Origin of the sequence: Shewanella fodinae, from assembly GCF_014651955.1 — a bacterium.
In the GTDB taxonomy this organism is placed as follows: Bacteria; Pseudomonadota; Gammaproteobacteria; order Enterobacterales; family Shewanellaceae; genus Shewanella; species Shewanella fodinae.
Window position 1 is genome coordinate 1 of sequence record NZ_BMXW01000022.1, and the last position, 57,671, is coordinate 57,671.

The 57,671-nt window shown below is 48.9% G+C and carries 55 protein-coding genes, 1 tRNA gene and 1 pseudogene (1 of these 57 running past the window's edge); 28 read left to right on the plus strand and 29 right to left on the minus strand.

Features of this window, described 5'->3' with window-relative positions:
* Together IE064_RS15595 and IE064_RS15600 are read right to left on the minus strand one after the other, a co-directional pair.
* Nucleotides 1–455: pseudogene (locus IE064_RS15595) on the minus strand (IS110 family transposase); the annotation flags it as partial.
* A gap of 38 nt (nt 456–493) precedes the next feature.
* Nucleotides 494–2,632: a M3 family metallopeptidase gene (locus tag IE064_RS15600; protein ID WP_189618671.1), complete on the minus strand. Its 2,139-nt coding sequence runs from the start codon at nt 2,630–2,632 to the stop codon at nt 494–496.
* A gap of 226 nt (nt 2,633–2,858) precedes the next feature.
* On the opposite strand from IE064_RS15600, the gene IE064_RS15605 reads away from it, so the two are divergent.
* Entirely contained in the window at nt 2,859–3,437 is a 579-nt protein-coding gene (locus tag IE064_RS15605; protein ID WP_189618672.1) for a thymidine kinase, read from the plus strand.
* Between the two features lie 46 nt (nt 3,438–3,483).
* On the opposite strand, the gene IE064_RS15610 is transcribed toward IE064_RS15605, so the two are convergent.
* Both IE064_RS15610 and IE064_RS15615 read right to left on the minus strand, forming a co-directional pair.
* Nucleotides 3,484–4,596 carry an FUSC family protein gene (locus IE064_RS15610; RefSeq protein ID WP_373295282.1) on the minus strand — a complete coding sequence of 371 codons (1,113 nt, stop codon included), beginning with the start codon at nt 4,594–4,596 and terminating at the stop codon, nt 3,484–3,486.
* A 257-nt stretch (nt 4,597–4,853) separates the two neighbouring features.
* Nucleotides 4,854–6,257 (minus strand): M20/M25/M40 family metallo-hydrolase, encoded by a 1,404-nt coding sequence (locus tag IE064_RS15615; RefSeq protein ID WP_189618674.1) that lies wholly within the window; start codon nt 6,255–6,257, stop codon nt 4,854–4,856.
* Nucleotides 6,258–6,392: 135 nt separating this feature from the next.
* Between IE064_RS15615 and IE064_RS15620 the strand changes: the two genes are divergently transcribed.
* Nucleotides 6,393–6,689, plus strand: a complete 297-nt coding sequence (locus tag IE064_RS15620; RefSeq protein ID WP_133038617.1) for an ArsR/SmtB family transcription factor — start codon at nt 6,393–6,395, stop codon at nt 6,687–6,689.
* 260 nt (nt 6,690–6,949) lie between these two features.
* Here the strand turns inward: IE064_RS15620 and rpsT are convergent, their stop codons facing one another.
* A complete protein-coding gene (gene rpsT / locus IE064_RS15625; RefSeq protein WP_133038616.1) occupies nt 6,950–7,216 on the minus strand; it encodes a 30S ribosomal protein S20 in 267 nt (88 codons plus the stop codon).
* A 255-nt stretch (nt 7,217–7,471) separates the two neighbouring features.
* On the opposite strand from rpsT, the gene murJ reads away from it, so the two are divergent.
* From murJ to ispH, 6 genes are read left to right on the plus strand one after another with little or no spacing between them, the layout of a single operon-like run.
* On the plus strand, nt 7,472–9,034 hold the full coding sequence (gene murJ, locus IE064_RS15630) for a murein biosynthesis integral membrane protein MurJ (protein WP_189618675.1): 1,563 nt from the start codon (nt 7,472–7,474) through the stop codon (nt 9,032–9,034).
* A 58-nt stretch (nt 9,035–9,092) separates the two neighbouring features.
* Nucleotides 9,093–10,028: a bifunctional riboflavin kinase/FAD synthetase gene (gene ribF, locus IE064_RS15635; protein ID WP_189618676.1), complete on the plus strand. Its 936-nt coding sequence runs from the start codon at nt 9,093–9,095 to the stop codon at nt 10,026–10,028.
* A gap of 30 nt (nt 10,029–10,058) precedes the next feature.
* Nucleotides 10,059–12,878: an isoleucine--tRNA ligase gene (gene ileS, locus IE064_RS15640; RefSeq protein ID WP_189618677.1), complete on the plus strand. Its 2,820-nt coding sequence runs from the start codon at nt 10,059–10,061 to the stop codon at nt 12,876–12,878.
* An 8-nt stretch (nt 12,879–12,886) separates the two neighbouring features.
* Nucleotides 12,887–13,399 carry a signal peptidase II gene (lspA, locus tag IE064_RS15645; RefSeq protein ID WP_133038612.1) on the plus strand — a complete coding sequence of 171 codons (513 nt, stop codon included), beginning with the start codon at nt 12,887–12,889 and terminating at the stop codon, nt 13,397–13,399.
* A gap of 2 nt (nt 13,400–13,401) precedes the next feature.
* Nucleotides 13,402–13,833, plus strand: a complete 432-nt coding sequence (gene fkpB, locus IE064_RS15650; protein ID WP_133038628.1) for an FKBP-type peptidyl-prolyl cis-trans isomerase — start codon at nt 13,402–13,404, stop codon at nt 13,831–13,833.
* Complete coding sequence (gene ispH / locus IE064_RS15655) at nt 13,826–14,785, plus strand: 4-hydroxy-3-methylbut-2-enyl diphosphate reductase (RefSeq protein ID WP_268244780.1); 960 nt, start codon at nt 13,826–13,828, stop codon at nt 14,783–14,785. The genes fkpB and ispH overlap by 8 nt, the downstream gene beginning before the upstream one ends.
* A gap of 77 nt (nt 14,786–14,862) precedes the next feature.
* On the opposite strand, the gene IE064_RS15660 is transcribed toward ispH, so the two are convergent.
* The 4 genes from IE064_RS15660 to IE064_RS15675 form a co-directional block, all read right to left on the minus strand.
* A complete protein-coding gene (locus IE064_RS15660) occupies nt 14,863–15,045 on the minus strand; it encodes a DUF3545 family protein (RefSeq protein WP_133038610.1) in 183 nt (60 codons plus the stop codon).
* A 179-nt stretch (nt 15,046–15,224) separates the two neighbouring features.
* Nucleotides 15,225–16,862, minus strand: a complete 1,638-nt coding sequence (gene pgi / locus IE064_RS15665) for a glucose-6-phosphate isomerase (RefSeq protein ID WP_189618678.1) — start codon at nt 16,860–16,862, stop codon at nt 15,225–15,227.
* A gap of 31 nt (nt 16,863–16,893) precedes the next feature.
* Nucleotides 16,894–17,847: a transaldolase gene (gene tal / locus IE064_RS15670; protein ID WP_189618679.1), complete on the minus strand. Its 954-nt coding sequence runs from the start codon at nt 17,845–17,847 to the stop codon at nt 16,894–16,896.
* Between the two features lie 224 nt (nt 17,848–18,071).
* Nucleotides 18,072–19,190, minus strand: coding sequence for an OmpA family protein (locus tag IE064_RS15675; protein ID WP_189618680.1), 1,119 nt, complete (start codon nt 19,188–19,190; stop codon nt 18,072–18,074).
* An 822-nt stretch (nt 19,191–20,012) separates the two neighbouring features.
* Between IE064_RS15675 and IE064_RS15680 the strand changes: the two genes are divergently transcribed.
* Together IE064_RS15680 and yaaA are read left to right on the plus strand one after the other, a co-directional pair.
* Nucleotides 20,013–21,482 carry an alanine/glycine:cation symporter family protein gene (locus IE064_RS15680; protein WP_189618681.1) on the plus strand — a complete coding sequence of 490 codons (1,470 nt, stop codon included), beginning with the start codon at nt 20,013–20,015 and terminating at the stop codon, nt 21,480–21,482.
* 99 nt (nt 21,483–21,581) lie between these two features.
* A complete protein-coding gene (gene yaaA, locus IE064_RS15685) occupies nt 21,582–22,355 on the plus strand; it encodes a peroxide stress protein YaaA (RefSeq protein ID WP_189618682.1) in 774 nt (257 codons plus the stop codon).
* A gap of 55 nt (nt 22,356–22,410) precedes the next feature.
* On the opposite strand, the gene IE064_RS15690 is transcribed toward yaaA, so the two are convergent.
* Together IE064_RS15690 and IE064_RS15695 are read right to left on the minus strand one after the other, a co-directional pair.
* Nucleotides 22,411–22,782, minus strand: a complete 372-nt coding sequence (locus IE064_RS15690; RefSeq protein WP_189618683.1) for a hypothetical protein — start codon at nt 22,780–22,782, stop codon at nt 22,411–22,413.
* Nucleotides 22,783–22,928: 146 nt separating this feature from the next.
* Entirely contained in the window at nt 22,929–23,654 is a 726-nt protein-coding gene (locus IE064_RS15695) for a hypothetical protein (protein WP_189618684.1), read from the minus strand.
* A gap of 427 nt (nt 23,655–24,081) precedes the next feature.
* On the opposite strand from IE064_RS15695, the gene IE064_RS15700 reads away from it, so the two are divergent.
* Nucleotides 24,082–24,801, plus strand: a complete 720-nt coding sequence (locus IE064_RS15700) for a DUF554 domain-containing protein (protein WP_229800102.1) — start codon at nt 24,082–24,084, stop codon at nt 24,799–24,801.
* A gap of 502 nt (nt 24,802–25,303) precedes the next feature.
* On the opposite strand, the gene IE064_RS15705 is transcribed toward IE064_RS15700, so the two are convergent.
* The 9 genes from IE064_RS15705 to IE064_RS15745 all read right to left on the minus strand — a co-directional run bounded on the left by IE064_RS15705 (nt 25,304) and on the right by IE064_RS15745 (nt 34,399).
* A complete protein-coding gene (locus IE064_RS15705; protein WP_189618685.1) occupies nt 25,304–25,849 on the minus strand; it encodes a GNAT family N-acetyltransferase in 546 nt (181 codons plus the stop codon).
* Nucleotides 25,850–25,968: 119 nt separating this feature from the next.
* Nucleotides 25,969–26,625 (minus strand): 3-oxoacid CoA-transferase subunit B, encoded by a 657-nt coding sequence (locus tag IE064_RS15710; RefSeq protein WP_133038601.1) that lies wholly within the window; start codon nt 26,623–26,625, stop codon nt 25,969–25,971.
* Between the two features lie 10 nt (nt 26,626–26,635).
* Nucleotides 26,636–27,343 carry a CoA transferase subunit A gene (locus IE064_RS15715; protein WP_133038600.1) on the minus strand — a complete coding sequence of 236 codons (708 nt, stop codon included), beginning with the start codon at nt 27,341–27,343 and terminating at the stop codon, nt 26,636–26,638.
* Nucleotides 27,343–28,263, minus strand: a complete 921-nt coding sequence (locus IE064_RS15720; RefSeq protein ID WP_189618686.1) for a hydroxymethylglutaryl-CoA lyase — start codon at nt 28,261–28,263, stop codon at nt 27,343–27,345. The genes IE064_RS15715 and IE064_RS15720 overlap by 1 nt, the downstream gene beginning before the upstream one ends.
* Nucleotides 28,263–30,302: an acetyl/propionyl/methylcrotonyl-CoA carboxylase subunit alpha gene (locus IE064_RS15725; protein WP_189618687.1), complete on the minus strand. Its 2,040-nt coding sequence runs from the start codon at nt 30,300–30,302 to the stop codon at nt 28,263–28,265. Before IE064_RS15725 ends, IE064_RS15720 begins: the two co-directional genes overlap by 1 nt.
* On the minus strand, nt 30,295–31,107 hold the full coding sequence (locus IE064_RS15730; protein WP_189618688.1) for an enoyl-CoA hydratase-related protein: 813 nt from the start codon (nt 31,105–31,107) through the stop codon (nt 30,295–30,297). Before IE064_RS15730 ends, IE064_RS15725 begins: the two co-directional genes overlap by 8 nt.
* A 9-nt stretch (nt 31,108–31,116) precedes the next feature.
* The gene (locus tag IE064_RS15735; protein ID WP_133038596.1) at nt 31,117–32,724 is read right to left on the minus strand and encodes a carboxyl transferase domain-containing protein; all 1,608 of its coding nucleotides are present in this window, start codon (nt 32,722–32,724) and stop codon (nt 31,117–31,119) included.
* A gap of 33 nt (nt 32,725–32,757) precedes the next feature.
* Nucleotides 32,758–33,927, minus strand: coding sequence for an isovaleryl-CoA dehydrogenase (locus tag IE064_RS15740; RefSeq protein WP_133038595.1), 1,170 nt, complete (start codon nt 33,925–33,927; stop codon nt 32,758–32,760).
* Nucleotides 33,928–33,988: 61 nt separating this feature from the next.
* Nucleotides 33,989–34,399 (minus strand): MerR family transcriptional regulator, encoded by a 411-nt coding sequence (locus IE064_RS15745; RefSeq protein ID WP_133038594.1) that lies wholly within the window; start codon nt 34,397–34,399, stop codon nt 33,989–33,991.
* Between the two features lie 266 nt (nt 34,400–34,665).
* Between IE064_RS15745 and IE064_RS15750 the strand changes: the two genes are divergently transcribed.
* Complete coding sequence (locus IE064_RS15750; RefSeq protein ID WP_189618689.1) at nt 34,666–36,582, plus strand: propionyl-CoA synthetase; 1,917 nt, start codon at nt 34,666–34,668, stop codon at nt 36,580–36,582.
* Nucleotides 36,583–36,789: 207 nt separating this feature from the next.
* Nucleotides 36,790–38,310 carry an NADP-dependent phosphogluconate dehydrogenase gene (gnd, locus tag IE064_RS15755; RefSeq protein ID WP_189618690.1) on the plus strand — a complete coding sequence of 507 codons (1,521 nt, stop codon included), beginning with the start codon at nt 36,790–36,792 and terminating at the stop codon, nt 38,308–38,310.
* A gap of 66 nt (nt 38,311–38,376) precedes the next feature.
* On the opposite strand, the gene IE064_RS15760 is transcribed toward gnd, so the two are convergent.
* Nucleotides 38,377–39,246, minus strand: coding sequence for a 1,4-dihydroxy-2-naphthoate polyprenyltransferase (locus IE064_RS15760; protein WP_133038591.1), 870 nt, complete (start codon nt 39,244–39,246; stop codon nt 38,377–38,379).
* Between the two features lie 227 nt (nt 39,247–39,473).
* Here IE064_RS15760 and IE064_RS15765 point away from each other — a divergent pair, with 227 nt between their 5' ends.
* From IE064_RS15765 to IE064_RS15775, 3 genes are all read left to right on the plus strand, one after another.
* Nucleotides 39,474–40,355: an SDR family NAD(P)-dependent oxidoreductase gene (locus IE064_RS15765; protein ID WP_133038590.1), complete on the plus strand. Its 882-nt coding sequence runs from the start codon at nt 39,474–39,476 to the stop codon at nt 40,353–40,355.
* 74 nt (nt 40,356–40,429) lie between these two features.
* Entirely contained in the window at nt 40,430–41,305 is an 876-nt protein-coding gene (tesB, locus tag IE064_RS15770; RefSeq protein ID WP_133038589.1) for an acyl-CoA thioesterase II, read from the plus strand.
* A gap of 2 nt (nt 41,306–41,307) precedes the next feature.
* Entirely contained in the window at nt 41,308–41,709 is a 402-nt protein-coding gene (locus IE064_RS15775; protein ID WP_133038588.1) for a YbaY family lipoprotein, read from the plus strand.
* A gap of 50 nt (nt 41,710–41,759) precedes the next feature.
* Here the strand turns inward: IE064_RS15775 and IE064_RS15780 are convergent, their stop codons facing one another.
* Nucleotides 41,760–43,766, minus strand: coding sequence for a methyl-accepting chemotaxis protein (locus IE064_RS15780; protein WP_133038587.1), 2,007 nt, complete (start codon nt 43,764–43,766; stop codon nt 41,760–41,762).
* A 365-nt stretch (nt 43,767–44,131) separates the two neighbouring features.
* Here IE064_RS15780 and IE064_RS15785 point away from each other — a divergent pair, with 365 nt between their 5' ends.
* Nucleotides 44,132–45,004: a DUF6268 family outer membrane beta-barrel protein gene (locus IE064_RS15785; protein ID WP_189618691.1), complete on the plus strand. Its 873-nt coding sequence runs from the start codon at nt 44,132–44,134 to the stop codon at nt 45,002–45,004.
* A 26-nt stretch (nt 45,005–45,030) separates the two neighbouring features.
* Here the strand turns inward: IE064_RS15785 and IE064_RS15790 are convergent, their stop codons facing one another.
* From IE064_RS15790 to IE064_RS15805, 4 genes are all read right to left on the minus strand, one after another.
* Entirely contained in the window at nt 45,031–45,579 is a 549-nt protein-coding gene (locus IE064_RS15790) for a chalcone isomerase family protein (protein ID WP_189618692.1), read from the minus strand.
* 17 nt (nt 45,580–45,596) lie between these two features.
* A complete protein-coding gene (locus IE064_RS15795; RefSeq protein ID WP_189618693.1) occupies nt 45,597–46,076 on the minus strand; it encodes a DUF2947 domain-containing protein in 480 nt (159 codons plus the stop codon).
* A 316-nt stretch (nt 46,077–46,392) separates the two neighbouring features.
* Nucleotides 46,393–46,468 (minus strand) — tRNA-Arg (locus IE064_RS15800).
* A 55-nt stretch (nt 46,469–46,523) separates the two neighbouring features.
* Entirely contained in the window at nt 46,524–47,672 is a 1,149-nt protein-coding gene (locus IE064_RS15805) for a flagellar assembly protein FlgT (protein WP_189618694.1), read from the minus strand.
* A 192-nt stretch (nt 47,673–47,864) separates the two neighbouring features.
* Between IE064_RS15805 and IE064_RS15810 the strand changes: the two genes are divergently transcribed.
* Nucleotides 47,865–48,473, plus strand: a complete 609-nt coding sequence (locus tag IE064_RS15810) for a FlgO family outer membrane protein (protein WP_133038582.1) — start codon at nt 47,865–47,867, stop codon at nt 48,471–48,473.
* Nucleotides 48,470–48,919 (plus strand): LPP20 family lipoprotein, encoded by a 450-nt coding sequence (locus IE064_RS15815; RefSeq protein ID WP_133038581.1) that lies wholly within the window; start codon nt 48,470–48,472, stop codon nt 48,917–48,919. The genes IE064_RS15810 and IE064_RS15815 overlap by 4 nt, the downstream gene beginning before the upstream one ends.
* A 97-nt stretch (nt 48,920–49,016) precedes the next feature.
* Here IE064_RS15815 and IE064_RS15820 read toward each other — a convergent pair whose 3' ends face one another.
* The 3 genes from IE064_RS15820 to flgA form a co-directional block, all read right to left on the minus strand.
* On the minus strand, nt 49,017–49,448 hold the full coding sequence (locus IE064_RS15820; protein ID WP_133038580.1) for a flagella synthesis protein FlgN: 432 nt from the start codon (nt 49,446–49,448) through the stop codon (nt 49,017–49,019).
* A complete protein-coding gene (gene flgM, locus IE064_RS15825; protein ID WP_133038579.1) occupies nt 49,448–49,762 on the minus strand; it encodes a flagellar biosynthesis anti-sigma factor FlgM in 315 nt (104 codons plus the stop codon). The genes IE064_RS15820 and flgM overlap by 1 nt, the downstream gene beginning before the upstream one ends.
* 77 nt (nt 49,763–49,839) lie before the next feature.
* Entirely contained in the window at nt 49,840–50,547 is a 708-nt protein-coding gene (gene flgA, locus IE064_RS15830; RefSeq protein WP_189618704.1) for a flagellar basal body P-ring formation chaperone FlgA, read from the minus strand.
* A 186-nt stretch (nt 50,548–50,733) separates the two neighbouring features.
* On the opposite strand from flgA, the gene IE064_RS15835 reads away from it, so the two are divergent.
* The 9 genes from IE064_RS15835 to flgH form a co-directional block, all read left to right on the plus strand.
* On the plus strand, nt 50,734–51,657 hold the full coding sequence (locus tag IE064_RS15835) for a chemotaxis protein CheV (RefSeq protein WP_133038578.1): 924 nt from the start codon (nt 50,734–50,736) through the stop codon (nt 51,655–51,657).
* 136 nt (nt 51,658–51,793) lie between these two features.
* Nucleotides 51,794–52,627 carry a CheR family methyltransferase gene (locus IE064_RS15840; protein ID WP_189618695.1) on the plus strand — a complete coding sequence of 278 codons (834 nt, stop codon included), beginning with the start codon at nt 51,794–51,796 and terminating at the stop codon, nt 52,625–52,627.
* Between the two features lie 171 nt (nt 52,628–52,798).
* Complete coding sequence (flgB, locus tag IE064_RS15845; RefSeq protein ID WP_133038576.1) at nt 52,799–53,197, plus strand: flagellar basal body rod protein FlgB; 399 nt, start codon at nt 52,799–52,801, stop codon at nt 53,195–53,197.
* A gap of 2 nt (nt 53,198–53,199) precedes the next feature.
* On the plus strand, nt 53,200–53,625 hold the full coding sequence (gene flgC, locus IE064_RS15850; RefSeq protein WP_133038575.1) for a flagellar basal body rod protein FlgC: 426 nt from the start codon (nt 53,200–53,202) through the stop codon (nt 53,623–53,625).
* Nucleotides 53,626–53,637: 12 nt separating this feature from the next.
* Nucleotides 53,638–54,309 (plus strand): flagellar hook assembly protein FlgD, encoded by a 672-nt coding sequence (gene flgD, locus IE064_RS15855; protein WP_189618696.1) that lies wholly within the window; start codon nt 53,638–53,640, stop codon nt 54,307–54,309.
* Nucleotides 54,310–54,359: 50 nt separating this feature from the next.
* The gene (gene flgE, locus IE064_RS15860) at nt 54,360–55,721 is read left to right on the plus strand and encodes a flagellar hook protein FlgE (protein WP_133038573.1); all 1,362 of its coding nucleotides are present in this window, start codon (nt 54,360–54,362) and stop codon (nt 55,719–55,721) included.
* A 175-nt stretch (nt 55,722–55,896) separates the two neighbouring features.
* A complete protein-coding gene (gene flgF / locus IE064_RS15865; RefSeq protein ID WP_133038572.1) occupies nt 55,897–56,640 on the plus strand; it encodes a flagellar basal-body rod protein FlgF in 744 nt (247 codons plus the stop codon).
* Nucleotides 56,641–56,651: 11 nt separating this feature from the next.
* Nucleotides 56,652–57,440, plus strand: a complete 789-nt coding sequence (gene flgG / locus IE064_RS15870) for a flagellar basal-body rod protein FlgG (RefSeq protein ID WP_133038571.1) — start codon at nt 56,652–56,654, stop codon at nt 57,438–57,440.
* A gap of 12 nt (nt 57,441–57,452) precedes the next feature.
* Nucleotides 57,453–57,671: the beginning of a flagellar basal body L-ring protein FlgH gene (gene flgH / locus IE064_RS15875; protein ID WP_189618697.1), read on the plus strand. 456 nt of this gene lie beyond the right edge of the window; 219 of the gene's 675 nt are visible here — the first part of the coding sequence; the start codon lies at nt 57,453–57,455; the stop codon falls past the right edge of the window.

Sequence of the window (57,671 nt, forward strand, 5' to 3'; positions counted from 1 at the left end):
ATGAGTGGCGCGGGGAGTTTTCCGGCATGTTCGGCCAACCACTGGAATAAGCGCTTCATGACGCTATGGCCCCTTGGTAGACTGACACCAAACTCCAGTAACAGTGCGCCAATGCGTGACATACAGGGAGTGCGCTCTTTGATATAGCCTTGTCGCACGCGATGAACAGCTGACATCATCTGTGCCGCTTCTGTTTTGACCGCGACAAAGCGCATCGATGGCCGCGGTGCTGCTTCAGCAATGGCATCGGCGTCAATAAAGTCGTTCTTGTTGCCTTTGACGTAGGGTTTTACATACTGCGGTGGAATGAGTTTGACTTGATGGCCGAACTGCTGACAAAGCCGTCCAAGCCAATGTGCACCACCACAGGCCTCAAAGGCGATGGTTGTGGGGGGAAGTTGTTGCAGAAAAACAATGAGTTGTTTACGGGAAAACTTCTTACGGACAACCGNGCGGCTGATGCTGCGCTTTTTTTGTGTTGCCGATGGTACAGTTACATCAATCCTCGGCGTTTCAGCAGCCCTTCGGTTGTTGGTTGCTGCCCACGGAAGTTCTCATAGGCTTCCATGGGGGCTACGCTGTTACCTACTTCCCGGATTGCTTTGCGGAATTTCATGCCGATATCACGGCTAAGTCCACCCTGTGTTTGCACGTAGGCAAAAGCATCTGCTGCCAGAATTTCACTCCACATGTAAGCGTAATAACTGGCGCTATAACCGCCTGGAAACGCGTGAGCAAAGTAACTGGAGCGATAACGTGGTGGCACTGCCGCCAGATCCACCCCATGTTTTGCCAACGCTTGAGCTTCAAATTGTGCAACGTTTTGCAGCGGTGCGTCAGCGCTCAGACTGTGCCATTCCAAATCCAATAATGCTGCAGACATGTACTCGAGCGTATCAAAGCCCATATTGAAACTACGGGAGCGCAACAGCTTGTCTAGCATATCCGCAGGCAGCGGTTCGCCCGTCTGATAATGTTTCGCGTAATTGGCGAGTACTTTGGGATGACCCGCCCAGTCTTCTTCAAAGGTTGACGGAAATTCAACAAAGTCTCTTGAAACCGCAGTGCCGGAAAGGCTTGGATAGTTGACCTTGGAAAACATGCCGTGGGTACCATGTCCCAGTTCGTGGAACATGGTGGTCACTTGGTCATAGCTAACAAAAGTGGGCTCGCCATCTGGGGCTTTCTGGATATTCATCACATTGACGACCACAGGTTTTTGTCCCAGCAGGCCGCTTTGGCGTACGAAGGAACTCATCCAGGCCCCGCCTCGTTTACCTTCGCGGGCAAAATAATCACCATAGAATATCGCCAGACTGCTGCCATCGGCATCAAACACTTCCCAGGCTTTAACATCTGGATGGTAGACCGGCAGATCTGGTCGCGGCTTAAAGGTAACGCCGTAGAGTTGATTCAAGGTGTAGAACACCCCATCTTGTAGCACGCGATTGAACTCAAAATAGGGTTTGAGGCTATTTTCATCCAGATCATATTGTTGCTGGCGTACTTTTTCGGCGTAGTAGGCCCAATCCCAAGGTTGCAGCGTGAAGTCACCGCCGGTTTGGGTGATCATCGCCTGAATGGCATCAGCTTCTTTTTGGGTATTGGCTACCACCGCCGGGACCATAGAGCCGAACATGTCAAACACGGCTTGTGGGGTTTTCGCCATCTGTGGTGCTAAACGGTAGCTGGCCCAGTTATCGAAACCGAGCAGTTTTGCCTTTTCTGCTCTCAACTGAGCTAAGCGCGCCACCAGTGATACTGTTTCGTCTTCGCCACTTAAACCACGGTTAGCGGAGGCTTGCCAGATTTTCTGCCGCAATTCGCGATTATGCAGCTGTGCCAGTACCGGCTGACGGGTAGTGTTAGTGATGTTAAGCAGATATTGACCGTCATGCCCGGCGTCTTTAGCCGCTTTGGCGGCATTACGGATGGTTGAATCAGAAAGACCGTCAAGCTGAGCGACGTCGTCCACAATAACGGCGCTGGCTTTGGTGAGTCTTAATAATCGTTGCTGAAACTCGTTAGTCAGCTTTGATTGTTCTTCATTAAGCGCCCGGATTTGTGCTTTCTGGGTTTCATCTAGCTGTGCGCCGGCAAGCACAAAACGTTGGTGGTAGACTTCAATCAGGCGGACTTGTTCGGGCGTCAGCGTTAACTGATGACGCTGCTGATACAAGGTGTTAATGCGCGCGAACAGTTGTGGATTCAGATTGATATTGTCAGTGTGTGCCGCCATTTTTGGGGCCATTTCGCTTTGAATACGGCGGATTTCTGGGTTGCTGTTAGAACTGCTGAGGTTATAAAACACGGCAGATGCGCGGTCCAACAGTGCCCCAGATTTTTCCAGCGCGACAATGGTATTTTCAAAGGTGGGCGGTGCCGATTGCATGGCGATGGCTTGCACTTCTTTATCGTGGGCTAGAATGCCAGCCTCTAATGCCGGTTGGAAATGTTCGGTGCGGATCTGACTGAAATCTGGTGCCTGATATTGCAGTTGGCTGGCGCTGAAGAGGGGGGTTTGCTGTACAGCTTCGGCCGCAACTGTTGCTTGTGGCTGTTTGTCGGTACTGGCACAACCTGCCAGTAACAGCGCTTGCCCTAAGGCGATTGCTAAAAGAGTTTTTCGCATCTTGTCTTTTCCGTTGTCGTTAAGCTGATGAACGCTGCACGCTAACAACGGCGAATTAATCCAAACTGAATCAGGTTCGAACAGTCTGGTAAAAAGGCGGTAAAATTGTAACAAATTGATTGCATTAGAGATGAGCTACCGCTCTGGGGCTGAGTGCAGTCACCACTGATTTTTATCAGCAAACGCGGTAAGATAGCGGGCATTAACAACTGCGGGAGCGCCGGTCTTGGCTCAGCTTTACTTTTATTATTCGGCAATGAACGCCGGAAAATCTACCTCGTTACTACAATCTTCTTATAACTACCGGGAACGGGGCATGAATACGTTGGTGATGACGCCAGCCATCGATGACCGTTTTGGCGTTGGTAAAGTGGCTTCTCGTATCGGGCTGGAAAGCGAAGCACTGATATTTCATGGTGATGATGATCTGGTACAGATCATCAATGATGCCCATCAGCAACAGTTTCTGCACTGTGTGCTGGTGGATGAATCGCAATTTCTCAGTAAAGCGCAGGTCAAGCAGCTCGCCTATGTGGTGGATAAACTGGATATTCCGGTATTGTGTTACGGATTACGTACAGACTTTCAAGGCGAGCTCTTCAGCGGCAGTCAGTATCTGCTGGCGTGGGCGGATAAGTTGGTAGAGCTGAAAACCATCTGTTTCTGCGGACGTAAAGCCAACATGGTGATCCGTCGTGACAGCGAAGGTAAGCCGGTACGCGAAGGCGCCCAGGTAGCAATCGGTGGCAATGAAAACTACGAATCTGTATGCCGTAAGCATTTCCGTGAACTGATCTGGGACTGAATTTGGCGCAAGACAAGTCGCTGTTTAATGCGACTTGTCAGCGGGATTATTCGGCCATCGCTTTATTCATAAATTGTTGTTTATTATAGGCCTGTTCCAATTTGTCCAGTTCCTGATTTATTGCCAACAGCGCTAACGCCAGTTGGTAGAGCAGCCAGCCATAACCGTTTTGGGTAAAGTGCTGGAGGTCAGTTTGTTCGCTATCAGAACTAGGCGCTAATTGTTGCTCAACCAACAACTGTTGTTGCAATCGTTGTTCGAGCTCCAACGGCAATAGCGGGCGGTCGTGACGTTTGCCATTCACGTAATCCGTTAGGGCTGCGAAGTCTTGCTGCAAACGTTGGGCTATCTGCTGCATGCGACCGTAAGCGTTGTTTTCTTCTTCACGCCAGTGGGTCATCAGCAGCAGTTCCAGTAATGTGATAACTCGGACCTGTTCGTTGGCTAATTCCGTCAGCAGTTGCGGATGTTTCTTGAGCGTCTGGCTTTCCCATTCCAGCGAGAAAAAGAGTTTCTTCTGTGCCAGTACCGCCTTCATAGCGTTTTCCAGCTTTAGGCGTTCAACGGGGAGTTCGACATCGTCATGCGTTTGCAGATGATTGGCTAACACCTCAGCCATTAACGAAAAAGATTTGCCTAATTGTGCCCGCCAATCCTGTTTGGCTTTGATTGGTAACACAAAGAGTGATACCAGCATTGCAATAAGACACCCCATCAGAATATTGGCACTGCGCCATAGCGCTTCTGAAGTGTCGTGATTGGCGTCACCAATCACGATGATCATGGTAAATCCGGTCACCAGATAAGCATAGCTGTAGCGGCCAGCGTTAAGCAGTACCACGACACAAACACCGAAAATCAGCAGGCCCATCAGACTCCAGTAGTTATCCATTGCGATTACCAGAAACACACCATAAGCGGAGCCGATGAGCGTACCAATTGCACGTTGCAGTGACTTTTCGATCGCCCCACCTACTTGTGGCAGCCCCATCATAATGATCACAATGGTGACCATCGCCCAGATAAAGTGGGGCACAGGCCATAGCCAGTTAAATAGCGCCACAATGAATAACGCTAAGGCAATTTTCAGGGTGTGGATAATACGGGCGTTTCGGTAAATGAAACTGGCAAAAATACCGGGTTTATCAAATATGGGGATCATCAGTTCTGATTTGAAACTTATGTAACTAAAGTGAATTATCTCAGAGAACGGCTTTTTTCTCGCTTATTGTCAGCTTTAAAAACTGAAAAATGCGACGCTGGTGGTGAGTTTACACGACTAATAGTGATGGTTATCACAAAAGGTGGCGGAGATCGCCAATAAGCGGCGGATTATTCACCAGCCTGGCCTCGCGCAAACATAAAAAGAACGCAGGAGCGGCAGTGATGTTTGCCGCTCCTAATATAGGCTAGGTATTACTGAGCTTGCGGCAGAGGCCGCAATTGCAGTGTAGATTGTGCCATCTGATAGGCAAATGTGGCATAAACCGCTACGTTTTGCGCCAGTGCTGCCGGGTCAATCTTATCTAGTGTGTCATTGGGAGTATGATGGTAATCAAAATAATCACTACCATCCTGGCGTAGCGAAGCAACCGGTACGCCTTCAGTTGGTAACAGTGAGACTTCAGAGCCACCACGTGCACCATTATTGCCCTGTGCCACATTGAGCGCTGCCAGTCCGGACAAATGCTGCCAAACAGCGCTTAGCGCTGTTTCGTTGACGCAGACATCAGCGCGATAAATACGCCCCGCACCAAAGTCTGATTCCGCTGCAATATAGTGTTTGGCCATTTCATTGGCGTGCTGGGCAACATACGCTTTGCCGCCTAACAGACCTATCTCCTCTGCGGCAAACAGCACAACACGAATCGTGCGGGCCGGGCGTTGCGGCAGATCTCCTATCATTTTGGCTGCTGCAGTGACAATGGCAACACCAGCCGCATCGTCTATTGCGCCAGTGCCTTCATCCCAAGAGTCAAGGTGGGCACCAAGCAAGACGATTTCGTCAGGCTTGCTGCTACCGGTAAACTCACCAATCACGTTGTAGGTTGTGGTGTCGCCCAGACTCTTGGGCGACATGTTCAACGACAATGTGACTTCTTGTCCTCTACGTAACATGGCATCCAGTTGGTTGGCATCTGGATTGGTCAGTGCCGCTGCTGGGATGCGGGGTACATCCTCTTGATAATGCATCAGGCCAGTGTGTGCCATGCGGTCATGATCTGTCCCAATCGAACGGATGAGCACAGCCACTGCCCCTTTACGAGCTGCTGCTACTGCCCCATTGACTCTGCCGCCAACACTTTTTCCGTAGCCGCTGCCGTCTTGATGACGTTCAGTTTTTTGGTCAATAAAGACGATTTTGTCTTTTACCTGTGCGGCATCTGCGGCAGTTAGTGCGGCGAGAGTGTCAAAACGTACCACTTTTGCCTGTAATCCTGCTGGCGGCGTGGCCACACTGCCTCCGAGCGCAGAGATCACGAGTTTCTGCGGAAAAGGCGCGACCACATTGGCGCTGGCCTCGCCACGTTGCCACACCGGCACCATAACGGGTTCTCGGTAAACTTTATCAAATCCTAATGATTTCAATTTGGCTTCAGCCCAGTCCACCGCTAGCGCATTTTCGGCGCTGCCAGCAAGTCTAGGACCGACTTCTACTGTTAGTGACTCGGCAATTTTATAAGCCAGATCAGATTTCAGAGCATTGTTCTGTAATTCACTGACAACTGCTTGATTTGTATGCTCTGTTGCCGCAACTAACGGTACTAAAAGATTACTCAGCAGCAGTGTACTGAAGAATAGTAGGGTAGGCTTTTTCATCACTTTCCTTCTTTTTTATAACGTGTGTCCCATTTTTAAAAACAATCTAACAAAAAATGTGCTTTGCGTCCCGACTATGTGCCTTAGCCGCGGCTATATTAGGGTCGGAATTTATTAAAGGAGAGTGGGCTCGTTATGAATATAGAATTAATGCAGCAGCGAGCAGACCAAGCAGTGGTATTGCTGAAGGCACTTGCTAACGAGAGACGATTATTTATTCTGTGCTATCTCTTGAATGAGGGAGAGATGTGCGTTGGTGATATGAATAAAAAACTCGGCTTGAGTCAGTCGGCATTGTCGCAACATCTGGCTTGGCTGCGTAAAGATAATTTGGTGGCTACCCGTAAAGAAGCGCAGACAGTTTATTACTCCCTGAAAAGTGACGAAGTCAAAGAGATGATCCGTTTGATCGATAATATTTATTGTCATTAATGCGGACTGACTTTCAGATGTAATTGACAGATTTTTGGCTGGTAACTGGCAGTTCCCCCGAGGCACTATCTGGGAGAGCGATGTAGCGGCAGAATAGCCAGCCAAACGCTGTGGTTTCGACGTGTTTTTCTTTTGCTCTTTTAACTGACTTCACCCTCTCCCTGCCTGCAAAAACGCGCTTTTTGAGCCCATTAGCTATGTTTAGGTAAATTACGGACAATAAAAAACCGGCTTTCGCCGGTTTTTTTCATAAGAGCCAATTAAGCAGCCAGTGCTTTGATACGGGCGTTCAAACGAGTCTTATGACGAGCAGCCTTGTTCTTGTGGATCAGGCCTTTAGTAGCCATGCGATCAAGGATAGGCTGTGCTGTCGCAAATGCTTCAACAGCGGCTTTATGGTCACCGGCGCGGATAGCGGCGATAACTTTCTTAACATAAGTGCGCATCATAGAGCGACGGCTTGCATTGTGTTGACGACGCTTTTCAGACTGAAGCGCGCGTTTCTTTGCAGTCTTGCTGTTAGCCAAGGTGCAACTCCTAAAAACTGGGAATTATGACTTTTAAAGGCCGAGGAGGATGCCCGTTTTTCACCTTTTTGTCAACGACAATGATGGAATATCCGCCACAAAAGCAAATATTTCCTAGGCGATTTGGCTTTCCTCAACCCAACTCGTGTAAGATGGGGCGCATTCTAACAGCAATTGCCGCTATGTGACAGGGTCCAGATGGAAAATTTGCGTATGGTCCCGTTTGCCTGTCAATGGCTTTCCGGGGAAGTTTGATTGAGCAAAAAACTGGTGCGTTCGGGTCTAATTGTCAGTGTGATGACCTTGATTTCGCGTGTCCTAGGGTTAGTTCGGGACGTTGTCGTGGCCAACCTGATGGGGGCTGGTGTAAGCGCAGATGTTTTCTTCTTTGCCAATAAAATTCCGAACTTCCTGCGGCGTCTTTTTGCCGAAGGGGCTTTTGCTCAAGCATTTGTCCCAGTCTTGACCGAATATCAGGAAACCGAGTCTGATGATGCGGTGCGGCATTTATTGTCCAAGGTAGCGGGTACCCTCGGGATATTGGTCACCATAGTGACGTTTATCGGGATTCTGGCCTCGCCAGTACTGACTGCCTTATTTGGCGCAGGTTGGTTTGTGGCCTGGCTGAATCATGAGCCCGATGGTACTAAGTTTGAACTGGCATCCCTGATGCTGAAAATTACCTTTCCTTACCTGTGGTTTATTACCTTTACCGCACTGTCTGGCTCCATATTGAACACTCGCGGGCGTTTCGCGGTATCTGCGTTTACTCCAGTATTTTTGAATGTCGCTATCATCGCTGCCGCCATATGGCTAAGCCCGCAGTTGCAACGGCCTGAGATTGGGCTGGCTTGGGGCGTGTTTGCTGGTGGGGTGATTCAGTTTCTGTTTCAGATCCCGTTTCTGTGGCGCGAGCGCGCCCTGGTGAAGCCCTCTTGGGGCTGGCATGAACCGGGAGTGGTGAAGATTAGAAAATTGATGCTGCCGGCGTTGTTTGGCGTTTCAGTGTCACAAATTAACTTGCTATTAGATACCTTTATCGCCAGCTTTTTGATGACCGGCTCCATCAGTTGGTTGTATTACTCTGACAGATTGCTGGAGTTTCCGCTGGGGCTGTTTGGAATTGCCATCGCTACTGTTATCTTGCCTACCTTGTCGCGCAAGCATGTGAATGCTGAAAGCTCGGAGTTTGGACAGACAATGGACTGGGGCGTTCGCGCCATCATTTTACTCGGCGCTCCCGCGATGGCTGGGTTGATTGTGTTGGCTAAACCCATGTTAATGGTGCTGTTTATGCGTGGGGCTTTCGATATGGAAGATGTGAATATGGCCTCAGCATCGCTCATTGCCTATGGCACCGGTCTGCTTAGTTTCATGCTGATCAAAGTGTTGGCTCCTGGCTATTATGCGCGTCAGGATACCAAAACACCGGTGAAAATTGGCATTATCGCGATGCTAAGCAACATGGTATTCAACATTATTCTGGCTTTTCCGTTCAGTTATGTCGGGCTGGCCATTGCCACTTCTATGTCGGCATTGTTAAACGCCAGCCTGCTGTATCGTGGATTACATCTGGCTGGTGTTTACCGCGTCAGTCGCAATACGTTGCTATTTATTGCTAAGGTGCTGGTAGCGGTCACGTTGATGGTGCTGTTGCTAGTATGGATGTCTCCCATCATGAACGATTGGTTGCATTGGTCAATTCATCAGCGGATCTGGCATCTGTTGCGCCTGATATTCGCTGGAGCTGGCTTATATCTGCTGGTAATTCTGTTACTTGGCGGACGAGTATGGCGTAAACCGACGCTCAAGGGCTGATTATATACAGCGGCTGGTATATAATCCGCCAATTTCCCTGTGCGCAGTTATTTGATTCATGGAACTGATTCGCGGAATACATAATATTCAAACCCGTCATCGAGGTTGTGTACTGACCATAGGTAATTTTGATGGGGTACATCGTGGGCATGCTGAGGTCATCGCTAATCTGGTTAAGAAAGCCAGACAATTGGAGCTGCCTGCAACATTAATGACTTTTGAGCCGCAGCCACAAGAGCTGTTTGCTGGTCAGAATGCGCCGGCAAGAATTAGTTTGTTACGCGACAAGATAGCCTTGTTAGCTGAGCTTGGCGTTGACCGCTTGTTATGTGTGCGGTTTGACAAAAAGTTTGCTCAGTTACCACCGGAACAGTTTATTGAATCATTGCTAGTGGATAAGCTCGGTGTACGTTATCTGGTGGTGGGCGACGATTTCTGCTTTGGACAACAACGTCGTGGTAATTTCGACATGTTAAAGCAGGCGGGTGAGCAACATGGGTTTGCCGTAGTCAATACTGACAGCTTTCTTGTGGGTGATCAACGCGTTAGCTCTACCATGGTACGTGACGCACTAGCCAAAGGTAACCTGGAATTGACTAGGCGTTTGCTGGGTCATCCATTTACGCTGTCAGGCCGGGTTGTCCATGGTCAACAGCTTGGACGCACACTGGGATTTCCCACCGCCAATATTGCATTGAAACGGCAGGTTGTACCGGTACGCGGCGTGTTTGCCGTTAGATTGTCTTGGCCTGGAAGTACACCGTTTGATGGGGTGGCGAATGTTGGCTTTCGTCCAACAGTGAAAGGCCAGAACTGTTTGCTGGAGGTTAATTTATTTGATTTTTCCGGCGATCTCTATGGGCAACGGGTAGAAGTGGAATTGGTGGCGAAAATTCGTGATGAAAAACCGTTCCACTCACTGGATGCTCTGCAAAAACAGATTATGAATGATGCTGACAAGGTCAAGGCTTTGCTTAGCAATGACGCAGGCTGAGTCATCAGTCAAATATATGGTAAAGGATCAATGAGCGACTATAAATCAACTTTGAATCTGCCGGAAACCGAGTTTCCGATGCGTGGTAACCTGGCAAATCGGGAACCTGAGATGCTGCAGCGCTGGAACGACGACCAGTTGTATCAGCAGATCCGCAACAGCCGTAGTGGCCGTGACATGTTTATTCTGCACGATGGCCCTCCATACGCGAACGGTGAAATTCATATTGGTCACTCACTGAATAAAATTATTAAAGACATCATTGTAAAATCTAAGACCATGTCTGGCTTTGATGCACCCTACGTTCCAGGGTGGGACTGCCATGGTCTGCCGATTGAGCTGAAAGTTGAACAGAAAGTCGGTAAACCTGGACAAAAGATTTCCGCTGCTGAATTTCGTGAGCATTGTCGAAAGTATGCGATGAGCCAAGTCGAGATCCAGCGTGAAGGGTTTATTCGTTTAGGTGTCTTAGGGGATTGGTACAATCCTTACCTCACCATGAACTTTGATACGGAAGCCAACATCGTCCGTTCGCTGGCCAAAGTTATAAGCAATGGTCATCTGCAAAAAGGCGTAAAACCCGTGCACTGGTGTACCGATTGTGGCTCGGCATTGGCTGAAGCGGAAGTGGAATACGAAGACCGTACGTCACCTGCAATTGATGTGGCATTTGTTGCTGCTGAACCGGAAAAAATTGCCGTTGCCTTTGGTGTCGGCGCCGTAACCGCGCCTGCCATGGTGATCTGGACCACGACACCTTGGACCATGCCGGCTAACCGCGCCTTGTGTGTCAGTCCAGAGCTGGATTATGTGCTGGTGGAAGCTGAACTAGAACAAGGCAAGAGAACGCTGGTACTGGCTGAAGCGTTGTATGAAGAGTGTCTACAACGTTATGGTGCCACAGCCACCCAAGTACTGGGACGTTGCAAAGGTGAGGCGCTAGAGCTGATCCGCTTCCAGCATCCGTTTTATGATTTTACCGTGCCAGTGGTACTGGGTGACCACGTTACTACTGATTCGGGTACTGGTATCGTTCACACCGCGCCTGGACACGGTCAAGATGACTTTGTGGTGGGTCAAAAATATGGTTTGGAAGTCGCCAATCCGGTAGGTGATAACGGCGTCTATAAAGATGACACCCCGTTGTTTGCCGGCAAGCATGTGTTCAAAGCCAATGATGACGTGGTTGCTGTATTGAAGGAACGCGGCGCGTTGCTGCATTATCAGGCCTATCGTCACAGCTATCCGCATTGCTGGCGCCACAAGACACCGATTATTTTCCGAGCTACACCGCAATGGTTTATCTCTATGGATAACAAAGGGTTGCGTCGTGATGCGTTGAAGGAAATCGAACAGACGCAATGGATCCCTGACTGGGGTGAAGGGCGTATTGAAAAAATGGTCGCTAACCGCCCTGACTGGTGTATTTCCCGCCAGCGTACTTGGGGCGTGCCGATCACCTTGTTTGTCCATAAAGATACCGATGAATTGCATCCAGACAGTGTTGCTCTGATGGAAAAAGTAGCTGAACGTATTGAACAGCAGGGCATTCAGGCGTGGTGGGATTTAGATATCGAAGAGTTGCTGGGGAGCGATGCTGACAACTATCGCAAAGTCACTGACACGCTGGATGTGTGGTATGACTCAGGCTCAACTTTCGCTACCGTTGTTGCTACTCGTCCAGAGTTTCGTGGTCAGAGCGCTGATCTTTACATGGAAGGCTCCGATCAACACCGTGGCTGGTTTATGTCGTCGCTGATGCTGTCTACTGCCATGAATGGCAAAGCGCCTTACAAGCAGGTGTTGACCCATGGCTTTACCGTGGATGCCAAAGGTCGCAAGATGTCCAAGTCCCTTGGTAACGTGATTCCTCCGCAACAGGTGATCAATAAGCTAGGTGCTGACATTCTGCGTTTGTGGGTGGCGTCGACCGATTACAGCGGTGAAATGACCGTATCCGAGGAAGTGTTTAAACGTAGTTCGGATGCTTACCGCCGTATCCGTAATACTGCCCGTTTCCTGTTGGCGAATTTGAATGGTTTCAACCCAGAAACGGATACCATCGCCATTGAACAGATGGTGGCATTGGATCGCTGGGTGGTGCGCCGTGCCGCCGCATTGCAGCAAGAGTTACTGGAAGCCTACAACAGTTATAGCTTCCATATCGTAGTGCAGAAGCTGATGCAGTTCTGTTCCGTGGAATTGGGTAGTTTCTATCTGGATATCATCAAGGATCGTCAGTACACCGCGAAAAGTGATGGTCATGCCCGCCGTAGCTGCCAGTCAGCACTGTTCCTGATTGCTGAAGCCATGGTGCGCTGGATTGCGCCAATTCTGAGCTTTACTGCTGATGAAATCTGGCAGTTAATGCCGGGCAAACGTGACACTTATGTGTTTACCCAAGAATGGTATGACGGGTTGCAATCAGTCACTGTGGAAAATGATCTCAGCGATGATTATTGGCAACAATTGCTGCAAGTGCGTGATGAAGTGAATAAAGCGCTAGAGCAGGGGCGTCGCGATCAATTGATCGGTGGTGCCTTAGAAGCAGAAGTTACTCTGTACGCTGATGATGCTTTGGCAAATGCCTTGGCAACGATTGGAGATGAACTACGTTTTGTGCTTCTGACCTCTAAAGCCACTGTGCAGCCGTTGGCACAAGCACCTGATAACGCAACCGCTACTGAAATGTCAGCGTTGAAACTGCAGGTTGTTAAAGCCACGGCTGAGAAATGTGAACGTTGTTGGCACCACCGTGAAGATGTTGGCGTTAATCCGGCGCATCCGCATCTGTGTGGTCGTTGTGTCACTAACATTGAGGGAGAAGGCGAACAGCGTTTGTTCGCTTAAGGTGCCGTATGCCTGCTAACTGGAAACAGAGCGGCCTGCGCTGGTATTGGATAGTGGTGTTGGCCTTTGTGGCTGACCAGCTATCCAAACAGTGGATTCTGGCCAATTTTGATTTGTATGAATCGGTAAAACTGTTGCCGATTTTCAATCTGACTTACGTGCGTAACTACGGCGCGGCGTTCAGTTTTTTGCATGATGCTGGTGGCTGGCAACGTTGGATGTTCACGCTTGTAGCGGTTGGCTTCAGCGTGGTGTTGACTATCTGGTTACGGCGTTTGCCTGCAGAAAAGCGGCTGTTGTCGGTTGCCTATACCTTAGTGATTGGTGGCGCGCTGGGTAATCTGGTCGATCGTCTGGTGCATGGCTTTGTGGTGGATTTCCTGGATTTTTACTGGAACACCAGCCACTATCCGGCATTTAATATTGCCGACTCCGCCATATGTGTTGGGGCAGTGTTGATTGTGTGGGAGGCGTTTTTTGGTGATAAAACTGATCAGCAGCCCGCCAGTAGTAAGGAATAATGATGTCTGAGACCCGTTCTCTGTTGTGCCATATGGCGATCTTACTGGACGATGGTTCCACTGCTGAAAATACCCGAGCCAGTAATAAACCGGTGCGGCTGAATATTGGCGATAGCAGCTTGAGTCCGGCATTTGAGGCGGCATTAACTGGGCTCCACAGCGGTGACAAACACAGTTTTACGCTGCCGGCCGCTGATGCATTTGGCGAGGTAAACCCAGATAACATCTATTATCTGGATCGTACCCGTTTCCCGGCTGATATGGTGTTGGAGCCAGGTGTTATTGTCGGGTTTGCTGGTGCCAATGGTGCTGAAATCCCGGGGATAGTCCGTGAGGTAGCCGGTGATTCTGTGACCGTTGATATGAATCATCCGTTGGCGGGACAGACGCTGACATTCCAACTGGAAGTGTTGCAGGAGCTTGATGATGAGTGATAACACACAGGCTCAGCCGCAACTGAGCATTCTACTGGCCAATCCTCGTGGTTTTTGTGCCGGGGTTGACCGAGCCATCAGCATTGTAGAACGGGCGCTGGAACTGTTTTCGCCACCAATCTATGTGCGCCATGAAGTAGTGCATAACCGCTATGTTGTTGAAGACTTAAAACGCCGCGGCGCCGTGTTTGTGGATGAACTCGAACAAGTACCAGATAACAGTATCGTCATCTTTAGTGCTCATGGGGTGTCTCAGGCGGTCCGCGCAGAAGCCAAGCTGCGTGGTTTAAAAGTTTTCGATGCTACCTGCCCGTTAGTGACCAAGGTACATCTGCAGGTGACGCGTGCCAGCCGCAAAGGCGTGGAATGTATTCTGGTGGGCCACGCCGGGCATCCAGAAGTGGAAGGCACCATGGGACAGTACGATAATCCCGACGGTGGCGTATATCTGGTTGAGTCTTTGGAAGATGTAGCGCAGCTACAGGTGAAAAATCCACAGAATCTCTGTTTTGTCACCCAAACCACTTTGTCCGTTGATGACACCATGGATATTATTGCCGCTTTGCAGCAGCGTTTCCCCTGTATTGAAGGGCCCCGTAAGGATGATATCTGTTACGCCACGCAAAATCGTCAGGATGCTGTGCGTAAAATTGCGTCGGATGTGGAGTTGCTGATCGTTGTTGGGTCGCGTAACAGCTCCAACTCCAACCGGTTGCGGGAGTTGGCGGAGAAATCGGGTACTCGGGCTTATTTACTGGACAATGCCGATGATATCGATGCTACTTGGTTTAATGGTGTAGGCAAGGTGGCGGTAACTGCGGGTGCATCGGCTCCAGAAGTGTTGGTGCAACAAGTGGTGGAAGCTATTGCTACCCTCGCACCAAGCGTGGTGACTGAGGTAGAAGGCCGTCAGGAAGATACCGTATTTGCTGTGCCAGCGGAGCTACGTTGACGGATATTGTGCGACGTTGAGGCTTGCAGTAACAACAAGGCCATGGTGTAAACCATGGCCTTACATTTTTCAGCATACTAAATCAGGAGAGTGTCTAAATCTGCATCAAAGCTGCTGTCAATTTCCTTAAGCTCCCGCATCAAACGGTGTTTTTCCTTTAACGCTTCAATTTCCCGCCACTTACGTTTCTTGGAGTTGCGAGAACGGCCGGGTCTTTCTTCCACGTGGTCAAGCGCACTACCATAATCTAACTGATCCATGGCAACCTCCTGTTGTTGTATGTTTTGTCAGCACTTAAATAGCATATTTGCTGAACAGGGTGCAAGTTAAATGTTTCCTCAGTGTTAAAACTGTAAGACATTTGGATGACAGTTAACAGGATGGGCATTGTGCTGAAAAAAGACCGGCACTGTTGGCCGGTCATAATGGATTGAATGAACTAGATTTTTTGCTGTCGGAACAGGTTGATTAAGGCGTTGCTGGAACTGTCTAAAGCTGTACATGCTTCTGTTGCGGCAAGGCGTGACAACACGTCATTACCGAGGGTTTTGCCAAGTTCCACACCCCATTGATCGAAAGAGTTAATATCCCATATAGCGCCCTGCACGAAGGTACGATGCTCATATAGCGCTATTAATGCTCCCAGGGTTTCCGGCGTCAGTTTATTCATTAAAATAGTGTTGCTGGGTTTATTGCCCGCCATTTCCTTATGTCTAGCCAGCAGTTGTTTCTCGGCTTCAGGCAGCGAACTATCTTGTAATTCTGCTAACGCCTCTGCGTAGGTTCTACCACGCATCAATGCTTGAGTCTGACCAAAACAGTTAGACGCCAGTTGTTGATGATGAACCCCTAAAGGATTATGGCTCTGCAGCGGCAATATAAAATCGGCGGGTATCAGCGCAGTTCCCTGATGTAACAACTGATGATACGCATGTTGTCCATTGGTGCCTTCGCCTCCCCAGATCACCGGACCGGTGGTGTAATCGACGGTTTCACCACTAAGAGTTACCGATTTACCGTTGCTTTCCATATCCAGTTGCTGGAAGTACGCGGGTAATCCTCTAAGGTAATGATCATATGTCAGTACCACATGTGACTGAGCCCCTTGGAAGTTGTTATACCAGACAGCTAATAACCCCATGATTACGGGAAGGTTTTGTGACAAAGGTGTCGCTGCGAAGTGTACGTCCATGGTTCTGGCACCTTTAAGCAACGCCAGAAAGTTATCCATACCTATCAGCAATGCAATCGGCAAACCGATAGCGGACCACAAAGAATAGCGGCCTCCAACCCAATCCCACATCGGGAAGATATTGTCGGCATCGATACCAAATTCGGTGGCCTTTGCCACATTAGAGGTGATGGCCGCAAAATGTTTGGCAACATCCGCCTGCGTATGGCCTTGTCCCAAAAACCAAGATTTTGACGACAGCGTGTTGGTGAGCGTTTCCTGCGTCCCAAAAGATTTGGATGACATCAGAAATAAGGTGGTTTCTGGTGCCAGCATTTTGAGCTTATCACTGAGGCAGCTGCCATCCACATTGGCGACAAAATGGCAGTTGAGTTTGCCGTTCCAATAGGGTTTTAGTGCTTCAGAAATGATTTTGGGCCCGAGAAATGAACCGCCAATGCCAATCGCCACCACATCGGTAATCTTTTGTCCGGTACAACCACGCCATTTGCCACTGTATAGTGCTTCAATAAATGCAGCCATTTTGGCTAACGTTGCCTGTACTTCAGGCACCACATTGACGCCATCCACTCGAATGTCTGCATCGGCTGGTGCCCGCAATGCGGTATGCAGTACCGCACGTTTTTCGGTAGTATTTATTGGTTCACCGGCAAACATAGCGGCAATTTTATGTGGTAATCCGCTATTTTCTGCCAGCTGCAACAGTAATTGCATGACTTGAGCATCAATACGGTTTTTTGAATAGTCCAGTAACAAACCGCAATCTCTCGCGGAGAATTTGCTAAAGCGTTGTGGATCTTCAGCAAACAACTGTCGCATATGCGGTAGCTGTTTGCTCAATCCCTGTAGTGTTTGCCAAGTAGATGATTGTGTCAGCTTGCTCATGAGATAACCTTGTCGTCCGTTGATGGGGTTGTCAGACGAGTTTGGCTGTTAGCATCTGTTCCAGCTTGCCCTGATCGATGGCAAAGTTGCGGATGCCTTCAGCGAGTTTTTCAACTGCCATAGCGTCTTCATTCAGCTCCCAACGGAATTCTGCTTCGGTCATTGGCGTTGGTGCCGCTATGGTTTCTGTGGTTGGAGAGAGTTTGCGGGTGATAGTCACATCGCTAGTCGCCAGCTCTTCCAGTAATGAAGGGCCGATAGTTAATCGGTCACATCCTGCTAACTCAATGATTTCTCCAGTATTACGGAAGCTGGCTCCCATCACTACCGTGCGATAACCATGTTGTTTATAGTAGTCATAAATTTTGCTAACAGACAGCACACCCGGATCTTCGCTGGCCCGATAGTCGTGGCCTGTGCTCTGCTTATACCAGTCAAGAATACGGCCAACAAATGGTGAGATTAGAAATACCCCAGCTTCAGCACAGGCGCGAGCCTGCGCAAAACTGAACAGCAGCGTCAGATTACAGTTAATGCCCTGTTGTTCTAACACTTTGGCGGCACATATGCCTTCCCAAGTTGCCGCCAGTTTGATCAGAATGCGCGACTTATCTACCCCTGCCTGCTGATAGAGCTGAATAAGCCGTTGCGCTTTGGCAATCGATGCATCGTTATCGAAGGACAAGCGCGCGTTAACTTCTGTAGAAATGCGACCGGGAACCAGTTTTAGGATCTCGACCCCAATATTGACCGCGAGCTTGTCTGCGGCATCTTCCAGTCGGGTAGCGGGATCTTGGCTCTGTGCTTTAGCCCAAGCAATGGCATTATCAATTAATCCGGCATATTCCGGGATCTGTGCGGCCTTGAGAATTAATGACGGGTTAGTTGTTGCGTCTTCCGGCTGGTAACGTTTGATTGCTTCAATATCGCCGGTATCTGCCACTATAGTGGTCATGGATTTTAGCTGCGTGAGTGTGTTAGCCATAAGGTAATATCCTTTACTCGGTGTGCTCTCAATATCGCTTAGTACCTATTAGAAGTGATTTCGCTCCGTCTTGCCAATTCACAATGAAAAATAATTACAGTAAGCGCAAAAAAACAGCAATTTCTAAAATTACACAAAGATTGTGGTGCTAGCCAGCTAACGGCTGACATTCCTCTTGAAAATAAAAAAGCCGCTGGTAAAGCGGCTTTTGTAGTAACGCAAGCTTATTTCAGCAGTGGCTGTTTATCTTTAAAGCTCATATGGGCTTCTATGCGACGGTTAACTTCATTCGCTTCTGCAGAAGAACCCTGCATCAGTGGCTGAGTTTCACCATAGCCTTTAGCGGTAATACGAGAAGCGGCAATACCATATTTGTCGACCAGAATTTTAGCTACTGCGTCGGCACGTTTCTGAGATAACCACAGGTTATAACTGTCTTTACCCGGCAGTGAGGCGTGACCGGAGATTTCCAGATCAGCTTTCGGGTACTTATTCATAAATTTGGCAACTTTTTCGATGTCTGCCATAGATTCTGGTTTTACCACAGATGAGTTGTTATCAAACTGTGCAGCAATTTTCAGCGTTTCCAGTTTTTCCACGTAGATGGAACAGCCTTTGGCATCGACTTTATGGTCCGTTGGGGTATTTGGACACTGATCGAGATCGTCTGTCACACCATCATGGTCGCTATCGAGAGGGGCAGCGGCAACTACTGGTTCTGGAGCAGGTTGAGTTGCTGGTGCGGGTTTGCTGTAACCAAAACGATAGCTCAGTTCCAACCCCCAATAATTGCTTTCCATGTCGAGGGTGTTCCATTTGTCTTCGTCGAGGTTTTCATAACGACGATATTTGGCCTGCAGTTTGAGGTTTTCGGTCAAGTTGTAACCAACACCAACACCGAAGTAAGGGGCAACACCGCTATCGCTGTAGTAATGCGCACCATCCTGTTGTTTGTTGGAAATCAGATAATTCATGGCGCCAGCTTCGGCAGATAGCGCCCAATCTTTGGCAAATGGCCAGAAACCGACAAGTCCTAAGGTCGCGCCACGGACACCTGCGTCGTTTCTGATATTAGCGTAGTCCGTCCATTCAGCGCGGCCCAGATTCCGGTAACCTAGCTCTACACCAAAATAGTCATTGAACATGTAGCCGCCAAAGATATCCCAAGCATAGGGGTCATCTTCGCCACAGGTTTTCATGGTTTTCTGGTCACAGTTCGGTTCGTAGTTGTTGACACCCACACCCGCACCTACATACCAAGGAGTCAGTTCCTGTTCTGCTGCGGCAGCGGCAAATGGTAATGCCGATACCATTAACAAAGCAGTTAATTTTGTGTTCATCATCTTCTCCATGTCCTTTGAAGTTGTTAGCTGTATATTCAGCCTTGATGGGATAATTCCCGTCGTTAGGAGTTAACTGCCAAAATTATCTAGCTTGGGAAGCAAATTTTCCACCTATGCCACAAAATTCCCCTCAATTATGATTAAATTGATCATAAATTGTAAATAAATAGTTAATTATAAAAATATAGAGGGTTAATTTCAGCTGGTTATCTACACAATAGTTTTTAACGCTGATGTTAATACCAATTATTGAACACTTGTCTGGCATATGGCTTTAAGTGTGAGTAACAGAATTTTCTCATTTATTTGATGGTGATAGGTTGTTCTTGTGGTGAGTCCATATTGATATTTCATGAATTTATAATAATTCGCACTAAATAAAGACTATTTGTAAGTTTTCTATAATGAATTGGCGATCTGCTTAGTGATAATCCTTATCGTCAGTGTTTATCTGATAACTGGCTTTGACAGGTTTGTACTAAGGCTTTTATTTAGGGTAGATTGAATACGCTGCCAAATAGAGCAGTTGCTGATAAATACTGTGTATTGTGTAGTTCATGAACCAGTCAGTTATCGCATTCTTATGCAAATGGGGAATTTGCAGAGATTATAAAAATATAATTAAAACAATATGGTGGTTGCGATTTCGTGATGATCCCTATAATGACAATGTCGTGTCGATGTGGCTATTGCTAGCGGCGACATACAGTGTTGACCATCGTTCGCACCAGTTGTCTATTTTGTTTGCATCGGGAGGATGTCTTTGGTCGCATCGGTGGTGTAGTAGCGAATATATGCCGTTGTTACCATTGAGTTAAGCGCATGGTTGAAACGATTGTTAATTTTCTGAATTCCCTGTTATGGGGAAAACTGTTGGTTTATGCGCTGGTTGGCGCCGGTTTGTATTTCACTATCAGGCTATTGTTTATTCAGATAACTCATCTGGGGCATTCCGCCAAAATTATGATGACTAGCCGCGAAGGATGCAGCAGCGGCCTATCATCTTTTCAAGTGTTTTGTACCAGCATGGCAGCGAGAGTTGGCGCCGGAAATATGGCGGGGGTTGCCGTGGCTATTAGTACCGCGGGGCCCGGCGCTGTGTTCTGGATGTGGATTATTGCGTTGCTTGGCATGGCGACTGCCATGGTGGAGTCTACGTTAGCTCAGGTATATAAAGTCAGAGATAAAGACGGTCAGTTTCGTGGTGGTCCTTCCTATTATATGGAAAGAGGATTGGGACAGCGCTGGATGGGCATACTTTTCGCTGTATTTCTGATCATTTCATTTGGCCTAGTTTTTAACGCTGTGCAAGCCAACACCATTACTGGTGCGTTGACGAAAGTGTTTGGCTGGCAACCCGTGTGGACGGGGGGCTTGCTGGTTGTGGGCAGTGCGCTAGTGATTATGGGTGGGCTACGTAAAGTGGCTCGCGTGTCAGAAGTTATCGTTCCGGTGATGGCCTTGGCGTACATTGCTATCGCGTTGGTCGTGGTCGCCTTGAATATCAGTCAATTGCCTGCAATTTTACTGATGGTGGTCAAAAGTGCGTTCGGCTGGCAGGAAGTGGCTGCTGGTGGTGTCGCTTATACGGCATCTCAGGCATTACAGGCGGGGATTGCACGTGGGCTTTTCTCTAACGAAGCCGGTATGGGCAGCGCTGCCAACGTTGCCGCGAGTGCCTCTCCCACGCCTAACCATCCAGCATCGCAGGGATTTGTGCAGATGGTTGGTGTGTTTGTGGATACTATTGTTATCTGTAGTGCTACCGCCGCCATTATTTTGCTTTCTGGAGAATGGGGCAATGGTACCTCTGAAGATGGGATTCAAATGACCATCAACGCCCTGACTCATCATGTTGGTGCTTGGGGAGGCTTTTTTGTTGCAGGTTCGATTCTGCTGTTCTGCTTTACTTCAATTATTGCCAACTACTCTTATGCCGAGACCAATGTGTTGTTTCTTACCGGTAACAGCAGAAAGGCGGTGCTGTTGTTCAAACTAGTGGTATTGGCGATGGTGATGTTTGGTTCCGTGGCGAAAATTTCGCTGGTGTGGAACATGGCGGATCTCTCCATGGGCTTGATGGCACTGGTGAATATCCTAGCGTTGGTGCTGCTGTCTGGCGTTGCCATGCGGGTGATAAATGATTACCGCGACCAGTTGAGTGCCGGAGTCAGTCCGGTGTTTGATAAACGTAACTTTCCAGATCTACAGGCTCAAATTGATAGTGATATCTGGACTGGAGAGCCTGCAGAAGCGGTTGATAATGTTAAGGTTGCCCAGGTTAATACCTGAAATCGGTTGCCATTATCGAAAAAACCACGTGATTGCTGCGTGGTTTTTTTATTGTAGATCAGTATCATATTTACGTTAACCGCCAACACGGAGTACCTGATGCTTATTCTGATTTCCCCTGCGAAGACTCTGGACTTCGAGAACCCCGCCATTGTCACTGATTACTCCCAACCGGAGTATTTGGCATACAGCGAACAATTGATGTCGGTGTGCCGTCAGTTATCGCCGGCACAGATAGCATCGCTCATGAAGGTCAGCGATAAAATTGCTGGACTGAATGCGGCCCGCTTTGCTCAATGGCGGCCACCTTTTACTACCGCGAATGCCAAACAGGCACTGTATGCTTTTCGTGGCGATGTTTACAGCGGACTTGATGCCGATTCTATGTCGGAGAGCGTGGTTCAGGCGGCCCAACAACATCTGCGCATTCTGTCAGGGCTCTATGGGCTATTAAAACCGCTTGATCTGATGCAACCTTACCGCCTGGAAATGGGGATCCCGCTGGCAACGGCGCAAGGTGCTAATCTTTATCAGTTTTGGGGCGATGTGATCACTGATGGTATTAATCAGGCACTGCAGCAACAGGGTGATGACGTGATAGTTAATCTGGCATCGAATGAGTACTTTAAAGCTGTGAGACCAGCAAAATTACAAGGGCGCTTAGTCTCTCCAGTATTTAAAGATGCTAAAAATGGTCAGTATAAAATTATCAGTTTCTACGCTAAGAAAGCTCGCGGCATGATGGCGCGTTATCTACTGCAGCAATCGGTAACGACAATGGAAGGGCTGAAGCAGTTTAATAGCGCAGGCTATTACTATAGCGACACGCAATCGACCCCTGATGCCCCGGTATTTCTGCGGGATGAAATATAAGAAAAAGGCCACTTAAAGCGGTCTTTTGTCTATATCGTCATTTTGAGTTGCACGGTTATTTGAGCAGTGTTAACTGATCTGCGTTCTGAACGGGTAAAAGATAACGCTCGTTCAAGCGCATCACCGCGCCTGACACTGTGAGTTTCTTATTCAGAAAATAACCAGCCGGATCGACGATGCCCTGTTCTTGCAGTTGCGCAATGGCACCTGCGGTCAAGGCAAGCGATAGTGCATTGGTGTTGTCATCGTACAGATAAATAACGCCTTCATCTGCATGCCTATCCTCGCTATGCTTGATAACCATGTCAATTTCAACATTGCGGCCAATCTGGTCGAGAGCCTGCCTGCTGCTTAGGTGTTCACGGGCGCGAGCATCAATAAGACAACTGGTAATAAACAGCAATGCAATGATTATCTGCAGTATCATGACCACTCCTGTAGCAGGCAATTCAACGAGTATCAAAAGTTAACTTGTGATACTAATCACTATAATTAACGTGTTAAATACTATTGTCCAATAAAATTATCGGCAGTGCTGTGGTGTCTTTGTGGTTTGTGAACTCCGCAACTATTTTAAGGTGCTGCGCCCTGCTGCAAGCGACTACTTGCTAGATAATCTTCCAATGCGCCAGGTGTAAATTGCAGGATTTGTACTTGTGACTGTAATAGGGGCTTGGCGGCAAAATATACTTGGTGTAGTCCAAACTTGCTCAGATCTTCTGCTTGATAGCTCCATAGCCCTTTACCGGATAACTGCTGATTAAATGGCGCAACTTGTCCCATAATGGTGATTTCTTCGCGAACCCCAATGTGTCTGAAAAATGCACTTTCGCGCTGACGCCATTCAACGACAGACAGGCATTTATGCGGGTCTGCGTCTGGAATGAGAAAGGTGTACCACGGTTTATCCCAATGTTGTTGCCAGGCACCACCACTAAACCCGACCACACTGTCAGCATTCACCTTGACGCTCTTCGCGGCGGTAAAAATATAATTGGCGCAACTGCCCGCACAGATACCGCTCACTTCGAGCTCGATTTGCTGTTTGTGTACCCATTCCCCCAACATCATTCCGCCAGTGGGATTTCCCCCAGCGCTGGTGATTACCAGCCTAGAGATAGGCTCTGGGGCGTCCTCAGCTACTGCCAGTAATCGTTTGACGTCGTCGATACGAGTATCACCTTTAAAGCGTAATGTATGGGCATCTGGCATAGTAATATCTGCCTTTGGTGGCAGATGGGTGGTGCAGGCACAGCCGCCTAACAGCAGCAAAATCAGGGAACACACGGACCGATACATAGTCCCTCCTTCGGTATATGTAAAGCCAAGGACGGATGAGCGCTATTTGCGATATGAGCAAAAAATAACCATACGTAAAGATATACGCCAGTATTAATTAATAGATCGCTGAAGTAGCCCGCAATATTAGTAACAGCGTGATCTTCTTATCAAGATGATGTATCGTGATCCGATTCAAAAGTCATACATTAGATCTAGAGCATTAGTGTTTATTAACGCTGGTATTTCTGGTTCTGAGTTTATGCGGGTGCCGCAGTTGTGTGATTGTTAATAGGTAACCATGTTATTTAGCGACTGGTTCTGTTGTTGGCACCGCAATCCATTTTTAATCCAGAATTCTTCCGTATCGGCGTTGGCACACTTGCTGTGTTTATGGCTGCTGGCCTCGCCGATATTGGATGATGTTTGATTCAGGAGAACAGAAGTAATGATGCTTGGCCCAATCATCAATAGTTGCGCCATTATTGTCGGTGGTCTGCTCGGTGCCATACTGGCAAAGTACATTCCGAGGCGGTTACAGCTGGGATTACCTGCAACCTTTGCGTTGGCGTCCATCGCAATAGGCATCACCATGATCATCAAAGAACACAATCTACCTGTGGTGGTTCTGTCACTGATTTTAGGCACCGCGCTCGGAGAATTACTGTATTTTGAGGCTGGTATCAGCAAAGCTGCGGCATTTATTCAGCAGAAAATGAACCGTTTACTGCCGATGCCGAGGGGGTTGGGCAAAGCAGAGTTTTCCCAACAATTTACCGCGTTGATTGTGCTGTTTGGTGCCAGTGGTTTAGGGATTATCGGCGCCATGACCGAAGGGTTGAATGGGGATTACAAACTGTTGCTGGTGAAATCTATGATGGATTTGGTCACCGCCATGATTTTTGCTATCGGGCTTGGTCCGGGGATAATTTTAATTGCGGTGGTGCAGTTTGCTGTGCAGGCATCATTGTTTTTATTGGCAAAGCCTATTTTGCCCTATATGGATGCGATGGCATATGCGGATTTCTCTGCGGTAGGCGGCATCATAATGCTGGCGATTGGTTTGCGTATTGCCAAAATTATGAATTTTGCGGTGGTAAATTTTCTGCCCGCATTGTTTCTGGTGTTACCGTTCTCCCATTGGTGGCGGCATTTTTTCCCGGCTTAATGGCAGCGGTTAAGGCGCAGACGGCCCAATGTAATGAGCTGTCTTGATAGTAGTGACTTACTTCTGTATTCGACATATCACTTATATCGCTGTGTGTTGGTCTCGGCGGAATGGCTAAGATACCTACCGTCCTTCAGTTTGCCGTAGCTACCTAGGGGGAGGGAATGGCCATCATCTTTCCTTCCTTATTGGGCGCGCACCACCGAATTTGCTGTCAAGTGTGGAGTGAAGCAGGATCTTGCATCAATAGTCAGTTCGGAAAGATAGTCGGGTTATCGCATTAAAACGGCAGTTGCTCCTTTTTTACTCACCACTCCCTACCATCTGTCATTAGGCGCACTGTTCCCCAGGATGTTCATCTGTGCGTTTGGTGGTTGCGGTGCCTTTGCTTGGTATAACCGCAAAAAGTTATTGGTCATGCTGACAATAATTGTTGTTTGGTTGATTAAGTGGGTGTCCATAAGCAGGCATTACGCAGTTACCGTGAGTAATTGCATGCGGGTTAACCAAGCCATTCGTCTTTCAATAGCCCGTAGCAACACATATTGCGACGTTTTCCATTCACCACAAAATACTGGCGTAGAATGCCTTCCAGCTTAAATCCGAGTTTTTCAGCGATGGCTATGCTGCCCTGATTGTCGTCATTGCAACACAACGCGATTTTGTCGAGTCCAGAGGCGAATAAGCGCTCGATTAACCAACGGCAAGCCCTGGTGGTAATCCCTTGGCGCTGCCATTGTTTACCCAGCATGTAGCCAATTTCTGCCCAATTAGCATCGCGATTGATTTCCCGCACTAGCAGATAACCGGCCATTACCTCACCGTCCCAGAGCGTATAAAAAAGCGCTTCACCTTGTGACTGGCGCGTCAGATTAGCGCTAATAACAGTTTGCATCTGAGCCAAATTGTGAGTGCGACTGACAAACGGGATCACTTCTTCATAGATGTCACGATTATCATTGATATGTGCTAGAAATGCCTCCGCCTGTTGCTGTTGCAAAAGTTTCAGCATTAGCGTAGCAAAGGTCGCATGTTCAACAAGCTGCATCAGTTTTTCCCCAAGACCATCATCACGACAACAGCGTAACTGAAATAATTGTGGAAGGTAACGCCTACTGCAGTCCCACTCCAAATTGCCAACGGAGTATTTTCAGTGGCTCTTGGTGGCTAAAACACCATGGTGGCTACTTGTTGCGGAATTACCAGTTTGCCAGCGGTTTTGGCTCTGATTTCATCAATGGTCACGCCGGGTGCCAACTCCTTTAAGTGAAATGCACCATCGTGGATATGCAGTAGTGCTAGATCCGTTAGTACTGTGTTAATGCAACCGACACCGGTTAATGGCAGAGTACATTGCGGTAGCAGCTTAGAGTTACCGGCTTTATCTGCATGCATCATAGTGACAATGATGTTGCGTGCCCCGGCAACCAAATCCATCGCTCCTCCCATCCCTTTAATCAATTTACCGGGGATCATCCAGGAAGCGATTGCACCCGTGACATCGACCTCAAATGCTCCCAGTACCGTGAGGTCCACATGGCCGCCACGGATCATGGCAAAACTATCGGCGCTGGAAAAAAACGAGGCACCCTTTACGGCGGTAACCGTCTGCTTGCCAGCATTGATAAGGTCGGCATCAACCGCAGTTTCATCGGGAAATTCGCCCATGCCTAACAGGCCATTTTCTGACTGCAGCATCACTTCAATGCCTGCCGGAATATAATTGGCCACTAATGTTGGGATGCCAATGCCCAAATTGACATAATCACCATCGCGCAGTTCGCGGGCCACCCGCATCGCCATTTGTTCTCTGGAAAGTGCCATGCTGTTCTCCTTAGACGTTGTGGCTCTTGACGGTACGTTTCTCGATTCGTTTTTCGAACCGGCCTTGGATAACGCGGTCGACATAGATCCCGGGCGTGTGGATATGATCCGGGTCCAACTCTCCAGCCTCAACAATCTCTTCGACTTCAGCCACGGTGATCTTGCCCGCGGTGGCCATCACTGGATTGAAATTGGCAGCAGTATGACGGTAGATAAGATTGCCCATGGTGTCAGCCTTCCAGGCGCGTATTAACGCAAAATCTGCGGTCAATGCGGGTTCCAGTACATAATAGCGACCGTCGATTTCGCGGGTTTCTTTGCCTTCAGCCACCGGTGTGCCGTAACCTGTCGCCGTAAAAAAGGCCGGAATGCCAGCGCCACCTGCGCGGATTTTTTCAGCCAGAGAACCTTGCGGCGTAAGAATTACTTCAAGCTCACCACTTAGCATTTGCTGTTCAAACAGGGCATTTTCACCTACATAAGAGGCAATCATGGTACTAATTTGGTGCCCTTGCAGTAGCAGTCCCAAACCAAAATCATCAACGCCGGCATTATTGGAGATAGCGGTTAATCCGGTCACTTGTCGTCTGACCATTTCGTTGATCAGTCCTTCTGGAATACCGCATAAACCAAAACCGCCCACCATCACTGTCATCCGGTTTTCTAAGCCGGACAATGCCTCGGAATAACTATTCACGACTTTATTCATGCCCGCCATTACTCGTGCTCCTGTTTCGCTGATACCGACTCGGCAGCTAACGCTTGTCCGACTTTGCTGCTGTTTGGGCGCTGAAGGGTCTGACTTATCTGAGTGCCAGTTCGGGCTAGTTTTGCTAGGTCAACGCCCGTATGAATGCCTAAACCGTGTAGCATATACACCAGATCTTCGGTCGCCAGATTACCAGAAGCGCCTTTGGCGTAAGGGCAGCCGCCAAGACCAGCAACTGCGGCATCCAGTGTGCTAACCCCACTATCAAGACAGGCCAGAATATTCGCTAACGCCTGACCATAAGTGTCGTGAAAATGCAGCGCCAATTGGGCTATTGGTACTTTACTGGCAACAGTATCTAGCATGTTTCTGGCTTTTCGTGGCGTGCCAATGCCAATGGTGTCGCCAAGAGAGATCTCATAAACGCCAAGTTGCAGTAATTCCTGTGCCACCGCAGCCACTTGGGATGGCGCAATGTCGCCCTCATACGGGCAGCCGAGCACACAGGAAACATACCCACGTACCGGAATGCCAAGGTGTTTGGCCTTAGCCATTATTGGCGCAAAGCGATCCAGCGATTCACGGATACTGCAGTTGATATTACGCTGACAAAAGCTTTCAGAGGCGGCAGTAAAGATGGCTACTTCATTAACGCCAGCGGCTAATGCGGCCTCAAATCCGGCAAGATTTGGCGTCAACGCCGCATAGCTAACATCTGCACCGCGGGTTATCTGTCCTAATACTGCTGCCGAATCAGCCATTTGCGGTACCCATTTGGCCGACACGAAACTGCCAGCTTCAATACGGCGCAGTCCGGCGCTAGCCAAGGCATCAATCAGTTGCACCTTGTCACTGAGCGCCAGCGGACGTTCATTTTGCAGGCCGTCACGCGGACCCACTTCGTAGATACTGATGGATGAAGGATACATCAGGCCAACTCCTTGGCACTGAACTGGACTAACAGCGCTCCGTGTTGCACTAATTCTCCGGTATGACACAAAAAGCTCTCGACAATGCCGTCTGTTGGCGCGTTGATCTGGTATTCCATTTTCATCGCCTCCAATACCAACAGTCCGCTACCCTTACGGACAACATCTCCCGGCTGCGCCAGTAACGTGACAATGGTGCCATTCATGGGGGCTTGCAGCGAAGCATCGCCAGGGTGACCTGTAGAATCGTAACTTTGAGGCCCACAATCAAATTGCCAGACGTGGCCGTGTCGCAGCAGCCACAGAGTTTCCTGTTGCTGGCAGAAATGCCAGTGTTGGCTATGGCCGTGGAGTGCCAGCTTTAGCTGTTGCACACCGATTATTTCGCCGCTGACCATTACCTGAGTATCGACATCATCTGCTGTAGCGCTGGCGTTGATGGTCAGTGAATACTCACCACTGGTTTGCTGCTGTAGCCGCAAGTGGAAACGTGAGGTAGTTGCCGCTGCGTTATAGTGCAGCAATAAATTGCACTCTGCCGCAGCATTAAGCCGAAAACCGGCCAAGCGCTGCCAGGGGGAGTTGTGAGTGTGATCTCGCGGTTTAGACGCCAGCAGACTCACCATGGCCGCGGCCGCAAGTACTTCCGTCGTCGGCGTTGGCGTTGTTGCTTGCAGCAACAATTCATCAAGATGTTGTTCAATGAAATGGGTGCTGAAATCTTCACTGATAAAGGCCGGATGCGATGTCAGAGCTGCCAGAAAGGCAATGTTATGGCGCAGCCCGGCTATCTGATACTGCTGCAACGCTAGTGTCAGCTGTCGCAGCGCGTCGCTACGCGTAGGTTGCCAGATGACCAGTTTAGCAATCATCGGATCGTAGAAAGGCGTAATGACATCCCCTTGGCGCACACCAGTATCTAAGCGTAAATGCGCCATTGCTGAGGGTTCTTGCAAATATTGCAGTGGGCCGGCAGCGGGAAGAAAGTTATGGCTGGGATCCTCGGCGTAAATTCGGGCTTCGACGGCATGGCCACTGAGCGTCACTTGTTGTTGCGTTAATGGCAGGGGCTCACCAGCGGCAACGCTGAGCTGCCAGGCGACCAGATCCTGACCGGTGATCAGTTCTGTCACTGGATGCTCCACCTGCAAGCGGGTATTCATCTCCATGAAGTAAAACTGCTGGTCGTTATCCAGTAGAAACTCAATGGTACCTGCACCGCAATAGCCAATGGCTTTAGCGGCAGCAACGGCGGCTTGTCCCATCTGTTGTCTGAGTTCATCACTCAATCCCGGCGCGGGGGCCTCTTCAATCACTTTCTGGTGCCGACGTTGTAGCGAGCAATCGCGATCGCCTAAGTAAATGCAGTGGTCTTGCTGATCGGCAAATACCTGTACTTCAATATGACGCGGCTGTGTCAGATAGCGCTCCAACAGTACTGTATCATCGCCAAAGGCCGCTTTAGCTTCCCGCTTGGCGGCCGCCAGCGCTGCGGTAAAGTCTGACGCATTTGTCACCACCCGCATTCCCTTACCACCGCCACCATAAGCGGCTTTGATCAGTAGCGGAAAGCCAATAGTGTTCGCTTGCTGTTGTAGAAAACGGCTTGCTTGTTCCGGGCCATGATAACCCGGCACCAATGGCACTCCGGCAGCCGCCATAATCGCTTTGGCGGCACTTTTACTGCCCATGGCTTCAATGGCGCTGGCGGGCGGTCCCACAAAAATCAGCCCATGCGCGCTACAGGCGCTGGCGAAAGTGGCATTTTCTGAAAGAAAGCCGTATCCGGGATGGATAGCATCGGCACCACAGCGCTTCGCCGCATCGATAATTGCATCAATATCCAGATAAGGTGCGAGTGCTGAATCGCCGCTCAGTTCAAGCGCTTCATCGGCAAGGCTGACATGCAGTGCATGACGGTCAACCGCAGAATGAATCGCAAGGGTGCTAATCCCCAATTGCTGGCAGGTCCGTATAATGCGGCAGGCTATTTCACCGCGATTGGCAATCAATAATTTACGAATGCTGAGCTCAGTCATGCGCAGGCTCCTGTGGGATGGCTGTGCGCTCTGGTTGCCACCTTGGCGAACGTTTATCAAAAAAGGCCGCGATACCTTCAGCCGCCTCTTTACTGGCGCGGACGTTAGCAATGGCGTGCACTGTCAAGTGAGTGAGCGCTTCATCAAGTGGTGCAGTTTCTATCTGTGCCAGCAAGGTTTTACACTGCCGCTGAGCGTCTGGCCCTCCTTGCAGTAAAGCGGTGACTATGTGCTGTGCGGCGTTTTCTAGATCATCGTCTACCTGATGCACTAATCCGAGTTGTAAGGCGGTGGTGGCATCCATTAGCTCAGCACTCAGTGCATAACGCCGTAGCTGCCGCATCCCAATGCTGCGATGAACATAGGGTGAGATCACCGCCGGGAGCAGCCCAAGCCGGATTTCACTCAAACAGAAGCGAGCATTACGGCTAGCAATGGCTACATCACAACAGCAAATCAGCCCCAGCGCCCCGCCAAAGGCTGCGCCCTGTACCAAGGCCACTGTGGGTTTGGGGAAATTGTCCAGCGTTTGCATTAGTGTTGCTAGCTCACGGGCATCACTAATATTGGCGTCCTGGTTCATTTTCGCTTGACGTTGCATCCAGTGCAGGTCGGCACCTGCACTGAAATGTTTTCCTTGGCCGCGCAGCAGCAATAATCGGCAGCTAGGATCATTCGAAAGTTGATTTAAGATCGTGATTAATTCGGCTATCAACTGCTCATCAAAGGCATTGGCGGCATCTGGGCGATTGAGGATAAGTTGACATACGCCTTGCGCATCTCGCTTGAGTAGAGTGTGTTGCATGTTGACCTCCTACATGCGAAATACGCCAAATTGGCTGGGCTCAATGGGAGCATTGGCTGCGGCGGCCAGCGCTAGGCCGACAACATCACGGGTTTGTGCCGGGTCGATAATACCGTCGTCCCATAACCGGGCGCTGGCATGATAGGGATTGCCCTCACGTTCGTATTTCTCAACGATAGGGGCTTTAAAAGCAGCTTCATCGGCCTGTGACCAAGATTGGCCCTGGCGCTCCATACTGTCGCGTTTGACTGTTGCCAGTACATTGGCGGCCTGTTCGCCCCCCATGACCGAAATACGCGCATTGGGCCAGATCCACATCATGGTCGGATCATAAGCGCGGCCGCACATACCGTAATTGCCCGCACCGTAACTGCCACCAATGATGACGGTAAATTTCGGCACATTAGCGCAGGCAACGGCCATCACCATTTTGGCACCGTGTTTGGCGATGCCTTCCTGCTCATATTTTTTCCCAACCATAAAGCCGGTGATGTTCTGCAAAAACAGCAACGGGATTTGCCGTTGACAGCATAGTTCAATAAAGTGAGCCCCTTTCTGCGCCGACTCAGAAAACAAAATGCCGTTGTTAGCCACTATGCCGATGGCATAGCCGTGCAGACGGGCAAAGCCACACACTAATGTGGTACCGTAGTTGGCTTTGAACTCGTCAAAATCGGAGTCATCAACCAATCTGGCAATCACCTCGCGCACGTCATAAGGCTTTTTCAGATCGGTGCCGACAATACCGTATAGCTCCCGCCCATCGTAGCGCGGTGGTATCACGGCGGATTGTGGCATAACAGTTGGTGCTGGATGGTTAAGCCGTGACACGGCTTGTCGTGCCAATTGCAGTGCATGGGCGTCATTTTGTGCCAGATGATCGGCCACGCCGGATAAGCGGGTATGAACTTCACCGCCGCCTAATTCTTCGGCAGATACCTCTTCGCCAGTGGCAGCCTTTACCAGCGGTGGCCCAGCCAGGAAAATAGTGCCTTGATTGGCTACAATAATTGATTCATCGGCCATGGCCGGAACATAGGCACCACCGGCAGTACAAAGGCCCATCACTACGGCTATCTGCGGAATGCCTTTAGCTGACATACGAGCCTGGTTATAAAAAATGCGGCCAAAATGCTCGCGATCCGGAAATACTTCATCCTGCAATGGTAGGTTGGCGCCACCAGAGTCCACCAAATAAATACAGGGCAGGCGACAACGCTCAGCAATCATCTGCGCCCGCAGATGCTTCTTCACCGTTAACGGATAATAAGTACCGCCTTTAACGGTGGCATCGTTAACGATGATCATGCATTCGCAGCCACTGACGCGGCCAATACCGGCAATCACTCCTGCAGCTGGCACGGTCTCTTCATAGACGTCAAATGCGGCAAATTGGCTAATTTCAAGAAACGGAGCATCGGCATCGAGGAGTTGCGCCAGCCGTTGTCTGGGGGCCAACTTGCCTTTGCTGCAGTGACGCTGCATAGCGCGCTCACCGCCACCTTCAGCAATTTTCGCCAGTTTCTGTTTGAGATCATCCACTAACTGCTGCATTGCTTGCTGACGGCTGATAAAGGCGTCAGCGGTGGGATTGATCTGGCTGATGATGCGGGTCATAGAGGTTGGCTCCGCTACTGGTTAGAAGGTCGTTCAGTGACTCTCACTGAACAGTTCGCGGCCGATAAGCATGCGGCGAATTTCCGAGGTGCCCGCACCTATCTCATACAGTTTGGCGTCGCGCAGTAATCGTCCGGCCGGGTAATCGTTGATATAACCGTTACCGCCTAAGAGCTGGATGGCATCTAGGGCGGCTCGAGTAGCTCTTTCGGCGCTATAAAGAATGGCGCCTGCAGCATCTTTACGACTGGCACGGCCTTGATCACAAGCTCTGGCAACGGCGTAAACATAGGCTTTGGCGGCGTTCATTTCGGTATACATGTCGGCCAGTTTGGCCTGAACTAGCTGGAACTCGCCAATCGCCTTGCCAAATTGCTGGCGCTCAGCGGTGTAGGGCAATACCAGATCAAGACAGGCGGTCATAATGCCCAGCGGGCCCCCAGCAAGCACCACACGTTCATAGTCAAGACCGCTCATCAGTACCTTGGTGCCGTGATTCAGTTGGCCGAGGATGTTTTCTTCAGGGACTGCACAATCGGTGAATACCAACTCGCAAGTACTGGAGCCGCGCATGCCTAATTTGTCTAATTTTTGTGCTGTGGCAAATCCTGGGAAGTCGCGCTCAACAATAAAAGCCGTTATGCCCTTGGCACCCAGTTGTGGTTCCGTTTTGGCGTAGACCACAAACACGTCAGCATCGGGACCGTTGGTGATCCACATCTTGTTGCCGTTGAGCAGATAGCGGTCACCTTGTTTGCGGGCATGCAGTTTCATTGAAACCACATCGGAGCCTGCATTGGGTTCACTCATCGCCAATGCGCCGATATGCTCACCACTGACCAGTTTCGGCAGATAACGATCTTTTTGTGCGGCAGTGCCGTTACGGAAAATCTGATTAACACACAGATTAGAGTGGGCACCGTATGACAATCCGACAGAAGCGGAGGCGCGGGAAATCTCTTCCATCGCGACCACATGAGCCAGATAGCCCATGCCACTGCCACCGAAATCTTCACTGACGGTAATTCCCAGCAGCCCCATATCACCTAAAAGTGGCCATAGTGCTGTGGGTAATTGATTATCTTGGTCAATTTTTGCCGCTAAAGGCGCAATCTGATCGGCGGCAAATGCGGCAACTGCCTGCCGCAACATCTCGATATCTTCCCCGAGTCCGAAGTCAAGTCCTGAATAGCTGGATAGCATGGTTGGCTCCTGTGTCGACGCTGAAATCCGCTGCGACTTGCAGATGATGACAGCGACGTGATTAACCGGTTTTTTCAGTCGTAATTTCTGCCAGTGCTTCGCGGCACTGGGTTTCTGCTGCCATCAGTTCCATCAATACAATTTTGATGTCATCCATCTGTTGCTGCAGCGAGGTCTTCTTATCTTCTATCAACTGCAGCATGGTGCTGAGTTGCGATACACTGCTTTTATCGGCGTCATACAATTCAAACAACCGTCTGGTTTCCCCAAGCGAAAAACCGAGGCGCTTACCACGCAGGATAAGTTTCAGTCGTACGCGATCTTTCAGACTATAAATACGGGTCTGGCCTCGACGCTTAGGTTTCAACAGCCCCTGATCTTCATAAAAGCGGATACTGCGGGTGGTAATATCAAATTCCCGTGACAGGTCACTAATGGAATAAGTGGTTTGGGGAGTTGGTCGGATACTCATTAAATAACACTCAGTTAGCAGCAATAACCGCAAGATATATGAAGTTTACGTAAAGGTAAAGTTGCTGAATGCATTTTAGAGCAGAATGATAATTTTTCACCAGCGCATTTTTTCAGGTCTGTCCAGTCACCTACTTAGCAAAAAGTCTTAAAAAAGCCCGGTTTAGGCTAACGTCTAATAGGGTCTGATTATAAAAGCGTCTATTAATGAAAGCGGAAGGAAGGGGTGTGTTATGCCGAGAGGCGGTCCTTGGGGAGGACAGTTAGATGACAGATCCGGGTTTAGCCCTGTACCAGCAATCCATAGAGGACAAAACTGCGTTCTGGGGCGAATGCGCCAAAGCTATAGACTGGTACCAGACATGGGAAAAAGTACTGGATGACAGCCATGCGCCATTTTATCGCTGGTTCAGCAAAGGTCAGTTAAATACTTGCTACAACGCGGTGGATCGTCACGTGCAGGCCGGCAAGGGAGCACAGTTTGCTATTCGTTATTTCAGTCCGGTCACGGATACCGAATACGGTGTGACTTATGCCGAGCTTCAGGCGCAGGTAAGCCGTTTGGCTGGGTATATGGCGTCTGTTGGGGTGACCAAGGGCGACAGGGTGGTGATTTACATGCCAATGGTGCCAGAAACCGTATATGCCATGCTGGCTTGTGCGCGTATCGGTGCTATCCATTCGGTGGTTTTCGGTGGCTTTGCCGCCAATGAACTGGCAACCCGCATTAACGATGCCAAACCTAAGTTGGTGATGAGTGCCTCCTGTGGTGTAGAACCTTCCGGGGTAGTGCCTTACAAACCACTGCTGGATAAAGCACTGGAACAATCCAATCATAAAGTTGAACGTTGTTTGATCCTTGGACGCAGCCAGTATGTTGCGCAATTGCAGGACGGGCGCGATTACGACTGGCAGCAGGCCATTAAAGATGCTGTTCCAGCAGAATGTGTGCCCGTTGCCGCAACTGATCCTCTATATATTTTATATACATCTGGAACAACTGGTCAGCCTAAGGGGGTCGTGCGTGACAATGGCGGTCATGCCGTTGCGCTAGCATGGTCCATGAAGCATATCTACAACATCAATCCTGGGGATACTTTCTGGGCGGCATCTGATGTTGGGTGGGTTGTTGGGCATTCGTATATTGTGTATGCACCATTACTGGTAGGCGCAACCACAGTGTTGTACGAAGGTAAGCCGGTCGGCACGCCTGATCCTGGTATTTTCTGGCGCACTATTGAGAAATATGGCGTAAAGAGTTTCTTTACTGCACCCACGGCAATTCGCGCGATTAAACGTGAAGATCCCAACGGTCATTATGTCGATGGTGTCAATCTGAGTTGCCTGGAAACGCTGTTCCTCGCGGGCGAGCGCTGCGATCCTGACACCTTACACTGGGCTGGCACTAAACTCGGTAAGCCGGTGATAGACCACTGGTGGCAGACTGAAACCGGTTGGGCAGTGGCTGCCAACCTGATGGGTGTGCAGGCCATTCCTGTAAAACCTGGGTCACCCGCACGTGCTGTGCCAGGATATCAGGTGGAAGTTGTTGATGAATTCGGCGCGCAGGTGCCGCCGGGCCAATCGGGTAACGTGGTGATTAAGTTGCCTTTGCCACCCGGGACCTTAACCACTTTATGGCAAAACGATAAACGTTACCAAGAAAGTTACCTTACCATGTACCCCGGTTATTACCTTACCGGTGATGCTGGTTACATGGACGAAGATGGTTATTTGTACATCATGAGCCGCATTGACGACATCATTAATGTGGCAGGTCACCGGTTATCGACCGGGCGCTTTGAGGAGGTGTTGTGTCAGCACCCAGCTGTTGCCGAAGCCGCGGTCATCGGGGTTGATGACAAGCTCAAAGGGCAAGTGCCGTTGGGGCTGGTGGTACTAAAAAATGGTATCGATATCAGCGAAAAACAGTTACATGACGAGCTGGTGGCCAAAGTCCGGCAGGAGATTGGTCCTGTGGCAGCATTTAAATTGGTGAGTGCTGTACAGAAATTGCCTAAGACCCGCTCTGGCAAGATTCTGCGGGGTACTATGCGCAAGATTGCAGACAATCAATCTTATACACCGCCAGCAACGATTGAAGATCCCTTAACGCTGGATCTAGTACGTGATGCGCTGACCCGTATGGGATATGCCGACGCCTTGCTGCAACAGCACATCTGATCCTTTATTAATCATTCAATTACAGCCCACTTCTGGTGGGCTTTATTGTTTGCTAGTTTCATCATTTCTGAATAATCGAGCAAATCTGCCGCAGTTATCGCCAGAGTTTGTTGGAAAAAAACAACAAAAGCTCAGTATAATATGCTCTTTTATACGACTGAGTCGTGAATGCGCTGTGGTTATAGCAACGACAACTGGTGAAAAATTATGAAATTCCAATCTGCTGATATTGGGGTTATCGGTCTGGGGGTGATGGGGAAGAATCTGGCCCTCAACATTGTGGATAATGGTTACCGGGTGGCCGCCTTTGATCTGGATGCTGCAAAAGTCTTGGCGGCAGAACAGCAGGCGCTGACTGAAGTGCCCCAGCGTGGTTTAGTGCTGAAGGGCTTCGATGCTATGCAGGAGTTATTGCAATCATTGAGCAAACCGCGAGTCCTGTTATTATCGGTCCCCGCCGGGAAACCCGTGGATGGGGTGTGTCAGGCACTGATTGCAGCGGGTATTGAGCGTGATGATATTGTCATCGACACCGGTAACAGTTTGTGGACTGACACCATCGCGCGTGAGCAGCAATATAAAGACAAATTTATCTTTTTCAGTTCTGCTGTTTCCGGAGGGGAAGTGGGAGCCCGCTTTGGGCCTTCATTAATGCCCAGCGGTGATAAAGACGCTTGGGAACAGATCGCGCCTATTTGGCAGGCCATCGCCGCGAAAGTTGACAGCACCACTGGACAGCCAATGGAGCGCAGTCAGCCAGGTCAGATTATTAAAGGCGGTGAACCTTGCACCGCGTATATCGGTCCTTCGGGGGCCGGTCATTATGTCAAAATGGTGCATAACGGCATCGAATACGCTGACATGCAGCTGATTTGCGAAGCGTATCAGCTCATGCGTCACGGCTTGGGAATGCCTGCTGCCGAAATCGCCAGCGTTTTTGAACAGTGGAATCAGGGTAAACTCAACAGTTATCTCATCGGCATCAGCGCCGAAGTCCTCAAGCAGCAGGATCCGCTGACCGGCAAACCATTAGTGGAAATGATCCTCGATAAAGCCGGACAAAAAGGTACCGGCTTGTGGACGGCCGTTAGCAGTCTGCAGATAGGCTGCCCAGCACCGACCATTGCCGAGGCGGTATACGCTAGGGCCATGAGTACCCAGAAAGCGTTGCGTCAGCAACTCAGTCAACAGTTGGCGGGGCCAAAAACACACGTTGATATCGACCAGCGGCAGTCGCTGATTGATGCTTTGGAAGCGGCATTATACTGCGCCAAGGTTTGTGCCTATGCCCAAGGTTTTCAATTGATGGCAATGAATGCCAAAGAGCAGGGTTGGCAACTGGATTTTGCCGCTATTGCCCGTATCTGGCGTGCCGGCTGTATTATCCGTGCAGGTTTTCTGCAAACCATTACGGACGCTTATGTGGCTGCGCCACAACTGGACAATCTGCTTCAGGCTGAAAGCTTTGCCAGTGCCTTATCAGCATTGCAGCCAAAGTGGCGTCAGGTAGTTGCCAGTGCAGTGCTTAACGGTGTTGCAGTTCCTTGTATCAGTTCTGCTTTGGCCTATTACGATAGCTTCCGCTGTGCCACTTTGCCCGCCAATCTGTTGCAGGCACAACGTGACTTTTTTGGCTCTCATACTTTTGAGCGTACGGATAAGCCAGCGGGTGAAAAGTATCACCTGAACTGGAGTCAGTCCGACCGTACTTTAGTAAAAATCGACTGATAGCGGTGTGCGTTTGACAGTAAAAAAGCTTCCATACTGGAAGCTTTTTTACTGTAAGTGCTTTTATCAGAATATCAGACCAACACTGAACAGTGCACTGAACATCATGGTCAGCTTGGCGGTTTTCCCCAATAGTGGGTTAAGTGCGGCACCGGAACCCTGATAGAAATCAGAAGAGAGTTTTCGCGCCATAATCAGCGACAACCCCGCCAGCAATACCGGAAATCCTGGCAGTTGTCCTAACAGAAAACCCGCAATAATGAGACCAAAAGGCAGGTACAGCAACGCTTGATACAACACCCGTGCCTGAGCTTCACCAATGCGTACTGCCAGTGTTTTCTTACCGGCTTTGGTGTCGGTCATAATGTCGCGAGTATTGTTAACCAGCATGATCGCCGCATTCAACAGCCCAACGGCACAGCCGAGTAACCACGCCGCAGTGGTGGTATTTCCCGCTTGCAGATAGTAACTTCCCACTACTGCAACGAGACCGAAAAAGACAAATGCGGCCAGCTCACCTAAACCGTGAGAGGCGAGTGGATAGGGGCCACCGCTGTAGCCTAATGCCGCTAGCACGGATGCCGCTGCTAAAATTGCAATTGGCCAGCCTCCGTGCCATATGAGGTAGCCACCAACCGTCAGCGACAACAATAAACACAAGGTCATGGCATTGCGCACTTTATAGGGTGCCAACATGCCACTTTGAGTTACGCGTGTGGGGCCAACTCTTTCTTCAGTATCGATCCCATTTTTGAAATCAAAATAGTCGTTCGCCAGATTCACTGCAATTTGCAATAGCAACGCACAAATCATCGATGCCACCGCTACCGTCCAACTGAATTTCGTCAGTGGCAGTGCCAGCATATTACCAATCAACAAGGGGCCTGCCGCGGCAGGTAGTGTTCGGGGACGTATTGCCAGAAACCAAGGATTCATGTTTACGATTCACATCAACAGACTTACAACTGTTTATAGAATACCAAGAAGCCGCACGAAAGTTAGCACAATCGGATAAATGCATGTAAAAGAGTTTGAATCAGCGCACATTTGTTGATCAACCTTCCAAGAAAAATATAGCCATAATGGATCAGGGATTGAAGCGAAATAAGTGTAAATAGGCGTTAAATCTATCCAAGCATCGATATGCTGAGGAGATTGACATTATGCGTTTCCAGCACAGGATTGCAGTGGTTACGGGCGCAGCTTCAGGATTGGGTCGGGCATTTGCTATTGCGTTGGCACAGCGAGGGGCGAGGGTCGTATTGGTCGACAATCAGGATTGTCGGGAAACAGCGGCAGCGATAGCCGCTCTCGGGGCTGACGTTAACTATTGGTATTGTGATGTTGCCAATGCGGCGCAGGTTGAAGATGTGTGTCAGCAGATACTGGCGCGGGTTAATAAGGTTGATTTTTTGCTACTGTGCGCCGGTGTTCATCACTCCTGTCCATTTGAAAAAATATCGCTAAGTGACTGGCGTCGTCAAATTGATGTGGATTTAACTGGCAGTTTCTTATTTTGCCAAGCATTTTGGCCGCTGATGCGACAACAGATCTTTGGCCGTATCCTGATGCTAACCGGCGCTAGCGGCTTGTTTGGTGATCAGTTTGAAGCGGCATATGCCAGTGCCAAAATGGCCTTGATTGGATTGGTGAACAGCCTGAGTTTGGAGGGGCAGGGTTACAATATCTGCGTCAACAGCCTCTGTACTCAGGTATTTAATAGTATCACCGGACATCATATGGCGGATGATGTGGGCGCAATGTTCTCAATAGAGGCACCCGTGGCGGCGGCGATGTATTTGCTGGGTGAATCTGCACCATCAGGACAACATGTGTTGGCTGCCGCGGGTAGTATCAGTCGCTTGCGGCTAGCTGAAACCCATCCCGCTTATTTTACTGCAGATGACTGTACACCTGAGCTAGTGGGAAAAACCTGGCCAAAACTCAGCAAAGCGCATCCCTTCAGCTTTCAGAAAAGTGGCGAAGAACAGATAGTCAAATGGGCGCGCAATGCCTGTCGTGAGCACGGTGTGCTATTGGAATAATCAGCTAATACTGGCATTCGACCATTCCACTGCGGTACTCTCTATCGTTACCTATTCACAATCAATGGGATGATATGAGCCAGGTATTGGATAATTTGCTGTCGTTACTGACACTAGAACCGATTGAAATGGGATTATTTCGTGGTCAGAGTCAGGATTTGGGATTCGGACACGTTTTTGGTGGGCAAGTGATGGGGCAGGCCTTGAGTGCCGCCAGACAAACCGTCCCCCCAGAACGTCAGGCGCATTCGCTGCATTCCTATTTTCTCCGTGCCGGAGATGAAACCCTGCCAATTATCTATGATGTTGAAAATATGCGTGATGGTGGCAGTTTTAGTGCCCGGCGAGTCAAAGCCATTCAGAAAGGTCGGCCGATTTTCTACATGACTTGTTCTTTCCAAGAACCCGAAGAGGGGTTTGATCATCAGTCGTCAATGCCGGAGGTTCCCGGCCCTGATGGCCTAATGAATCAGCAGGAACTGGCGATGACCATGCGGGAGCGGGTGCCAGCAAAGATTTTGGAGAAGTTTCTTGCCGATTCTCCCATTGAGATGCGCATGGTGAATCCGCTTAATCCAGTGGCTCCAGCTGTCACGGAACCAACCCGTTACGTGTGGATGCGGGCTAATGGTCGCCTGCCTGCTGATCACTGCATGCACGATTATCTGCTGGCCTATGCCTCAGATTTCAATTTCCTAGTGACGGCAGTGCAACCTCACGGTGTATCCTTTTTAACGCCTGGGATCAGAATGGCGACTATTGACCATGCCATGTGGTTTCACCGTCCAGTAAACATGAGCGAGTGGTTGCTTTATGCGGTGGATAGCCCGAATGCCTTTGGTGGCAGGGGGTATGTCCGTGGACAGTTCTTTAATCAGCAGGGGCAGTTGATCGCCTCGGCTTCGCAGGAAGGACTGATAAGAATGACCAATACCAAGAAGGAAGAATAAGCATGCAGGCATTAAAAACATTGCTTATAGCTGCTGGACTGTTATGGCTGGCGGGTTGTGTCACTGTTGAGCCACCTGCACCAGTGGTGGTTAATGGTGCCGCTTCTTACCGTGAAAAACTCATGTTGCCCGATGGCTGTAATATTACTATTGCCATTATTGATCTGGATACACCCGGCGCGATAGTGGCGCAGAAATCCTTTAATATTGCGCGAGTGCCAGTGCCATTCAAGTTTATCCTTCCGGCAGACTCGGTGGACCATAAAACCAACTATGGGGTGGTAGCGATGATTATGTACCAAGGGCAGGTGATTTTTCAGACCTATGACCGTTACCCGGTGATCAACAACGGCCCCAATACCACCGAAGTGATTATGAAAGCGGTGCCACAAAGAAATCAGTAATAGTACTGTGAACATAAAAAAGGCGCTTTTCAGCGCCTTTTTTAGTGGTATTAAACCCTAAATACACCAATTTGCCGCTTCAATGCGGCGGCCACATCTGCCAGATCCTTGGCAGATCTCACAGTGTCATTGGCGCGGCTATCTCCCTCTTTGGCAAGCTCAGTAATTTCATGCAGATTACGGGTCACTTCATCGGCAACAGCACTCTGCTGCTCAGTGGCACTGGCAATACTGCTAACCGATATTGCCAGCGAAGCAATGCGCTCCGTAATGGCGCTGAGCTGCTGGTTGGCTGCTTCTCCCTGTTCGGCTGAGCTACTGCCTAACTGATGGCTCTGGGTCATGCGAGTGGCGGTATCTTTCACTTTGGCCTGCAGTTGGACAATGGTCTGGCTGATCTCAGAAATGGACGCCTGAGTCCGACTGGCAAGCGTACGCACTTCATCAGCTACCACCGCAAAACCTCGTCCCTGTTCACCGGCTCTGGCGGCTTCAATGGCGGCGTTAAGTGCTAGCAGATTGGTTTGCTCAGCAATGCCGTTAATGACATCGGTGATGGTGTTGATGGCTTCACTTTCCTTAGCAACACCCTCAACGGCCTGCTGACTTAGATCCAATTGCTGTGCCAGTGTATTTAGGCTTTCAACCACCTGAATTAACTGCTGATGGCCTTCTCTAGAAGCATTGTCCACTTCGGCACTCTGTTCAGCGCTTTGCCCAGCGTGATTAGCCACATCGCGAATAGAGGTCGACATCTCTTCTATCGCTGTGGCTATCTGATCCGTCTGGCTCATCAGTGCCTTTGACTCTTCACCGTTGAGTTTGGCAACCTCTTGTGCCTGTTCGGCCTGATAATCAAGCTTCTGTACCGAATCGAGCAGTTCCGTAATCAATTTGCGTAGGTTCAGCGTCATTTGCCGGGCACTGGCGGTGATGCGACTGACCTCATTTTGACTGTGGGCGTCGGTTGTCGGTAAATCAATGCTCAGATCGCCCAGGCCTAAATGTTCCATATGCTGCTGCAACCGTCTCAATGGCTTAACGGTATTGATCAGCACTATCGACAACAGTGCTGTAATCGCGATAATGCCGACAAATGACACCACAATATTTATGATTAATAGCGTCTTACTCTCTTCGTTCAGCTCTTTGACTTTAACTTTACCCACCAGCAACCACTGCCAACCGGGAATATCATCGCTCATGGCGACCATATTGCTGCCATCGTTACTTTGGTACTGTACCAGTGCACGGTTATTGACCAACGACTGTAACGGCAGACCATTGAGTTGCGCGGTTGTTGGGACTTCTCCGGGGGCTAAAGTATTATCTGCAACCACTGACAAGTCAGATAGTTTGAGCAAGGAGTAACTGCCGCTTTCTTCAACAGTTAATTTTTTAACCGTATTTTGAATTTCAGCCATCGAATCGCTGATGTCAAAACCTATGTAAAGAATACCTACAACCGTTCCCTGAGCATCCTTAATCGACCTGTAAACAGTCATATAATCTTTGCCAAACAGCTTGGCGTAACCTTCGTAATCTTCTCCTTTGATCAGCTTACTGTAACCAGGGTGATTTTTGCCCAGATAAGTCCCAAGTGCCCTACTGCCATCAGCTTTTTTTAAAGAGGTAGATATACGCAAAAAGTCATCACCGTCTTTGACAAACACAGTGGCGGTGCCACCTGAAAGTTTGGCAAAACGGTCGACTTTGCTGATGGATGAGTTGACCAGTTCCGAGTCGTGCATCAGTGTTGGTGTGGCTTTGCCAAGCACGTTAGTGGTTTGCCCTGCTGGTTTGGAAAAAGTGCCGGGGTACATGGAACGAAACACATCAGCGTTGCGGTGGGCAATCACCAGCAGTGACTGATATTGTAGCTCCAGTAGATCATTGACACTGTGCATCTCTTTGTTCATTGCTGACAACGCTTTGTCTTTCAAAGCGGTGGCTGCAGTTTTATAGGAGATTGTGCCAACAGCACCTAAAACGAGTACTGTCAGAACAAATGCTAGGATCCCAATCTGTTTTGCTATAGGCCAGTTGCGATAATTCATCTGTCTATCTCTAGTTATTAATAGGTATTACACCCGCCTTAATTTCCCCAATAGTCCTTGCGGAACAGATTAAATTGAAAGCGGGAGGTTGCTCAGGAACGGATAATCAACGTCATTATAGCCTTTATCGGCAGCCGCTTTGTTTTCTTGGATCAATTAAAGCTTACTTATTGATAACTGATTACTTTATGAGCATTTGCTAAAAAAGCACAGAAAATAATTAACTATTTATGACATAACAAATGGTTGTGAATACCGTTTTAATTTTGGTGACAATGGCTGGTAGTATGCGCAGAGCTGTAGATGAGAGATAGGCGTAAGTGCACTAAAGCGCCACTTATTCAGAATCGCGCGATACGAGGTAAATGATGAAACAAACAGGGAAGCTGGCCGCGGCGCTAGCATTGGCAATGACGGCCTCAGTGGCGGTGGCAGCGCCACAGACAGAACCGACTTACAGTGTAAGTCTGACCCGAGGTATCAGTGCTGATACTGACATTGATAATGGTGGTCAACTCGGTAGACAGTCATGGCAATTAGGGGCGCGGGGTAATTGGAAGTTGGCACCCAGTTGGCGTCTTAGCGCCAATCTTGGTGTTGATTGGCTCGACTGGGACTGGAAAATGCCACAGCAGTACAACCAGCAAGCCCCATTTGATTCCGCCAGACGTTACCACGGTAATCTGATGTTTAGTCACCAACTCGGTAATGGTTGGTCTGTGATGGCGGCACCTACGTTGCAATTTGCCTACGCCAATGATGCCTCATTAGCTGACAGTAAGAGCTACGGTGTTATGGCTGGCGCTATGCGACATTATGCTAATGGCAACTACTGGGGGGGTGGTGGGGCTTATTTCAACGACATAGGTAAAGCCCGATTTTTACCTTTAGTCCTATTCAACTGGCAGATCTCCGATAAATGGCGTCTGGGTAACCCTTTGATGCCAGATTTTTCTGGTGGTGCAGGGATTGAACTGGCATATAGTCTTACACCGGCGCTGCAATGGGGTATTGGCAGCAGCAAAAATACCGAACGGGTGTTAGCGCACGATCAACAAGTAGTGGAACTGTCGGAATGGCGGCTGTTCAGCCGGGTGGGATGGAATATCACATCTGCCACAGCGTTGAATTTCTATCTGGGCTACAGCATGTCGCCGGATCTGAAAGACGGCGAACATGCAGCAGTGGATATGGATAATTATGTCAGTGGTGCTCTGCAACTGCGCTATCGTTTTTAGCTGAGACTGCAGGTGCTGCCATAAGTTTATTGACCGAGCATTTCCCGTTTCAGGCTCTTCTGGGCTGGTTCATCGCCGAGCCAGATTTTCAGCAGAGCCTCACGGAAGGCTTCGCCAGTAATGGTATCTTTGGCAACCCCATTTTTATAAGCGGTCACACCATGTTTTTTATCAGCAACCAATAAAAATTCGTCACCCACCTTTATTTCGTCTTCAAACAATTCAGTAAAATGCTTAATGTCTGCTGCTATCGGCTGCGTTTGACCATCAGTGGCATCGTCAAATCCTTCTTCAATGGCATTACGCATTTTTTCTGAGGTGATAAGGCCGGAAAGAATTTTCAGGCTGACCACCGCCGTTTCTTCATTCAGCACTTCTGCGGTGGTACTGGCTTTGGTTGACAAATACAGACCACCTACATACAGATCCATAAAAAACTTACTACGTACGCCAGCACCGTTGAGTTGCAATGGTTGCTGCGTTACCGACAAGGTTTCTGGCACTTCAACACCAGACACTTCCCGTGCTGATGCGGACACAGATAACAACAGCAGCAACAAAGATAAAAATTTCATAGCGTTCCCTGTAAAAATTAACCACGAAGGCCTAGACGATAGTTTCCGTCCTGAGTAAACCAGATAGCTTGCCGATGTTGAGTGCTGATTAACAGTGGACCATCGTCGCAGAACAAAAAGCACTTCCAGTGACGTTTAAAAACGGCCCAACTGGTCTCAAGGATTTCGTACTTTTCAATGCAAAAATAGACACGGGTGGCATCGTCCCATGTAATAAATTCAGTGATAGGACGTGGTAACTCCGGGTCATCACTCTCCCATTGAGATTGCCATGTGTCTGTATGATGCCAGGTAGAACTGCGTAGCGCCCAGTCACCTTTGGCAAAGTCTTCTGCACAGCTGCTTTTGCTGCTGATCCAGCGATTCCACAACGCCATCGCACTTTGATTGGTCAATGGCCGAATATCCGCTTTATCCGTATCAGGAACCGGCATTTCGTGATGATTAAAAATCCACTGACGGCGGTATTCAACTAGTGGAAGGTAACTGTAAGACAAGCATTTCTCCTGCTATAGGCGGACGCCGGATTATAACCTTGCTAGCCTGTTTAAACAAAGCGAGCCAGCGTTCATGCTACTCCTGAGCGTGTACCGAATGTGCAGGGCTATTGGGACCAGAACGCTTGGCATAGCGTCGATTGACCTATCACCAAAATGTAAGGCCATATTATTGATGAGATTTCAACACAATGGTGTTTTTTAGCTTATAACCTTGCCAGTTTGTTAAGAATGAACCGTGCGAAAGAACTGCCGTAGGTTAGTAGCTTTGAGTTTTGTTTTGAAGTCATATGTGGCGGATATATGAGAATGTGACTGGTCTCCCCACAGGGACTCGAACCCCGATCGGTCGCTTAGGAGGCGGCTGCTCTATCCTGTTGAGCTATGAGGAGACGGCAGTGATTATACTGGATTTTATTCTCAATAAAAGATTTGAAATCTAACCGCTTATTTCTTAAGCGCAATATCGTTAACCTGGATATTCAGCGCAGCGTTTTCTCCACCAATAAGCGCGGTAGCGGTTGTCTCCGATGTCTGATCAATGGTGATGGTGACCGGTGTGGCAGTTGCCAATGCATGTGGTCGATTAAGTTGGTCATTGACGTTGTATTGCAAAGCAATTTTGAACTTATCACCTTTCTGAACGCCATTTTGCCGTCCGATATTGAGAACTACCCGGCTATTGTCGCGGGCGATGATCTGCGCTAGCAATGGGCGACAGTTTAGCGCTTGATCAATATCGGTGACAGATTGCTTCAATACATCATTGACGCTTTCACCGTAGGCCGATTGCCAGAATTCGCTGGATGCTGGATTGACCATGGCGGTTTTATCAAATTCCCAGGCAGCGCTGGTGGTATATTCATGTTGCCAGATAATTTCACCACTGATCCCATGGTAAAGCGTCAATCTGAGTTGAAATTGGCGCAGGGGATCATGTTGCCATAGTCCTAATGGGGCAGAGGTTGGCGGGGCTACGGAGATATCGAGGAGCTCCGGTAGCAACAGATACTGACTGTCTGTCATTTCGCTAATAATAGCAGGAACCCTCAGCCCTGCGGTTGTTAGCGTGGGCATATCGACTTGTTTTTCTGCCAGTGCCAGTGGAAAACTAAAAACTGAACTCTGCTTTAGCGTGCTGGCAAGATGCTGCGTTAACACGGATGGCAGTTTTTCCAGTCTGCCATAGCGTAATTGGCCGCGATCATCCAACACCGCTTGCGGGATGAGTATGGCTGCTTTAAGGCCATCGGTAGGGCATGATTGTGAGTCGTTAGCCTGTAAATCTATTTTAACGGTCACTATCAGGCGTTCACCATCTTTCCGTTCGTTGAGCAACTCCACCGCTTTGACATTAGCGGCGGCCGACAATTCCAACGCTTGCGTGGTCAGATTGCCATTACTGACAAATTGACTGGCCTGAAAATTGCCTCCATTTTGCAGTAATACCAGGCGTATCGCATTTTGTATGGCAGTTTCGCGGGCCTTAGCTGTATCACCATTGACTATTTTGGCATCACCGGTTGCTTCTACCCATTGCGCTTGACAAGGGATAGCGAGGCCAAGCAATAGCAGTAAGCAAAACATCTGTTTCATGGTGACGATTCCTGTATTTGCCAAAAAACCGGCAGAAGGCGTAGAGATTAGCCACTGATATTCAAAATTTATGCCACTGAACCATAGTGAAAAGTGGCAAAATTGCTTAAGTGTGGGACGGCAATGCCGATACAGGAGAGAACACAGCGTATTGTTTCCCGGATTTCTGGAAATATTGCTAATGGAACCGATATGAAAATCAAGATGACCCTCATAGCACTATTGCTAGCTGGCTGTAGTCAGACAGTTGCTCCGGTGCCAGAACCTGCGGCAACCTCCAAGGCCGGTATTATTGACGTCTCAAAGCAACTCGCTAGAGAACTGGTGCGTTACAGTGATGTTCTGGATCAAACTCAGCCGTTATTGGTGGCAACCCCCGTCATGGTCGAGGATATGCAGAGCACCGATAATTTGGCAGCACAGCTGCAACAAGGGCTGATGGCTGGAATGCAGCAGATGGGATTCAATCTGGTGGATTTGAATGTGGCAGATGCTGTGCGAGTAACACCCCAAGGGGATTTTTTGCTGAGCCGTGACTGGCAGAAACTTCCAGCGAATATTTCGGTGGATCAGGTACTGGTTTCTACCGTGAGTCTGGCGCGCAATGGCATAGTGATCAACAGCCGGATTGTTACACTGTCCGGTAACAAGGTGGTGTCTGCGGCACAACTTTATGTACCACAGCAAGCGCTACCGGATTATCTGTTGCCATCCCAACTGGTGGTGTCCAAGCAAGGTCTGCTATATCGCAACAGTGCCAATGGTGATGATAAGGTGCATTTGGTGGGAGAGACAAAATGAGATTATGGATGCCAATACTGGCACTGATGCTGCTGGCAGGTTGTACAACTCGTGACCGTTATGTGCAATGGGAACCCGTTCCGCCGCAATCTTTCCCAAAAATTACGGCAGTGGGCTATGCTCCACTGGCTTCACAGCCATCAAAAAACGCCTCTGAAAGAGTGCTGATGGCTATGCAGGCATCAAAGATTGCTGCGTACCGTGAATTAGCTGAACAGGTTTATGGCCAGCAATTGAACGCCGAGAGTAAAGTCGGTGACTGGATGCTGAAGTCTGATAACGTCAAGGTATCTGTTAGTGGGGTGATCCGTGGCGCTCGTGTGGTTCGTAGCTATCCAGCGGGTGACAATTATGTGACTGAGCTGGAACTGGATTTTGCCAATGTTTGGCAATTGTACCAACAGCAGAATCGGCCGCAGCGGGTGAAAGAGATCACCTATTTCTAAAGCGGTCGCGTGAGCAACACCCAAAGCGGCAATGTCTTGCCGCTTTGGGTTTTATACAGGTAAATTAACGGTAGTCTTGTGAAAAAAGGGCTGCCAGTCAGGCTTCTAGGTCATTGCCCAGCGTTGCGATGGTTGAGGTCTTGCCCTTGCCGTCATAAGTCAGACTGTTGACATTACGGCTCGTTTGCAACGCCTGAGCCAGTCGATTCACACTGGCGGCACATAGCTCAATCAACTTGCCGTTAGCCTGATTTTTTTGTTGGCATTCCGCCAGCAGACTTTTGGCTTTATCTACCTGTGTTGCTAGCGGTTCTTGGGTGAGTTGCATTTTTTGCGGGTGCTCAGCCAGAGATTTATCGACTTTGGCGACCAGTTCCAGTACTCGTTGTTTTTCTGTGGCGAGCTGCAACAGGGTGTCGGCATCGCGTTCCACCAAAGCTTTGGTTTCTGCGTCAATTAACGACAACAGACGACCAAGGGTGGCCGTCTGTTGTTTTAACATACTTTCCAAGTCTTGCGCTTGTGGCATCAGGACTCCTGATCGAGATCTACCATATCACTTTCAAATTGAGCGATATTGTTTGCTAGTTTTTCCGGATCCACTTTATAGCGACCTTCAGAAATTGCCAGCTTAATCTCGGCAATTTTTTGCATATCCATATCGGGCATAGATGCAATCTTGTTCTGCATTCCTTGCAATTGCTGGGCCTGAGCTGAAACAACAACGGAATCGTCATTGTTGGCAACAGTGGTGGTATCAGTTTTCTCAGCCGCTTTACTGTTGCTTGGGGTAACCGTTGTTGAGTTTACCCGAGGCTGATTTTGCAGTTGTTTAATGTCCATAGCCTTGTGGCTCCAACACTCTTGTATAAAGGTCTAACTCTATTATCGGCAATGCGTCTTAAGGCTTGAGCATTTTTTTACATTTTTACCTGGACTTCGCCCACATGGGTGACAATCGCATCTACCGTTTTGTTTGAACGGGTGTTTTTTACCCGAATTTGTTGTCCAAGGTTACCATCTTCTACAGCTTCGCCAACAGTTTTTATCTGAAATTGTTCAGTTCTTGCGATAATCGAAACTGTATCACCTTTACAGACAACACAGATATTGCTGCCAAAAATGGGATAATCCTTCGATACTCGCCGCTTCAGGCGGGTTCCGATTAATTGTTGCATATCGCTAAATTGCTCACCGTTGACACTGTACTGGTCTACATAACGGATCTCCATTTGCGCTGTAGATAGCACATCTCCCGGCGCTAGCGTCTCTTTGGCCACCACAACTGGGTAGCTAACATCGACCCGAACTGACAGATAAATCTGCCACGGATAACTCAAATCGGGGCTGTCACAGCTGATCCGTACCGTATTGTTACGGCTGATTTCTCGATCTGATGCCAACACTGCTGTTATTGGTGAACTGCAGCGCGGGATCGCTACCCGACTGTCGAGTGGTTGTGGTGTGATATTGACCCTCGCAGATGCTGGCGCATTGACCTTTTTAGCCACCACATCTTTAGCTAATGCTTCTATGGCCGATATAGCTGGAACCGATGGTTGCTCGGCCAATGCTACAGTTGTCCACAAGAGTGTGCTGATAAAAATGTATGTCAATTTTAATTTCATCATTTCAAGCTGGTTTGATTTGCCAATTTACACTTATACTTCAACAGTTCCTGTAACTTTTCATGAGTAAAGGATCCTCATGCGTCAGAACTTTGACTGAAAAGCTGCATGGAGCTAGCACAGCAAATTACGTGCCTTTCCGAAAACGGAAGGGATTTTGTACTCGCAGATACACAAGGCAGGCTTATGTCAGGCATTCTTGAATCCGTCAACAAAAGAACCCAACTTGTAGGGCAGAACCGTCTTGAATTGCTGTTATTCAAACTAAATGGCCGTCAACGCTTCGGTATTAACGTCTTTAAGGTAAAAGAAGTATTACAGTGTCCGCCATTAACGTTACTGCCGAAACTGAATCCTTATGTCAAAGGTGTTGCCCATATTCGTGGCACCACTATTTCTGTGATTGATTTAAGTGCTGCTACCGGTGGTCGTCCTATCGAAGACCTGAAGAACTGTTTTATCATCATCTCCGAATATAATCGCAGTGTGCAGGGCTTTTTGGTGCAGTCGGTTGAACGTATCATCAATATGAACTGGTCAGCCATTATGCCACCACCACAAGGGGCTGGACGCTATTCTTACCTGACCGCCGTGACTGAGATTGACGGCGAACTGGTGGAAATTCTCGATGTTGAAAAAATTCTCGATGAGATTTCTCCGGTAAAAACTGAGATCAGTGAAGAAGTTGATAATGCGATTAGTATCGATCGCGAACAGAATTTCCATATTATGGTAGTAGATGATTCTGCTGTGGCGCGTAAACAGATTGTGCGAGCGCTATCTTCCCTGAATTTGCAGATAGAAACCGCCAAAGATGGCCGGGAAGCGCTAGATAGATTGAAGGTGATTGCGTCTGAAATGGATAATGTAGCGCGAGAAATTCCCTTGATTATTTCCGATATTGAAATGCCGGAAATGGATGGTTACACCTTGACAGCCGAAATCCGCGATGACCCAAAACTTAAAAATATCAAGGTAGTGTTGCATACATCTCTCAGTGGTGTATTTAACCATGCTATGGTACAGAAAGTTGGGGCCAACGACTTTATTGCCAAATTCAATCCTGATGAATTGGCAGCGGCGGTAGACAAACATCTGACGTTGTCATGATTTACTAACAGGGTGAACAGGATAAAGATTGTTGACGGTGACTTGTGTTGCCTGCAACGCTGCTGTATAAAGCGGCGTTTGCTAGGCTTTAGCCTTTGCTATACGCCAGTATGTTTTATGAATATGGGATACCAAGGTGCCAGATAAATCTCTTGCAGAAACCGAGTACAACCAGTTCCGGCTGTTTTTGGAACAACACAGTGGCATTGTGCTGGGCGAAAATAAGCAGTATCTGGTACGCAGCCGTCTGGCACCGTTGATGGGAAAATATGGGCTGCCCTCTTTGTCTGATGTGGTGAAGCAGTCGATGCGTCCCACTGAGCGACAGTTACGTGCCGAAGTGATTGACGCGATGACAACTAATGAAACCTTGTGGTTTCGTGATCGTTATCCCTTTGAATTATTGTCAAATAATATCTTGCCTCAATTTGTCAAACTGGGGCGGCCACTGAAAATTTGGTCGGCAGCATGTTCGTCAGGGCAAGAACCCTATTCTTTGGCCATGACCATCCTCGAATATCAGCAACGTCGCCTTGGTGGATTACCTGGTGGCGCCTCAATTTTGGCGACAGATCTGTCGCCTTCGATGCTGGATCGTTGCAAGAATGCTGAATATGACAGCCTAGCATTAGGGCGTGGATTATCTGATGAACGTAAACGTCAGTTTTTTGATACCTTGCCGGGTGGCAACATGCGGGTGAAGGATAATGTCAGACGGTTAGTAAGTTTCCGCGCCCACAATTTGCTTGAGAGTTATAGCTTGCTGGGTAAGTTTGACATTATTTTCTGCCGTAACGTGCTTATCTATTTTGCCCCGGAAGCCAAGCAAAAAATCCTGCGGCAATTTGCTGCCGCTCTTAATCCAAAAGGCATCCTGTTTCTTGGCGCTTCTGAGTCAATTGCGGGGTTGTCTGATGAATTTGATATGATCCGCTGTAACCCCGGAATTTATTATCAGCGCAAAAATTAGAATTAACCAATTGATTATTAAAAAAATAAAAATGCCAGCCAATATGCTGGCATTTTTATTGCGTCGATTACCGTCACGGTTTTCCTATCTGCAAAAAGTCCAATCACAGCATGATATCTTTGGCACATAGTTTGCTTTGTTTTGACAAACTATCCAGTGAGAGGCGGTTTTATGGCGATCAGTTTTGATAAGGCATTGGGCATTCATCAGTACACGCTCGGGATCCGTGCGCAGCGTGCTGAGGTGTTGTCCAGTAACATCGCTAACGCCGATACGCCAAATTACAAGGCTAGAGATGTCGATTTTAACGCTGCTTTGCAAAATGCAGTGGGTAAACAACAGAGCATGCAGATGGCGGCAACGGCGGAAAATCATTTTGATATGAAGTCATTGGTACAGGAAAACGTCAAATTCCGCATCCCTAATCAGCCCGACACTGGTGATGGTAATACGGTTGATATGCAGGAAGAGCAACAGGCATTTATGCAGAATGCGCTGGAGTATCAAATGTCGTTGGGGTTTCTTGACGGCAAGTTTTCCGGCATGAAAAAGGCGATTAGAGGAGACTGATAATGGGCTTGTTCAATATTTTTAATATTGCCGGTTCAGGCATGTCAGCACAGTCGGTACGGCTGAATACTACCGCAAGTAATATTGCCAATGCTGATTCAGTTTCCAGCAGTGTGGATAAAACCTATAAAGCCAGACATCCGGTATTTGAAGCGGAGTTGGCAAAAGCGACGAACGGTCAGCAGCAACAGCAGGATGCTTATTCAGTGAAAGTGGCTGGTATTGTTGAAAGTGACAAACCGCTCGTGAAGGAATATTCCCCGGACCATCCGCTGGCGGATGCTGATGGTTACATATACAAGCCCAATGTCAATGTGGTGGAAGAGATGGCAGATATGATTTCTGCTTCGCGTTCCTACCAGATGAATGTTCAGGTAGCGGATGCTACAAAGTCCATGCTGCAGCAGACTCTGCGGCTAGGCGAATAAAGGAGATAGGCCGTGAGTACTATCAATTCGGTAAACTCTTCAACAACTGATACTAGCACCACTAAAACCTCTAATAATCAGTCGTTGAGTCAGGAAGACTTCTTCGCATTGCTGAGTACCCAGTTGTCGATGCAAGACCCATCTAATCCTGTCGATAATGACCAGATGATTGCACAGATGGCATCGTTTTCTACTGTAGATGGTATTGGCAAACTAAATGATGAGATCAGTAACCTCAACACTGTCATGACCTCCAGTCAGGCGTTACAGGCCTCTGGTCTGGTCGGTCAGAAAGTGTTGGTGCCATCAGGTACAGCTTATCTGTCGGCTGATGAGCCTTCTATCCGAGGTGTTATCAGTACTAGCGCGCCAATTAATGCCATCAAAGTATCGGTACAAGATGCGACAGGGCAGGTAGTTAGAACCTTTACTGTTGATGGTAGTGAGGGTGGCAACATAGATGTTGACTGGGACGGTATGGATAACAACGGTAATGCCGTAGCGGCCGGTCAATATACCATCAAAGCTAACGGGGTCGTTGACGGTAAATCGGAAGATCTTTACGTCAGTACCTATGGGCATGTCAGTAGTGTTTCGCTCAATTCCAGCTCCGGAGCCGTACTCAATGTGCGTGGTATCGGTGGGGTGGCGTTGTCAGATGTTCTGGCGGTTTCTGAAGGCTAAGTTTGGCGCCGGGATAAGCCGGACGACAGTATAAATACAAGAGGTGGATTATGTCTTTTAACATTGCTCTTAGCGGCATTAACGCGGCGCAGAAAGATCTCAACACTACGGCAAACAATATCGCCAACGTCAATACAACCGGTTTTAAAGAGTCGCGTGCCGAGTTTGCGGATGTATACGCTAACTCCATATTCTCTAATAGCAAGACTGCAGTGGGTGGTGGTGTCACCACCACCCAGGTGGCGCAGCAGTTCCATCAGGGCAACCTGCAATCCACCAACAATGCGCTGGATATGGCGATTAGTGGCAACGGCTTTTTTGTGACGTCTTCGTCCATCGATACTCAGGATTTCTCTTTTACCCGAGCGGGAGCTTTCAAGCGTGATGAGAAAGGTTTTCTGGTTGACTCCCAAGGCAACTATTTACAGTGTTTCCAGGTAGACTCTGACGGTAATTCCGCTTCAGTCAGTTTAAGTACTACCAAACCAGTACAAATCCCTGATACTGCAGGCAGTCCACAAGCAACCAAAAATGTGGCGATGAGCATGAATCTTAACTCCAATTCTAGTGCTCTGGACCCAGCAGCGTTTGATCCTAACGACTCCAACACCTTTAATAATTCTACTGCAGTGACGGTATATGACTCACTGGGTGAGTCTCACACGTTGACGTCTTACTTTGTTAAGCCACAGAATGGTGCCTATACCGGTGAAAGTAACTGGGTCGTTTTCTACGCAGTTGATGGTAAGCAGGTCAATCTTGACGGTGCTGCTGGTACCTACCAAACAGATACTAATGGTGATGGAACCGCCGATAGCACTGGCACTGCGCAAACCACTGGTGGTTGGACTGGGGCGGTACTGACCTTTGACGCTACTGGTGCTTATAAAGGATCAAATCCAGCCGTGATTACTACGCAGCAGTTAGGTATTTCTGGTGCCAATGTCCTGAGCGCGGCGGCAGAAGGTTCGCAGCAGATCTCTATCGGTTTCAATCAGCCAACACAATATGCAGAGAGTTTCAGCACCACCGAACTGACTCAGGATGGTATTACCGTTGGTAGATTGACCAACGTTGAAGTAGGTTCTGATGGTCTGATTTCTGCCAAATACAGTAACGGCTCAACAGTACCATTAGCGCGGGTAGCATTGGCAAGGTTCTCCAATGAACAAGGGCTGACTCAGGTGGGCAATACTTCCTGGAAGGCTAGTCTGGAATCTGGCGAAGCACTGGCGGGTGAAGCCAATAGTGGTGTGTTTGGTGCCATCAAATCATCATATCTGGAAAGCTCTAACGTAGATCTGACGACGGAACTGGTGGATCTGATTTCTGCACAGCGTAATTTCCAGGCGAACTCCAGAACACTGGAAGTGAATAACACCCTGCAGCAGACTGTCTTGCAAATCCGCTAATTTCTCTCTGAGGGCGGTAACGGTATTGTCTATAACGGCAATGCCTTGCCGCCTTTCTTTTATTGTTTTTATAACATGTTGTTTTTCTTTATTTTCCCTACCTTATCAATAACGCATTTCAATGGCACGGAGTTTGCTTAATCCAGCATAAGCTCATTTTTTGACGGGGCAACTGGTGGACAAATTTCTCTACATCGCAATGACTGGCGCTAAACAGAACATGGATGCGTTGGCAGTACGGGCAAACAACCTGGCAAACGCTAATACCGATGGCTTTAAGGCTGATATGGCGCAGGCGAGAGCTATGCAGGCATTTGGCGAAGGCTTGCCTACCAGAGTGTTTTCGATGACTGAATTGCCATCTTCTGATTACAAATCAGGGCCGTTACAAACCACCGGCCGGAACCTAGATATTGCTGTTAAAGATCAGGGATGGATTGCGGTGCAGGCTGATGATGGCAGTGAGGCATACACCCGTGCTGGGAGTTTGAATATTGACGTTAATGGCATGCTACGCAACAGCAGTGGGCATCTGGTGATGGGGGATAACGGTCCAATCAATATCCCATTACCTATCCAGAAGTTAGAGATCGCCACTGATGGCACGATATCTGTCAGACCCCAGGGGGCAACCCCTGAAGTGATAGAAAATGTGGGTCGCATCAAGTTGGTCAATCCAGGCAATAGCAATCTGATGCGTGGTGAAGATGGTTTATTTCGCACGCTGAATGGCCAACCTGCCGCTGCGGATGCCGCAGTTAATGTGGTCAGTGGTGCAGTTGAGGGCAGTAACGTCAGTCCGGTGGAGGAGATGGTCAATATGATCAGTCTGCAACGCCAGTTCGAGCTGCAGGTAAAAATGATGAAGACGGCAGAAGACAATGATAAGTCAGCTGCGGCCTTAGTACGCATTAGCTAGGAGTAACGATTATGCATCCCGCTTTATGGATCAGTAAGACTGGCCTTGATGCCCAGCAGACCGATATCTCGGTGATTTCCAACAACGTCGCTAATGCTAGCACCGTCGGCTACAAAAAAGGGCGGGCGGTGTTTGAAGATCTGTTGTATCAGACCGTCAACCAGGCTGGTGGTATCAGCGCCGCCAATACCAAACTCCCTAATGGTCTTAATTTAGGGGCGGGTACCAAGGTGGTATCGACCCAGAAGATCTTTTCCCAAGGGAATATGGAAACCACGGACAACTCCATGGATCTGATGATTCAAGGCCCAGGTTTCTTTGAGATCCAAATGCCAGACGGCACTACCGCCTATACCCGAAACGGGCAGTTTACCTTAGATGATACCGGGCAAATGGTAACTTCAGGGGAAGGTTATGTGTTGCAGCCGGGTATCACTATCCCAGATAACGCCACGAGTATCACAGTGTCGGAAGAAGGCGAAGTTTCGGTAAAAATTCCGGGGAATGCTGAAAACCAAGTGGTGGGGCAACTGACCATGTCGGATTTCATTAACCCCTCAGGTTTACAACCTATTGGGCAAAACTTGTATCTGGAAACCGGTGCGAGTGGTACCCCAGTGCAGGGGACACCTTCACTGGACGGCCTGGGCAGCATACGCCAAGGATCACTGGAAACCTCTAACGTCAATGTGACTGAAGAGTTGGTGAACCTGATTGAGAGTCAACGAGTTTATGAGATGAATTCCAAGGTCATCTCCGCAGTTGACCAAATGCTGGCCTACGTAAACCAGAACCTTTAATGGGGTAAGGTCATGAAGCTGCTAATTAAATTATTGCCAGTACTATTGCTTGGCGCCTGTGCTTCAAGCCAGCAGAAACCTATTGCGGACGATCCCTACTACGCGCCGGTTTACCCAGAGGACAACACTACGCCGCTGGTACCAACCGGCTCGATATACACTAACAATCGAGCCACGCCGCTGTTTTCCGATCTCAAGGCGCACCGCATTGGTGACATTGTCACTATCCAA

Excerpts from the sequence above, each read along its gene's own strand:
- IE064_RS15600 (WP_189618671.1), bottom strand. The coding sequence starts at position 2,632 with ATGCGAAAAACTCTTTTAGCAATCGCCTTAGGGCAAGCGCTGTTACTG.
- IE064_RS15615 (WP_189618674.1), bottom strand. The coding sequence starts at position 6,257 with ATGAAAAAGCCTACCCTACTATTCTTCAGTACACTGCTGCTGAGTAAT.
- IE064_RS15620 (WP_133038617.1), top strand. The coding sequence starts at position 6,393 with ATGAATATAGAATTAATGCAGCAGCGAGCAGACCAAGCAGTGGTATTG.
- ribF (WP_189618676.1), top strand. The coding sequence starts at position 9,093 with ATGGAACTGATTCGCGGAATACATAATATTCAAACCCGTCATCGAGGT.
- ileS (WP_189618677.1), top strand. The coding sequence starts at position 10,059 with ATGAGCGACTATAAATCAACTTTGAATCTGCCGGAAACCGAGTTTCCG.
- lspA (WP_133038612.1), top strand. The coding sequence starts at position 12,887 with ATGCCTGCTAACTGGAAACAGAGCGGCCTGCGCTGGTATTGGATAGTG.
- fkpB (WP_133038628.1), top strand. The coding sequence starts at position 13,402 with ATGTCTGAGACCCGTTCTCTGTTGTGCCATATGGCGATCTTACTGGAC.
- ispH (WP_268244780.1), top strand. The coding sequence starts at position 13,826 with ATGAGTGATAACACACAGGCTCAGCCGCAACTGAGCATTCTACTGGCC.
- IE064_RS15660 (WP_133038610.1), bottom strand. The coding sequence starts at position 15,045 with ATGGATCAGTTAGATTATGGTAGTGCGCTTGACCACGTGGAAGAAAGA.
- pgi (WP_189618678.1), bottom strand. The coding sequence starts at position 16,862 with ATGAGCAAGCTGACACAATCATCTACTTGGCAAACACTACAGGGATTG.
- tal (WP_189618679.1), bottom strand. The coding sequence starts at position 17,847 with ATGGCTAACACACTCACGCAGCTAAAATCCATGACCACTATAGTGGCA.
- IE064_RS15675 (WP_189618680.1), bottom strand. The coding sequence starts at position 19,190 with ATGATGAACACAAAATTAACTGCTTTGTTAATGGTATCGGCATTACCA.
- IE064_RS15680 (WP_189618681.1), top strand. The coding sequence starts at position 20,013 with ATGGTTGAAACGATTGTTAATTTTCTGAATTCCCTGTTATGGGGAAAA.
- yaaA (WP_189618682.1), top strand. The coding sequence starts at position 21,582 with ATGCTTATTCTGATTTCCCCTGCGAAGACTCTGGACTTCGAGAACCCC.
- IE064_RS15690 (WP_189618683.1), bottom strand. The coding sequence starts at position 22,782 with ATGATACTGCAGATAATCATTGCATTGCTGTTTATTACCAGTTGTCTT.
- IE064_RS15695 (WP_189618684.1), bottom strand. The coding sequence starts at position 23,654 with ATGTATCGGTCCGTGTGTTCCCTGATTTTGCTGCTGTTAGGCGGCTGT.
- IE064_RS15700 (WP_229800102.1), top strand. The coding sequence starts at position 24,082 with ATGATGCTTGGCCCAATCATCAATAGTTGCGCCATTATTGTCGGTGGT.
- IE064_RS15705 (WP_189618685.1), bottom strand. The coding sequence starts at position 25,849 with ATGCAGCTTGTTGAACATGCGACCTTTGCTACGCTAATGCTGAAACTT.
- IE064_RS15710 (WP_133038601.1), bottom strand. The coding sequence starts at position 26,625 with ATGGCACTTTCCAGAGAACAAATGGCGATGCGGGTGGCCCGCGAACTG.
- IE064_RS15715 (WP_133038600.1), bottom strand. The coding sequence starts at position 27,343 with ATGGCGGGCATGAATAAAGTCGTGAATAGTTATTCCGAGGCATTGTCC.
- IE064_RS15720 (WP_189618686.1), bottom strand. The coding sequence starts at position 28,263 with ATGTATCCTTCATCCATCAGTATCTACGAAGTGGGTCCGCGTGACGGC.
- IE064_RS15725 (WP_189618687.1), bottom strand. The coding sequence starts at position 30,302 with ATGACTGAGCTCAGCATTCGTAAATTATTGATTGCCAATCGCGGTGAA.
- IE064_RS15730 (WP_189618688.1), bottom strand. The coding sequence starts at position 31,107 with ATGCAACACACTCTACTCAAGCGAGATGCGCAAGGCGTATGTCAACTT.
- IE064_RS15735 (WP_133038596.1), bottom strand. The coding sequence starts at position 32,724 with ATGACCCGCATCATCAGCCAGATCAATCCCACCGCTGACGCCTTTATC.
- IE064_RS15740 (WP_133038595.1), bottom strand. The coding sequence starts at position 33,927 with ATGCTATCCAGCTATTCAGGACTTGACTTCGGACTCGGGGAAGATATC.
- IE064_RS15745 (WP_133038594.1), bottom strand. The coding sequence starts at position 34,399 with ATGAGTATCCGACCAACTCCCCAAACCACTTATTCCATTAGTGACCTG.
- IE064_RS15750 (WP_189618689.1), top strand. The coding sequence starts at position 34,666 with ATGACAGATCCGGGTTTAGCCCTGTACCAGCAATCCATAGAGGACAAA.
- gnd (WP_189618690.1), top strand. The coding sequence starts at position 36,790 with ATGAAATTCCAATCTGCTGATATTGGGGTTATCGGTCTGGGGGTGATG.
- IE064_RS15760 (WP_133038591.1), bottom strand. The coding sequence starts at position 39,246 with ATGAATCCTTGGTTTCTGGCAATACGTCCCCGAACACTACCTGCCGCG.
- IE064_RS15765 (WP_133038590.1), top strand. The coding sequence starts at position 39,474 with ATGCGTTTCCAGCACAGGATTGCAGTGGTTACGGGCGCAGCTTCAGGA.
- tesB (WP_133038589.1), top strand. The coding sequence starts at position 40,430 with ATGAGCCAGGTATTGGATAATTTGCTGTCGTTACTGACACTAGAACCG.
- IE064_RS15775 (WP_133038588.1), top strand. The coding sequence starts at position 41,308 with ATGCAGGCATTAAAAACATTGCTTATAGCTGCTGGACTGTTATGGCTG.
- IE064_RS15780 (WP_133038587.1), bottom strand. The coding sequence starts at position 43,766 with ATGAATTATCGCAACTGGCCTATAGCAAAACAGATTGGGATCCTAGCA.
- IE064_RS15785 (WP_189618691.1), top strand. The coding sequence starts at position 44,132 with ATGATGAAACAAACAGGGAAGCTGGCCGCGGCGCTAGCATTGGCAATG.
- IE064_RS15790 (WP_189618692.1), bottom strand. The coding sequence starts at position 45,579 with ATGAAATTTTTATCTTTGTTGCTGCTGTTGTTATCTGTGTCCGCATCA.
- IE064_RS15805 (WP_189618694.1), bottom strand. The coding sequence starts at position 47,672 with ATGAAACAGATGTTTTGCTTACTGCTATTGCTTGGCCTCGCTATCCCT.
- IE064_RS15810 (WP_133038582.1), top strand. The coding sequence starts at position 47,865 with ATGAAAATCAAGATGACCCTCATAGCACTATTGCTAGCTGGCTGTAGT.
- IE064_RS15815 (WP_133038581.1), top strand. The coding sequence starts at position 48,470 with ATGAGATTATGGATGCCAATACTGGCACTGATGCTGCTGGCAGGTTGT.
- IE064_RS15820 (WP_133038580.1), bottom strand. The coding sequence starts at position 49,448 with ATGCCACAAGCGCAAGACTTGGAAAGTATGTTAAAACAACAGACGGCC.
- flgM (WP_133038579.1), bottom strand. The coding sequence starts at position 49,762 with ATGGACATTAAACAACTGCAAAATCAGCCTCGGGTAAACTCAACAACG.
- flgA (WP_189618704.1), bottom strand. The coding sequence starts at position 50,547 with ATGAAATTAAAATTGACATACATTTTTATCAGCACACTCTTGTGGACA.
- IE064_RS15835 (WP_133038578.1), top strand. The coding sequence starts at position 50,734 with ATGTCAGGCATTCTTGAATCCGTCAACAAAAGAACCCAACTTGTAGGG.
- flgB (WP_133038576.1), top strand. The coding sequence starts at position 52,799 with ATGGCGATCAGTTTTGATAAGGCATTGGGCATTCATCAGTACACGCTC.
- flgC (WP_133038575.1), top strand. The coding sequence starts at position 53,200 with ATGGGCTTGTTCAATATTTTTAATATTGCCGGTTCAGGCATGTCAGCA.
- flgE (WP_133038573.1), top strand. The coding sequence starts at position 54,360 with ATGTCTTTTAACATTGCTCTTAGCGGCATTAACGCGGCGCAGAAAGAT.
- flgG (WP_133038571.1), top strand. The coding sequence starts at position 56,652 with ATGCATCCCGCTTTATGGATCAGTAAGACTGGCCTTGATGCCCAGCAG.